We start from the raw sequence: 54,404 nt of genomic DNA, 5'->3' as shown, positions 1-54,404 counted from the left end.
ACCCGGCGGCGGGGGCGCCGGGGACGTCGGCCACCGCCGCGGTCACCAGCGCCCGGAGCTCGGCCGGGGGGAGGCAGGCCGCCAGCCCCTGCGCGAGCAGCTGGGCCAGGCCGTAGCCCGGGCGGCTGACCAGCGCCCGCTCGAGGGCGACGTTGGCCATCGCGCCGTCGCCGCGCATCCAGGCGCTGACCGCCAGCAGGGTGGCCGGCGGCGCGTCGAAGGGGGCCGGGGCCCGCCGGGTGCACTCGGTCCAGAGCACCTCGGCCGCGGCGGCCTCCTCCCCCAGCGCGAAGCCCAGGGCGCGGTCGCGGACCCGGACGTCGGCGACCGCCCACAGCACCCCGGCCAGCTCCCGGTCGGCGAGCGGCCGGGCGCCCGGACCGGGCCGGCACCGGGCCACCGCCTCGGTCACCACCCGCCAGGACGCCCGCTCCGCCTGGGCCGGGTCGCGGCGCCGCGCCCGCACCTGCCGGTCGGCGACCCGCCACGTCGCGGCCTCGAGCGCGCGCGTCGCCGCCGGGTCCGCGGGCGCGATCCGGGCCTGCAGGGCGGCGCGGTCGGCCTCCACCACCACGCCGCCGAGCACCGCGGCCGCCGCGTACTCGCCGTCCTCGGGCACCGGCTGCCCCGCCCCCGGGGCGCAGCAGGGCAGCGGGCAGTCGTAGGACCACCAGCGGCCGCCCCGGACGAGCAGCACCTCCGGCACCGCCAGGCCGCGCTCGCCCAGCGCGAACACCAGGTCCCGCACCACCGCCCGGTGCGGCAGCCCCGGGACACCGCACCCTGCGGGTCCGCCGGGCAGCCCCTCGGGCACGTCCGGCGCCTCCGACACCACCGCGACGACGACCGCCTCGGGGTCGTCGGTGGTCATCGTGCGGGCCAGTTCACGGGCCCGGGTCAGCGAGACCGCGGGCCCGGGCAGGTCGGCGCGGGCGGTGAGCCCGAGCCGCCGGCCCCCGGGCCCGCCGAGGGCGAGGAGGACGACCGACTCCCGGGGCCGGAAGCCCACCAGGTGCGGCAGGGCGGCGGCGAGGTCACCGGTGGAGGAGATGCGGACCGGGGAGGTGTCGTCCATGCCCGGGAGCCTGGGCCGCCGCGGCCGGGCGGCCCGGCGGGCGGCGGTGCCTGTGGACGCCCGCCGGGCCTGTGGAGAGGCGCGGCCCGGGTCGTCACCCCCGTGCGAGGGCGCTCAGACCTCGTACTGCACCGCGGTCCGCGTGGCCAGCCACGGGGTCACGTGCTCCTCGATCACCCGGAGGTGCACGGGGTCCTCGGCGTAGCGGCGCCACGCGGCCGCGTCGGGGAAGTCGGCGACCAGCGCGGTGTGCGCGTTGCCCTCCCGCAGGCCGGCGTCGGGGCCGACGGCGAAGCTCGTCATGCCCCCCACCTCCTCGGGCAGCCGCCGCAGCGCGGCCAGCGTGGTGGCCCGGCGCTCCTCGTCGGCGGCGTCGGACCAGGTGAACAGCACGACGTGACGCAGCATGGCCGCCACCCTGCCAGCTCCGGCACGGCCCGGTACCGAACCCGCCGGTAACCAGGAACTAGAGTCCCCGCCCATGGGACGGCCGCTGCGCATCGCACTGCTGTCCTACCGGAGCAAGCCGCACAGCGGGGGCCAGGGCGTCTACGTCCGCGCGCTCTCCCGCGAGCTGGCGGGCCTGGGCCACGACGTCCGGGTGTTCAGCGGCCAGCCCTACCCGGAGCTGGACGAGGGCGTGCCGCTGACCCGCGTCCCGAGCCTGGACCTCTACCGCGAGCCCGACCCGTTCCGCACGCCGCACCCCCGGGAGTTCCGCGACTGGCTCGACGTCGCCGAGTGGGCGCAGATGTGCACCGCCGGGTTCCCGGAGCCGCTGACCTTCAGCCTGCGCGCGGCCCGCCTGCTGCTGCCCTCCGCCGGCGCCTACGACCTGGTGCACGACAACCAGAGCCTGGGCTACGGCCTGCTCCGGCTGGTCCGCGCCGGGGTGCCCACCGTGGCGACCGTGCACCACCCGGTGGCCATCGACCGGGACCTCGAGCTGGCCGCCGCCCCCACGCTGCGCCGCCGGGTCACCCTCGCCCGCTGGTACGGCTTCACCCGCATGCAGGCCCGCGTCGCCCCCCGGCTGCACGGCATCACCACCGTGTCGGAGAACTCCCGCCGCGACATCGCGACCCACCTGGGGGTCCCGGCCGGTGGCATCGACGTCACCCCGGTCGGCATCGACCCCGACGTCTTCACCCCGCCGCCGCCCGGCCGGCCGCGCGACCCCGACTCGGTCGTGGTGACCACCAGCGCGGACGTCCCGCTCAAGGGCCTCGTGCACCTCCTCGAGGCGGTGGCCAAGCTGCGCACCGAGCGGCCGGTCCGGCTCACCGTGGTGGGTACCGCGCGGTCCGGCGGCCCCGCGGAGGGCGCGCTCGACCGCCTGGCGCTGCGCGACGCGGTCCGCTTCACCGGCCCGCTGCCGGAGCCGGAACTGGTCGCGCTGCTGCAGTCGGCCGCGGTGGTCGCCGTCCCGTCCCTCTACGAGGGCTTCTCGCTGCCCGCGATCGAGGCCATGGCCTGCGGCACCCCGCTGGTGACCACCGACGCCGGCGCGCTGCCGGAGGTGGTCGGCCGCCGCGCCGGGCTGATCGTCCGGGCCGGGGACGTCGGCGAGCTGACGGCAGCCCTGCAGCTGGTGCTCGACTCACCGGCGCTGGCCGAGCAGCTCGGCCGGGCCGGGCGCCGGCGGGCCCTGGCGTCCTACACCTGGCGCGCCACGGCGGAACGGACGGCGGACTGGTACCGCGCGACGCTGGAGGGACTGGGTCACCCGTGCTGACCGTCGACTACGACCGGCTGGACCTCCGGCCGGGCATGACCGTGCTCGACCTCGGCTGCGGCGAGGGCCGGCACGCCTTCGAGGCCTACCGCCGGGGCGCGCGGGTCGTCGCGCTCGACCACGGCCTGCCGGAGGTGCGCACGACCCGGCAGTGGCTGACCGCCATCGCCGAGGCCGGCGAGGCGCCGCCCGGCGCCGCCGCCGAGGTCGTCCGCGGCGACCTGCTGGCGCTGCCGTTCCCCGACGGCAGCGTCGACCGGGTCATCGCCTCCGAGGTGCTCGAGCACATCCCGGACGACGCCACCGCGATCGCCGAGATCGCCCGGGTGCTGGCCCCCGCCGGCCGGGTCGCGGTCACCGTGCCCCGGTACGGGCCGGAGCGGGTGTGCTGGGCGCTGTCGGACGCCTACCACGCCAACGAGGGCGGCCACGTGCGCATCTACCGCGGCCGGCAGCTGCGGGCCCGCCTGGCCGCGGCCGGGCTGGTCCCCGGGGAGCAGCACCACGCCCACGCGCTGCACGCGCCGTTCTGGTGGCTCAAGTGCGCGGTCGGGGTCGACCGCGACAGCGCCGCCGTCCGCACCTACCACCGCCTCCTGGTGCACGACCTCGTGCGCCGGCCCTGGTACACCCGCGCCGCCGAGCGGCTGCTGGACCCGGTGCTCGGCAAGAGCCTGGCCGTGTACGCCGACAAGCCGGGGGCGGCCGCGGCCGTGGGCCCCGCACCGCGCCGGGAGACGACCGCTGTCTGAGCTGCCGGAGGTCGAGGGCGTCCTGACCGCCGGCCAGGTGCGGGCCACCGTCCGGGCGGTCGCCGCCGAGCAGCAGCCCGACGGCGCCCTGCCGTGGTTCACCGGCGGCCAGCTCGACCCGTGGGACTCCGTCGAGGCGGCCATGGCCCTCGACGTGGGCGGGGAGCACGCCCGCGCCGCGGCGGCCTACCGGTGGCTGGCCCGGCGCCAGCGCGCCGACGGCTCGTGGGCGGCCGAGTACCGCGACGGCGCCGAGACCGCGCCCGCGGTGGAGAGCAACCACGCCGGCTACCTGGCCGTGGGCCTCTGGCACAGCTGGCTGTCCAGCGGCGACGAGCAGCTGGTGACCGAGCTGTGGCCGGCGGTGCGCCGCGGGCTGGACCTCGTCACCCGGATGCAGCTGCCCGGGGGCGCGGTCAGCTGGGCGCTGCGCCCCGACGGCACCCCCGACGGCACCGCCCTGCTCACCGGCAACGCCAGCCTGTTCCAGGCGCTGCGCTGCGGGGTGGCCCTGGCCGGCCTGGCCGGCGAGGCCCAGCCGGACTGGGAGCTGGCCGCCGACGAGCTCGGCACCGCGCTGCGCGAGCGGCCGGAGGCCTTCGCCGACCGCTCCCGGTACTCGATGGACTGGTACTACCCGGTGCTCGGCGGCGCCCTGACCGGCCCGGCGGCGACCGCCCGGCTGGCGGCCGACTGGGACCGGTTCGTCGTCCCCGGGCTCGGGGCGCGGTGCGTGGCCGACCGGCCGTGGGTCACCGGGGCGGAGACCTGCGAGCTGGCCCTGGCCCTGGCCGCCGCCGGGAAGCGGGACGCCGCCGCCGAGCAGGTGGCCGCGATGCAGCACCTGCGGCACGACGACGGCTCCTACTGGACCGGGCTGGTCTACGCCGACGACGCCCGCTGGCCGGTGGAGCGCACCACCTGGACGGCGGCCGCCGTGGTGCTCGCCGTCGACGCGCTGTGCGGTGCGGGTCCGGCGTCCGGGCTGTTCACCGACCCGGGCGCGCTGCCGGCCGGGGGGACTCCCGCGCGGGACGGCGGTTGGGTTCCCGGCGGTGCGGGCACGGTCCGCCCGTGAGCAGCGCAGACCCCGATCCCGACGTCACCGTCGTCGTCATCAGCCGGAACCGCCGCGAGGACCTGCTGGCCTCCCTCCCCCGGCACGAGGCCCCCGTCGTCCTGGTCGACAACGGCTCGACCGACGGGACGGTCGAGGCCGTCCGCGACCGCCTCCCCGGGGTCACCGTGGTGCCCCTCGACCGCAACCTCGGGGCGGCCGCCCGGACGGTCGGCGTCGAGCGCGCCGGCACCCCGTTCGTCGCCTTCGCCGACGACGACTCGTGGTGGGCGCCGGGCTCGCTGGCCCGGGCCGCCGAGGTCATGCGGGCCCACCCGCGGCTGGCGGTCCTGAACGCGCGCATCCTGGTCGGGCCGGAGGAGCGGCTCGACCCGGTGTGCACCGAGATGGCGGCCAGCCCGCTGGGCACCCCGGCCGACCTGCCCGGCCCGGCGCTGCTCGGGTTCGTGGCGTGCGGGGCGATGGTGCGCACCGCGGCCTTCACCGCGGTCGGCGGGTTCGACACCGTGGTCCGCTTCCCCGGGGAGGAGGAGCGGCTGGCGCTGGACCTGGCCGCCGCCGGCTGGGGCATGGCCTACGTCGACGAGGTCACCGTGCACCACCACCCCTCTCCCCGCCGGCACGCCCCCGAGCAGCGCCGCGCGGCGATCTGGCGCAGCAAGCTGCTCACCGCGCTCATGCGCCACCCGGTGCCGGACGTGGCCCGGCTGGTCGCCGAGGGGCTGCGGGCCGGCGGACCCGAGCGCTCGGGGCTGGTGCGGGCGCTGCCGGACGTCCCGGCCGCGCTGCGCCGGCGCCGCCCGGTCCCCGCCGCCGTCCGCTCGGACCTTCGCACGCTGGCGGGGGCCCGGTGACCGCCACCCAGGCCGCGCCCGCGGGGGCAGGGGCGCAGGCCGATCCCCGGGTCGCCGTGGTCGTGATCACCCACCAGCGGCGGGACGAGGCGCTGGGTGCGCTCGCCCGGCTGCGCGACCTGCCGGAGCGGCCGCACGTCGTCCTCGTCGACAACGGCTCCACCGACGGGACCGCCGCGGCGGTCGCCGAGCACTTCCCCGGGGTCGAGCTCGTCGCCAGCCCCGAGAACCTGGGCGCGGTCGGCCGCAACGTCGGCGTCGCGCGCACCGGCACCCCCTACGTCGCCTTCTGCGACGACGACACGTGGTGGGACCCGGGCTCGCTGCGCGCGGCGGCCGACGTCCTCGACGCCCACCCGCGCCTGGCCGTGGTCACCGCCCGCATCCTCGTGGAGCCCGCGGGCACGGAGGACCCCATCGTGCCGGAGCTGCGCGACTCCCCCGTCCACGGCGCCGACTGGCTGCCCGGCCCGGCCCTGGGGTCCTTCCTCGCCGGGGCGTCGGTGGTCCGCCGCACGGCCTTCGACGAGGTGGGCGGCTTCTCCGAACGGCTGTGGCTCGGCGGCGAGGAGGAGCTCATGGCCGGCGACCTGGCCGCCGCCGGGTGGGAGCTGTGCTACCTGGAGGAGCTGACCGTCCACCACCGGGCCAGCCGCGCCCGGGACCCGCACAAGCGGCGGCGCGACGGCATCCGCAACACGCTGTGGACGACGTGGCTGCGCCGGCCGCTGCGCCCGGCGCTGCGGCGCACCCTGCACCTGCTGCGCACGCTGCCCCGGGACCGGGTCACCGCCCAGGGGCTGCTCGCCGCCGCCCGCGGCCTGCCCTGGGTGCTGCGCGAGCGGCAGGTCCTCCCCCCGCACGCCGAGGCCCGGTTCGCGGCGCTGGAGGAGGCCCAGCGCACCTCGAACGCCCGCCGCTACGTGAGCTGACCCGCCGACGGCAGACTGCGGGGGTGACCCCCGTGATCCGCACCGCCGAGCTCCGGGACGCCGACGCGGTCGGGGCCGCCCTCGGCGAGGCCTTCGACGACTACTCCTGGACCCGCTGGGCCCTCGACGGGGAACGCCGGCGGGAACGGCTCACCGCGCTCTACCGGCTGGAGGCGGGCATCGCCGGCGCGGAGCGGGCGGGCACCTGGCTGGCGGAGGTGGACGGGCAGGTGGTCGCCGCGGCCTCGTGGGCGCCGCCGGGCGCACCGCCGCCCAGCGCGGCGACGGCGGCGCTGCTCGACCGGGAGGTGCCGCTCCTGCTCGGGGACCGGGCCGCCGCCCTGGCGGCGGCCGAGGCCGCGGTGGCCCCGCACCGGCCGCCCGGCGAGGCGTGGGTCCTCGGCTGCGTCGGCACCCGCCCGGCCTGGCGGGGTCGCGGCCTGGGCGGCGCGCTCGTCGCCGCCGGGCTGGCCGAGGTGGACGCCGCCGGCGCCGCGGCGGTGCTCGAGACCTCGGCCCCGGACAACGTCCGGCTCTACGCCCGCCACGGGTTCACCGTGCGCGCCGAGGTCGACCCGCCCGGCGGCGCACCGCGCGTCTGGGTCATGCACCGCGCGCCGCGCACCGGCTGACGCCCGGCGGTCGCGGACCGGGCCTGGGACGGATCGGGCCTCGAGCGGGCCGGGCGCGGCGTGCACGGCTCAGGTGGCGCAGTCGATGCAGGTGCGGGTGGCCGGGCGGGCGGCCAGCCGCTCGGGGGTGATCCGGCGACCGCAGCGCTCGCACCGCCCGTAGGTCCCCGCGGCCCGGCGGTCGAGCGCCGCGTCCACGTCGGCCAACCGGCGCCGCGCCGCGTCGAGCAGCGTGGCCAGCTGCTGCCGCTCGAAGGCGATGGTGGCGCCCTCCGGGTCGTGCTCGTCGTCGGCGTTGGACGCGCGGGACGCCGCCACCACCGCGTCGAACTCGGCGGTCAGCGCCGCGATCTGCGCCAGCACGGCGGCCCGCTCGGCGGGCAGGGCGTCCCCGCCGGCCCCGGGTCCGACCTCACCGGTCACGGCGCAGCAGCCGCATCGACCCGGTGCCCGGCAGCTCGGTGAAGTCCCCGCCGGCCACGACCCGGGTGTAGACCCCGAAGGGCGCCTGGCCGCCGTCGGCCGGGTCGGGGAAGACGTCGTGGATGGCCAGCGTGCCGCCGACGGCCAGCTTGCCCACCCACGCGTCCTGGTCGCGGCGGGCGGACTCCTCGGTGTGGCTGCCGTCGAGGAACAGCAGCGCCAGCGGCGTCGTCCACAGCGGGGCCAGCACCTCCGAGCGGGCGACGACCGCGACGACGACGTCCTCGGCGCCGGCCTCGGCGATCGTGCGGCGGAAGCGCGGCAGCGTGTCCAGGCGGCCCACGGCCGGGTCGACGAGCGAGGGGTCGTGGTACTCCCAGCCCGGCTGGTGCTCCTCGGAGCCGCGGTGGTGGTCGACGGTGACCACCTGCCGGCCGGTCTCACGGGCCGCGGCGGCCAGGTACAGCGCGGACTTGCCCATCCACGAGCCGATCTCCAGCAGCGGGCCCGGGACGGCGACCGACCGGGCGGCCTCGTACAGCGCCCGCCCCTCGTCGGCGGGCATGAACCCCGGCGCGGCCGCCGCGGCGGCCAGCAGCCGGAGGACCCCTGGGAGGACCCCGCTGCCCCCCGCCGCTCGCGGGCTCGGGGCGGGACCCTGCAGCGGGGCCGCCGAACGCCTCGGGAGCTCGCCGCGAGCCCCCGGACAGGGCCGATCGGTGCTCACCGGGCGAACCGCGTCCGCAGGGCGGCCATCGGCCGCTCGGTCGCCGCCCCGGCGGAGCCCCCCGCCGCGGTGGCGAAGAACGCGCCGGCCGCCGTCGTGACCGGGACGGCCAGGACGAGGGCGATCGCGCCGACCAGCGTCCGGATCACCTCCTCGGCGAGTGCCGAGCTGGTGAGCACCACGTCCCAGGGCTGGGCGTAGAGCTCGAACAGCAGCAGCAGCGGCAGCGCGGCACCCGCGTAGGCGAACACGATCGTGTAGACGGTCGAGGCGATGTGGTCCCGGCCCACGGCCATGCCCCGACGGTAGAGGTCCCGCCAGCCCATCGAGGCGTCGACCTCGTGCAGCTGCCAGATCGCCGAGGCCTGGGTGATCGTGACGTCGTTGAGCACGCCGAGCCCGGCCACGACCACGCCGGCGAGGACGAGGCCGGAGAAGTCCAGCGTCGGGTCGAAGGTGCTCAGCTGGACGGTCTCCTCGCTGGTCAGCCCGGTCAGCCGGGCCGTCTCGACGGCCAGCGCGCCCATGACCGCCACGAGGGCCAGCCCGAAGAGGGTGCCCACCAGCGCCGTCGTCGTCCGCGCGGAGAAGCCGTGCGCCAGGTAGAGGACGACGAACATGATCGCCGACGACCCCACCAGGCTGGTGAGCGTCGGCGACTGCTCCGACAGCAGCCCGGGCAGCACGAACTGCAGGAGGACGAAGAAGGCGAAGGCCAGCCCGACCAGCGCCGCCAGCCCCCGCAGCCGGGCGACGAGGCCGACGACGACGGCGAACACCACGGCGAGGACGACCATCGGTGTGTCGCGGGCGTAGTCGAAGAAGGCGTACTGCCCGGCCCCGGCCGCGCCGGCGTCCCGGGTCAGCACCAGCTCGTCGCCGACCTCGACGCCGGCGGCGTAGACCTCGGCGGGCAGGTCCAGCTGCTGGAACTCCCCCGCGCCCGGGCCGTCCAGCACCTCCACGACGACGGTGGCGCAGGTCAGCTCCTGACCCGGCTCACCCCCGGCGCCGGGCAGCGAGCAGTCCACCGGCTCGACCGAGACGACCCGGCCGTCGGGGTAGGTGGTCCCGGGCGGGAAGAACGTCTGCGAGACCTCCTGCGCCCGGCTGGGCTCGTCGGCCGGCCACAGGGCGACCAGGCCGACGACCGTGGCCAGCCCGACCGGGACCAGCAGGAGCAGCATGAGGACCACCGCGCGCCGGCGCCGGGCCAGCACCTCCGGGGTCGGTGGCGGGGCGTCCGGGGCCGGTGCGTGGCTGTGGTCGTGACTCGGTGGCACGGGGCCAGGCTAGGAGCCCGGGGCCTCCTCCACGGCGAAGCGGGGCCAGAGGCCCGAGGCCTGCAGCGGCCGGGTCACCGCAGGGGGCGGGTCGACCAGCGCCAGGTCGACGCCGCGCGGGCGGCCCAGCTTCTCCAGCTGCACCAGCACCGAGATGCCCGCGGAGTTGAGGTAGCCGACGCCGCGGGTGTCGAGCCGGAGCCGGCGCAGGCCCGGTTCGGTGAGCAGCAGGTCGGTCACCGCGCGCACCAGCGGGCGGCGGGCGTCCTCGGTGAGCTCCCCGGTGACGGTGAGGGTCGCGACGCCGTCCTCCAGCGTGCTGGTCACCTCGGGGGCCGGCACGTCCTGGCCGGCGGGTGGTGTCGAGTCGTCCACACCTCCTCCCTGCCCCGGGGACGGCGACCTCACGCCTGCCGCTCCCCCGGGAACAAATCTCGCGGCGACACGTTTACACGGATGCATGACAGAGGTAATCTCCAGTTGCCGATGGAGGTTCTTCCTCTGGCAGCGAACATCACCCGTACCGCACACGGAGGTTGCACACCGATGATGCTGACCGCCTACGACCCGTTCGCCGCCACCAACGCCGCCTTCCGCGCCCTGGACCAGCTGGCCGGCCGGAGCGGGTCGACCGCCCGTCCGCTGTCCGGCATGCCGATGGACGCCTACCGGGTGGGCGACAACTTCGTGGCCCACTTCGACCTGCCCGGCGTCGACCCCGGCTCGATCGACCTCTCGGTCGAGGGCAACACCCTCACCGTGACGGCCGAGCGGTCGGTACCGCAGCTGGAGAACGCCGAGTGGGCGGTCGCCGAGCGCCCGTACGGCAGCTACACCCGCCAGCTGGTGCTCGGCCGGAGCCTGGACACCGACCGGCTCGAGGCCAGCTACCACGACGGCGTCCTCACGCTGAGCATCCCGGTGGCCGAGAAGGCCCGGGCCCGCAAGATCTCGGTGACCCGCGCCGACACGCCGACGGCGGTCGAGGGGCGGACCATCGAGGGCGAGTCCGCCCAGCAGGGGCAGAAGGCCGTCGAGAGCTGACGGCAGCACCGCCGCAGGGGCCGGGTCCGTCCGCGGACCCGGCCCCTGCGCGTCCCGGCCCCGAGGAGGACCACCATGACCGACCCCACGCCCGCCGTCCGCGGGCCCGCGGGACCCGGGGGCGGGGACGCCCTCCGCCGGCTCGACGACCCGGACTACCCGACCCTCACCATGAGCCAGGCCGCCGAGCTGCTCGGCGTCCAGGCCGCCTTCCTGCGCAGCCTCGACTCCTCCGGCATCCTCGAGCCGCACCGCTCCCCCGGCGGGCACCGCCGGTACTCGCGGGCCCAGCTGACCGTGGCCGCCCGGCTGCGCGGCCTGCTCGACGACGGGCACACCCTCGCCTCGGCCGAGGTCATCCTCGGCCTGCAGGACGAGCTGGCCGACGCCCGCGCCACCACCGACCGGCTGCGCGCCGTCCTCGACCGGCTGCGCCGCGACGGGTGAGCGGGGACCGGGACGCGCGGCGGTGGCGACCTAGACCATAGGGGGGTATGGTTATGGCCGACGGACACCGCACGGCCAGGAGGACGGCGTGGAGCACGCAGCGCACGGCTACATCAACCGCAAGGACGACTACCTCAAGCGGCTCCGCCGGATCGAGGGCCAGGCGCGCGGGCTGCAGCGGATGGTCGAGGACGAGAAGTACTGCATCGACATCCTGACCCAGGTCTCGGCCATGACGAAGGCGCTGCAGTCGGTCGCGCTCGGCCTGCTCGAGGAGCACATGGCGCACTGCGTCGTCCAGGCCGCGCAGGCGGGCGGCCGCGAGGCCGACGAGAAGGTCCGCGAGGCCTCCGAGGCCATCGCCCGCCTGGTCCGCTCCTGACCCCGCCACCCCGGAGGAGACCCGACATGACCACGACCCGCTACACCGTCACCGGCATGACCTGCGCCCACTGCGTCAACGCGGTCACCGAGGAGGTCTCCGCCGTGGCCGGTGTGACCGCCGTCGACGTCGACCTCGCCAGCGGCACCCTGGCTGTCACCAGCGACCGGCCGGTCGACGACGCCTCGGTGGCCGCGGCCGTCGACGAGGCCGGGTACGCCCTCGCCGGACGGTGAGCCGCCCGTGAGCACCGCGGCCCGGGTCGGCGCCTTCGCCCTCGCCCTGCTCGCCGTCCTCGGCGTCGCCTGGGGCGTGGGTGCGGCGGTGGGCCCGGTCGGCCCGGCGGCGGCGCAGGACCCGCCCGCCGCCGGGCACGGCGCTCCCGCCGAGGGCGGCCCCGCCGCGGCCGGCGGCCCGGACGCCGGCCTGCCGGCCGGCCTGCAGGTCTCCGCCGGCGGGTACACCCTCGCCCTGGACGACCCCGTCCGGCCGGCCGGTCCCGGGACGCCGCTGACCTTCCGCGTCCTCGGCCCCGACGGCGCACCGGTGACCTCCTTCGAGGAGGAGCAGGGCGAGGACCTGCACCTCGTCGCCGTCCGCCGCGACCTCTCCGGGTACCAGCACGTGCACCCGGAGCGGGACGCCGAGGGCACGTGGACCGTCCCGCTGGACCTGACCCCCGGCTCGTGGCGGGTGCTCGCCGACCTCTCCACCGGCGGGGAGGGCCGCGTGCTCGGGGCGGACCTCGCGGTGCCCGGGGAGTTCGCCCCCGAGCCGCTGCCGGCCCCGTCGGCGACGGCGGAGGTCGACGGGTACACCGTGGTCCTGACCGGGGACCTCGCCGCCGGGGAGGAGTCGGAGCTGACCCTGAGCGTCAGCCGGGACGGCGTCCCGGTCACCGACCTGCAGCCCTACCTGGGTGCCCACGGCCACCTGGTGGTGCTGCGCGAGGGCGACCTCGCCTTCCTGCACGTCCACCCCGCCGAGGACGACGGGGTCGAGCCGGCGCCCGGCCCGCACGTCGAGTTCACGACCACGCCGCCGTCACCGGGCACCTACCGGCTGTTCCTGGACTTCCGGCACGGCGACGTCGTCCGCACCGCCGCCTTCACCGTCGAGGTGCCGGCCGGCGGGGCTCCCGCCGGGACCACCGCCCCCCACGGGCACGGCACGACCCCCGAGGAGACGCACGGATGAGCACCGCCCAGCGGACGCCGGGCGACGCCGCCGTCGAGCTGCTGATCGGCGGCATGACCTGCGCGTCGTGCGCCAACCGGATCGAGAAGAAGCTCAACAAGCTCGACGGCGTGACCGCCACGGTCAACTACGCCACCGAGAAGGCCACGGTCGTCCACGGCCCCGGGGTGACCCCCGACGACCTCATCGCCACCGTGGAGAAGACCGGGTACTCCGCGCGCGTGCCCGAGCCGCCGGCAGCGGCGGCCGCCCCCGCCGAGGAGGACGACCCCTCCCGGTCGGTGCGCACCCGGTTCCTCGTCTCGGCCCTGCTCAGCGTCCCGGTCGTGGCGATGGCGATGGTGCCGGCGCTGCAGTTCCAGTACTGGCAGTGGCTGTCGCTGACGCTGGCCGCACCCGTCGTGGTGTGGGGCGGGCTGCCGTTCCACCGCGCGGCCTGGACCAACCTGCGGCACGGCGCGGCGACCATGGACACCCTGGTCTCCCTGGGCACGACCGCCGCCTTCGCCTGGTCGCTGTACGCGCTGTTCTGGGGCACCGCCGGCACGCCCGGCATGACCCACCCGTTCGAGCTCACCATCGCGCGCACCGACGGCGGGGCGAACATCTACCTCGAGGCGGCCGCCGGGGTGACCACCTTCATCCTGGCCGGCCGGTACGTCGAGGCCCGCGCCAAGCGCCGGTCGGGCGCGGCGCTGCGGGCCCTGCTGGAGCTCGGGGCCAAGGAGGTCACGGTGCTGCGCGGCGGCGCCGAGCGCCGGGTGCCGGTGGACCGGCTGGGGGTCGGCGACCTCTTCGTCGTCCGCCCCGGCGAGAAGATCGCCGCCGACGGCGAGGTGACCGAGGGCTCCTCCGCGGTCGACGCCTCGATGCTCACCGGCGAGAGCGTGCCGGTCGAGGTCGGCCCCGGCGACACGGTGACCGGCGGCACGGTCAACGCCGGCGGCCGACTGGTCGTGCGGGCCACCCGCGTGGGCGCCGCGACCCAGCTGGCGCAGATGGCCCGGCTGGTCGAGGAGGCGCAGAGCGGCAAGGCCGAGGTCCAGCGGCTGGCCGACCGGGTCTCGGGCGTCTTCGTGCCGGTCGTGCTGGCGCTGGCCGTCGCCACCCTGGGCTTCTGGATCGGCACGGGCGCCGGTCTGCCCGCGGCGTTCACCGCCGCGGTCGCCGTGCTCATCATCGCCTGCCCCTGCGCGCTCGGGCTGGCCACGCCCACCGCCCTCATGGTCGGTACCGGCCGCGGGGCGCAGCTGGGCATCCTCATCCGGGGCCCCGAGGTCCTGGAGTCCACCCGCCGGGTCGACACCGTCGTCCTCGACAAGACCGGCACCGTCACCACCGGCCGGATGACCCTGCTGGACGTCGTCCCCACCCCCGGTGCGGACCCCGCCGAGGTGCTCCGGGTGGCCGGGGCGCTGGAGTCGGCCTCCGAGCACCCGATCGCGCAGGCGGTCGCCCGCGCGGCGGCCGAGCGCGGCGGGCCGCTCCCGGCCGTCGAGGGCTTCGCCAACGTGGCGGGGCTGGGCGTGCAGGGCGTCGTCGAGGGCCGTGCGGTCGTCGTCGGCCGGCCCCGGCTGCTCGCCGACCGGTCGGCCCCCCTCCCCGCGGCGCTGGAGGACGCCCGCGCGGCCGCCGAGGCGGGCGGGCGCACCGCGGTCGCGGTCGCCTGGGACGGCGCCGCCCGCGGCGTCCTCGTCGTGGCCGACGCGGTGAAGCCGACCTCGGCCGCCGCCGTCCGGCAGCTGCGGGCGCTGGGCCTGCGGCCGGTGCTGCTGACCGGCGACAACGAGCGGGCGGCCCGCGCGGTCGCCGCCGAGGTGGGCGTCGACCCCGGCCCGGACACCGTGATCGCCGAGGTGCTGCCGCAGGAGAAGGTGGACGTCGTCCGCCGGCTGCAGGACGAGGGCCGCGTGGTGGCCGTGGTCGGCGACGGGGTCAACGACGCCCCGGCGCTGGCGCAGGCCGACCTCGGCCTGGCGATGGGGACGGGCACCGACGTGGCGATCGAGGCGAGCGACCTGACGCTGGTCCGCGGCGACCTCCGGGCCGCGGCCGACGCGATCCGGCTCGCCCGCCGGACCCTGTCGACGATCAAGGGGAACCTGTTCTGGGCGTTCGCCTACAACGTGGCCGCGCTGCCGCTGGCCGCGGCGGGGCTGCTCAACCCGATGATCGCCGGGGCCGCGATGGCGTTCAGCTCGGTGTTCGTGGTGACCAACAGCCTGCGGCTGCGCGGGTTCGCCCCGCTGCCGGGGAACCGCGACGCCACCTCGGCGCTGCCCTCGGGCCACGCGGTGCGGGAGCCGGCCGCGTCCTGAGTCGCCCCACCCGGCCGAGAAGGCGGTTCGTGCACTCCCGCACGGCCTGTCGCGCCCTGTCGGGTGCGCGAACTGCCTCTCGGCCGTCAGCGGGGCGCTGGCGCCATGGCGGTGGGCCACCGCCCTCGTCGGCCGGACCGCTGCGGCGAGCGACCCGGTCCTGGCCCGCCGGCTCTGAGCGGCCTCGGTGGAGCTGACCGGCGTCGACCTCCCGGCGTCGCTCGCGCCCGCGGCCCGGTAGCCGGCGGGGCCTGGCTCAGAGCGCGGCGGGCAGCAGGAGCAGCAGCGTCGGGACGGCGAGCAGGAGGGCGGCCGCGGCCAGCGCCGCCCAGCGCGCGGCGGCCGGCAGGGGGGACGGCGGGTCGAGCAGCCGGACCACCCGCTGGCGCACCGCTCCCCCGGCCACCGCGAGCGCGCCGCCGGGCACCCCGCCGGCACCCTCCGCGGCCACGACGATCGCCTCGGCCAGGGTGCGCCGCGGCGCGGGGCCGGGCAGCGCGGCGAGCGCGACGTCGTCCGCCCGCATCTCCACGAGCGTGCGCACCGCGGCGTGCGCCCGCGCGGCCGCGGGCAGCACCGGCAGCGCCGCCTCCCAGGCCACGAACGGCAGCAGGTAGAGGTGGTGGCGCTCGCGCAGGTGCGCACGCTCGTGCTCCACGACCGCGCCCAGCTGCCGCCCGTCGAGCTCGGCGACCATCCCGGAGGAGAGCACCAGCAGGGGCCGGGCACCCGGGATGCAGAAGGCCACCGGCGCCGGGTGCTCGAGCAGCCGCGCGTCGGGCACGTCGGACGGGCGGACGACCAGCTCAAGCAGCTCGCGGTGCCGGCGGCGCGCGCGGGCGGTGCGCAGCCAGGACAGCGCGAGCACCCCGGTCAGCTCGGCGGCCAGCACCGCGGCGAGGGTGAGGGCGACCCAGTGGTCACCGCGCACCGGGTCGGCGGCCGGCCGGCCGGTGAGGACGGCGGCGGCCGCGGCGGGCAGCGAGTGCCCCCACGGAGCCAGCCCGTGCACCAGCAGCGCCCCGATGATCGACAGGCCACCGGCCAGGCCGACCGCCTGCCAGCACACCAGCGCGACCACCGGGTCGCGGCCCGGCCAGCGGGCGCGGCCGAGAGCGGCCGGCACGGGCCAGGCGAGCAGGGCGGCGAGCGCGGCGAGCGCGGCCGCCGTCGCGGGCAGCACGCCGGTCAGCCGCCGGCGAGCAGCTCGCGCAGCAGCCGGGCCTCCTCGGCGTCCACCCCGCCAACGAACCGGGCGAGCACGGCCTGCCGGTCGCCGGAGCTGCCCAGCACCTCGTGCATCAGCTCGGCGGCGTGCTCCTCACGGGTGGCGCGCGGCCGGAACCGGCGCGGCCGGCCCTCGTCGTGCACGACCAGGCCCTTGGACTCCAGCCGGCTCAGGACGGTGTGCACCGTGGTCAGCGCCAGGCCGCGGTCGGCCAGCTCCTCGCGCAGCCGAGCAGCGGGAACGGGACCTCCGGCCGCCCAGAGGCGGTCCATGATCGTGCGTTCCAGCTCTCCCATCGAGGCCAAAGGTCCCTCCCTGTCAGGGGTCTCACACGCCGATCGTCCTCTCGGCGCGGCGACGCGTCTTCTACGAGCCGTAGAATTCTACGTGGCGTAGAAGTCTTCTACCGATCGTACGACTACCGAGGAGAGACCGCGTGGACGTCCTCGAGGTGGCCCGCTGGCAGTTCGGGATCACGACCGTCTACCACTTCCTGATGGTCCCGCTGACCCTGGGCCTGGGCGTCCTGGTGGCGGTGATGCACACCCTCTGGGTCCGGACCGGCAGGCCCGAGTGGCTCCGGATGACCCGCTTCTGGGGCAAGATCTTCCTGATCAACTTCGTGCTGGGCGTGGCCACCGGCCTCGTGCAGGAGTTCCAGTTCGGCCTGGCCTGGAGCGAGTACAGCCGCTTCGTCGGCGACGTCTTCGGCTCGCTGCTGGCCCTCGAGGCGCTGCTGGCCTTCTTCCTCGAGTCGACCTTCCTGGGCCTGTGGATCTTCGGCTGGGGCCGGATCCCGAAGAAGCTTCACCTGGCCGCGCTGTGGGCCGCGGTCATCGGCTCCTGGATCAGCGCGTACTTCATCATCGCGGCCAACTCCTGGATGCAGCACCCGGTCGGCGTGGAGCTGGACGACGCGACCGGCCGGCCGGTGCAGGTCGACTTCCTCGCCGTGCTGACCAACAACACGGCGCTGGCCGCCTACACGCACACCCTCGTCGCCTCGCTCATGGTCGCCGGCACCCTGCTGGTCGGCATCGGCCTGTGGCACCTGCGCCGGCGGAAGCTGGCCGGGCAGCCCACCACCGACGTCGACCACACCGTCTGGCGGCGCTCCGTGCGCCTGGGCGGGTGGGTCACGCTCGCCGCGTTCCTGCTCGTGGCGCTCACCGGCGACTGGCAGGCCAAGCTCATGTACCACCAGCAGCCGCTGAAGATGAGCTCGGCCGAGGCGCTCTGCGAGACCGAGGCCCCGGCACCGTTCTCGGTGTTCGCCTGGGGCAAGCTCGGCAGCAACGAGTGCGACGACGTGCACTCCCTCACCGTGCCGGGCCTGCTGTCCTTCCTCGCGCACAGCGACTTCGAGAGCCCCGTCCCGGGCGTGAACGAGCTGCAGGAGGAGTACGCGGCCGTCTACGGGGAGACCTACCCGGACGACCCGTCGCGCTTCGGGGCGCTGGCCGGCGAGGAGGTCGACTACACCCCGCTGCTGGCCGTCACCTACTGGGGCTTCCGGCTGATGATCGGCATGGGGGCGGTGTCGGCCGGCGTGGCCGCCTACGCCCTGTGGTCCACCCGCGGCGGGCGGGTGCCCACCTCACGGGTCGGCGTGTACGGCTCGCTGCTGGCCGTCGGCGCGCCGTTCGTCGCCAACGCCGCCGGCTGGGTGTTCACCGAGATGGGCCGCCAGCCCTTCGTGGTCTACCCCAACCCGGACGTGCCGGTCGACGAGCAGGTGTGGTTCTTCACCGCCCAGGCGGTCTCCCCCGGCATCACCGCGGCCGAGGTCTGGACGTCGCTGTCCGCGCTGACGCTGGTCTACGGCGCGCTGGCCGTCGTCGAGCTGTGGCTGATCACCCGGTTCGTCCGGGCCGGCGTCACCACCGGGGACGCGCACGCCACGCCGGTGGTGACGCTGCCGTCGCAGCGCGACCGCGACGGCGCCGACGACGACCACACCCCCGACCCCCGGGACGGCGACCCGCCCGGCAGCCGCCGGGGCGACGACGACGTCCTCTCCTTCGCCTACTAGAGACCCGAGGACCCACCCGTGGACCTGCAGACCCTCTGGTTCATCGCCGTCGCGGTGCTCTGGACCGGATTCCTCCTCCTCGAGGGCTTCGACTTCGGCGTGGCCGCCCTGCTGCCCTTGCTGGGCCGCCGCACGGCCGACCGGCACCTCATGCTGCGCACCATCGGCCCGGTGTGGGACGGCAACGAGGTGTGGCTCATCACCGCGGCCGGCGCCGTCTTCGCCGCCTTCCCCGGCTGGTACGCCACCTGGTTGCCGGCGCTGTACCTGCCGTTCGTGCTGGTGCTGTTCGGGCTGATCATCCGGGCGGTGGCCTTCGAGTGGCGGCACGCCCACCACACCGCCGCGTGGGACACCACCTGGACCCACGTGATCACCGCCGGGTCGCTGATCGCCGCCCTCGGCGTCGGCGCCGCGCTGGGCGCGACCACCCTCGGCCTGCCGATCGACGCCGACGGCACCCGGGTGGGCGGGGCGTTCTCCGGTCTGGGCTGGTCGGCGCTGCTCGGCGCGGTCGCCGTCGGCGCCTTCTCGGTGGTGCACGGCGCGATGTTCCTGGCGCTGAAGACCGACGGGCCGGTTAGGGAGGCCGCGCGGACGTTCGCGGTGCGCTGGGCGCCGATGGCCGCGGTGCCGCTGCTGGCCTGGGCCGGCGTGGTGCACCTGCGGTACGGGACGCCGGCGACCGCGGTGCTGTGGCTGGTGGCGGCGCTGGCCGTGGTGGTGGCCTGGGCGCGGATCCGGGTCGGCCGCGAGGGCCAGGGCTTCGCGGCGTGGGGCACGATGCTGGTCGCCGCGGCGGCCACGCTGTTCGGCGCCGCCTACCCGGTGGTCGTCCCCTCGACCGTCGACCCGGCCTTCGACCTCACCGTGGCGCAGGCGTCGGTCAGCGACTACACGCTCACGGTGATGACCTGGGCGGCCGCGGTCGGCCTGCCCGTGGTGCTGGCCTACCAGGCGTGGACCTACTGGGTGTTCCGCAAGCGCCTGACCGCCGAGCCGCAGCACGAGGAGCCGGTGCACGCATGAGGGGTCGGGAGGCGCGCGAGGCCCGCGGGCCACGGGCGGGCTCGCCCCGCGAGGCCCGCGGGCCGCTGGCCCCGCTGGCCGGTGTCCCGGGCCTGACCGGCGCGCTGGCCCGGCAGGCGGCCGCGGCGCTGGTCGGGGCCGCCGGGCTGGTGCTGCTCTCGGCCGGGCTGGCGCACGCGATCGCGCGGGCGGCCGGCCAGGCCGAGGGCGCGGTGACCGGTCCGCTGGCGCTGGCCGCGGCCGGGATCGCGCTGCGCTCGGCCGCCGGGGCGCTCGGCGACCTGGCCGCGGCGCGGGACGCCCGCCGCGCGGAGGAGGGGCTGCGGGCCCGGCTGGTCGAGCGGCTCGCCGCCTCCCCGGCGGCGGTCGAGGCGGCGGGTGGCCCGGGCCCTGCGGCGGTTCTCGCCACCACCCGGCTGGCCGACCTCGCCCCCGGCCTGGCCACCTACCTGCCGGCGCTGGCGCAGGCGCTCGTCGTCCCGCCGGTCCTGCTGCTGGTGCTGGCCTGGACCGACCTGCTCTCCGCCGTGCTGGTCGCGGTGACCCTGCCCCTCGTGCCGGTGTTCCTGGCGCTGGTCGGGCTGGCCACCCGCGACGGCAGCACGTCGGCGGCGCGGGCGCTGGACCGGATCGCCGCGCACGTCGCCGAGCTGGTCCGCGGCCTGCCCGTGCTGGTCGGGCTGGGCCGGGCCGCCGAGCAGGCCGCCGCGCTGGCCGAGCTCGGCGAGACCTCCCGCCGTCGCACGCTGGCCACCCTCCGGCTGGCCTTCCTCTCCTCCCTGGTGCTGGAGCTGCTGGCCACGTTGTCGGTGGCGCTGGTCGCGGTGACCGTCGGGCTGCGGCTGGTGCACGGCGACCTGGCACTGGCGGTCGGCCTGACCGCGCTGCTGCTCGCGCCGGAGGCCTTCGCTCCGCTGCGGGCCCTCGGTGCGGCCCACCACGCCAACGAGGACGCCGCGCTCGCCGCGGCCGAGGCCCGCGCGGTGCTCGCCGCCCCCGCCGCGCCGGCCGCCCCCACCTCCGGCGACGGTGCGGACGCCGACCCGCGCGGTGCCGACGTCGCGGTCACCGGGCTGGGGGTCCGCTACCCCGGCCGCACCGTGCCCGCGCTGGCGCCGGTGGACCTCGCCGTCCGCCCCGGCGAGCTGGTGGCGCTGCGCGGGCCGAGCGGCTCGGGCAAGTCGACGCTGCTGGCCGCGCTGGCCGGGCTGCTCCCGCCCGGGGCCGACGTCGAGGGGCGGGTCACCGGCGTCCCGGCCGACGGGGTCGCCTGGGTGCCGCAGTCCCCGCGGACCACCGGGGAGACCGTCACCGACGAGCTGCGCCGGCACGCCGGCGACGACCCCGGGGACGACGACCCCGCCGACCTGCCCGCCGTCCTGACGCAGGTGGGCGCCGCCGACCTCGCCACCCGGCGCTGCGCCACCCTCTCCCCCGGCGAGCTGCAGCGGGTGGCGTTCGCCCGGGCCCTCCTGCGCGTGCGCCGCGGTGCCCGGCTGCTGCTGCTCGACGAGCCCACCGCCCACCTCGACGCCGCGAGCGCCGCACGGGTCGCCGGGGTGCTGGCGGGGCTGCAGGGCACGGTGAGCGTCCTGCTGGTCACCCACGACCCGGCCCTGGCCGGGCCGGCGGACCGGGCCGTGGACCTGGCCCCGCCGGCCCTCCCCGCGGACGCCGCACCGGTCGCCGCCGCGCGGCCGGCCGCTGCGCCGGGTGCGACCGATCCGTGGCGACCGGCGCCCGACGGCCACGGGTCGGTCGCACCCGCGGGCGGGGACCGCGCGCCGCGCACCCGGCTCGGCTGGCCGCCGCGCGCGCTGGCCCGGGCCGTGGCGGCCGGCACCGCCTCCGCCGGGGCGGGGGTCGCCCTCACCGCGATCTCCGGCTGGCTGATCGTGCGGGCGGCCGAGATGCCCCCGGTGCTCACGCTGCTGGTCGCCATCGTCGGAGTGCGGTTCTTCGGCCTGGGCCGGGCCGGGCTGCGCTGGCTGGAGCGGGTGGCCGCCCACGACGCGGCGCTGCGCACGGCCGCCGACCTGCGGGTCCGGGTCTGGCGGGCGCTCGCCGCGCAGGGCGTGGCCGCCGACCGCACCCCCGGGGCGGCGCTGGCCCGCGTCGTCGGCGACGTGGCCCTCGTGCAGGACCTCTCGGTGCGGGTGCTGCCCCCGGCCCTGGTCGCCGGCGCGGTCACGGCGGGCACGGTCGGGGCCCTCGCGCTGGTCTCCGCACCGGTCGCGGGCGTGGTCGGTCTCGTGCTGCTGGCCACGGTCGCCGCGGTGGCGCTGCTGCACCGCCGCGTCGACGCCGGCGCCGCGCGCGCCGAGGCGGCCCTGCGGGTCGCGGCCCTCCGCGACACCGCCACGGTCCTCGAGGGTGCGGCGGACCTGCGCGCCCACGGCCTGGCCCGCCGCACCGCCGCCGACCTCGCCGCCCTGGCCCGCCGCCGGGCCGGCGCCGCGCGCACCGGCACCCGCGCCGGGGCGCTCGGCACCGCGGTCGTCGTGCTGGGCACCGGGCTGGCCGCGGTCGCCGCGGCCGGCGCCGGCGCCGCGGCCGGCCTGCCGGGCACGACGCTGGCGGTCCTCGCGCTGGCCCCGCTGGCCCTGGCCGACCCGCTGGCCGGCCTGGTCGCCGCCCTCCAGCGGCGGGGTGCGCTCGCCGACGCCCGCGCCCGGTTGGACGCCGTCCTCACCGCACCGGTCCCGGCCGACCCCGCCGACCCGGTGCCGGCACCGGCGCGGGTCGACCACCTGGCGGTGGCGGACCTGACCGCCGGCTGGCCCGGCGGCCCGGACGTGCTGCGCGCCCTGTCGGCCGACGCCGCCGCCGACGGCGGCTGGCTGGTGGTGCGCGGGCCGTCGGGCTCGGGCAAGTCGACGCTGCTCGCGGTGCTGCTGGCCGCCCTGCGCCCCCGCGCCGGCCGCTACGGGCTCGCCGGGGTCGACACCGCGCGGCTGACCGGGGACGCCGTCCGGGCGGCGACCGCGTGGGTGCCGCAGGAGTCGCACGTGTTCGCCTCCAGCATCCGGGCCAACCTCGCGGTCGCCGCGCCCCGCGGGGCGCTGGCGGGGCCGGACGGCGAGGCCCGGATGCGGGCCGCGCTGACCGCGGCGGGGCTGCACCCGCTGCTGGACCGGCTGCCCCGCGGCCTGGACACGCCGGTGGGCGCCGGCGGCACCGCGCTCTCCGGCGGGGAACGCCGCCGCCTGGCCGTCGCGCGGGCGCTGCTGGCCGACCGGGACGTCGTGCTGCTCGACGAGCCGACCGCCCACCTGGACCCCCCCACCGCGGCCGCGCTGGTCGCCGACCTGCGCACGGCGCTGGCCGGCCGGGTGGTCGTCTGCGTCACCCACGACGACGCGGTGGAGCGGGCCGGGGACGACGTCGTCCGGCTGGGCGAGGGAGCGCCGGTGGGCGCGGCGGCCTGACCGCCGCACCGGCCGGCCCGGGGGCCGGCCCCCGGGAACCGTCGTACCCCTGCGGCACGCTGCGCGCCATGGACGCGCCCTTCACCGCAGCGGTCTTCCTCGGCATGAGCGTCGACGGGTTCATCGCCCGCACCGACGGCGACCTCACCTGGCTCACCGGCGGCTCGGCGGAGGGGGCGGAGGGCGGGCCGCCGGACGACGGGGCCGGCGGCGACTTCGGCTTCGCCGAGTTCGTCGCCGGCGTCGACGCCCTGGTGATGGGCCGCTCGACCTACGAGTTCATCGCCCCGTTCGCCGAGTGGCCGTACCAGGGCCGACCCGTGCACGTGCTGAGCACGACCCTGGAGCCGGGCGCCGACGCGCGCATCACCGTGCACCGCTCGCTCGAGGAGGTGGTGGCCGCGCTCACCGCCGCGGGCTGCCGGCGGGTCTACGTCGACGGCGGCCGCACGGTGCACGCCTTCCTCGCCGCCGGGCTGGTCGGGGAGCTCACGCTGTCGCGGGTACCGGTCCTCATCGGCACGGGCCTCACCCCGTTCGGGGCGCTGCCGGCCGACGTCCCGCTGGAGCACCAGGGCACGCGGACCTTCCCGGGCGGGATGGTGCAGTCGACCTACCGGGTGCGGCGGAGGTGACTCACGCCCGCCGGCCCGAGGGCACCGGCACCTCGACCGGGATCTCCGGGCCGAGCCGCGCACCCCGCTCCAGGCGCAGGTCGTCCCCCGACCAGAAGCTGCCCGGGTCGTAGGCGTTGCGCGGCAGCCCTCCGTCGAGCAGGCCCATCGCGGTGTAGGTGGCCGCGACCAGCTCGGCGCAGTAGACGGTCTCGGCGGGCGTGCCCCGGCGCAGCCGGCCGTTGACCCACCCGCGGACCAGCCCGGGGGTGGTCGGGAACGGCCGGCCGTCGAAGCGGGCGATGGTGCGCAGCACGGCGTCCTCCATCGCCGGGGTCACGCCGCCGTCGTCGGCCGGGCCCACCAGCTGGCGCAGCCACGGCCGCTGCCCGTACCGGTGCGCCCAGGTGCGGACGGCGTCGGCCAGGTCGTGCAGCTGGACGCCCCGCTGGTGCCGGCCGGTCCACACGTCGGGCAGGGAGCGGCCGAGCTCCGCGTGCCACAGCAGCGGCGGGAGGTCCTCCAGGACCACGGCCATCCCGACGTGGTTGACCGGCGCGTTGGTGACCGCGCGGATGGCCCGGTCGGCGACCGAGCCGCCGCGGAAGACCCAGACGTCGCCGGTGCGGGTCAGCTCGACGGCCTCGTCCAGGCTCAGCGCGGGCACGGCGCTACGTTAGGCGACCGTGCGCCTGTGGAAGCTGCTCGGACTGGCCGGCCTCGCCGGCGTCGCCGCGACCGGTGCGGTGCTGGCCCGCGGGGAGCGGCAGCGCCGGGCCGCCACCCCCGAGGAGGTGCGGGCCCGGCTGCGCGAGCGGCACGCGGCTCTCGCGGACGAGGGGGACGAGGGGGACGAGGGGGACGCCGTCCCACCGGCGGCCGCCGGGGAGCTGGCCGCCGGCCGCACGCACCGCCTCGCCCGCCTGCTGCGCCGCGGCTGACCCCTCACCGAGGGCGACCGCCACACCGGAGGACGGCCGGGGTCGCTCCGCAGCAGGGGAGCCGGGTCGACACTGCTGCCGCCCGCCGGTGTCGCCGGGTGTCGTCTGGGTCGTCCACCCGGCGGCGCCGACGCGGCGGTCCACCCGTGCGGCCCCCCTGCAGCGGCCCGCCGTGAGCCGGCGGAGGTGCGGGAGGCAGGAGGGTCCCTCTCCTGCGAGGAGGCAGCCATGTCCGAGCACCCCAACGTGCAGCGCATCCGGGACGCCTACGAGGCCTTCGCCAAGGGCGACCTCGCCGCCATGCCGCAGTACTGGGCCGACGACATCCGGTGGCACAGCCCGGGGCGCAACGCGGTCGCCGGCACCTACGAGGGCGCGTCCCAGGTCTTCGAGCTCTTCGGCCGGCTCGTGGAGCTGACCGGCGGCACGCTCCGCGTCGAGCCCCAGGCGGTCTTCGCCGACGACACCCACGCCGTGGCGCTGGTCCACCTCACCGGTCACCGGGACGGCCGCACCCTCGACCTGCTCGACGCGCACGTCATGCGCATGGCCGACGGCCGGGTGACCGAGTTCTGGGCCGCCCCCACCGACCCCGTCGCCATGGACGAGTTCTGGGCCTGACCGTCAGCCCGCGCCCGGCGGCAGCACCGGTCCCTCGTCCTTGAGGACGACGCCCGAGGCGCCGAGCTCGCGCGCCGCCGTGAGCAGCGCGGCGACGGTGTCGGCGGCCTGGGTGTAGGAGAGCCCGTGCGGCGGGCGGACGTTCGAGACGCAGTTGCGCTCGGAGTCCGCCCGCCCCGGCCGCGGGTCCCAGGTGAGGTAGACGCCCAGCGAGTCCGCCGAGGAGAGGCCGGGCCGCTCGCCGATGAGCACGACGACCGCCCGGACGCCGAGGGCCGCCCCGACCGCGTCCCCGAGCGCCACCCGAGCCTGGTGGGCGAGCACGAGCGGGGCCGCCGTCCAGCCGGCCAGCCGCTCGCGCAGGGCGGTCACCAGGCCGGGGGCGTGCTCGTGCACCGCGCGCGGCGAGAGGCCGTCGGCCACCACCAGCGCCAGGTCGGCGCCGGCGCGAGGCAGCTCGGTGCCGGCCGCGAGCTGCCGGCCGAGGTCGGGCCGCTGCAGGTAGGTGGCCCGGTCGGGGGCGGCCGAGCGCACCTCGAGCAGCTCCTCCCCCGGCAGCGCCGCCCGGAGGACCGCCGGCTCCAGCGGCTGGTGCACCGCGTCGCGGGCGGCGGCGTGCGCGGCGCGGAACTCCAGCTCGCGGGAGGTGGGCAGCGCGTCCCCGGCCCGGCCGAGCGCCACCCGCGCCCGGGTGGCCGAGCGCAGCACCGACCACGGGTCCTCGCCGGCCGGCAGCGGCCGGTCGAGCGCGGAGCTCATGACGCGGGGGTCACGACGTGGCCGCCGCGAGCAGGGCCCGCGCGGTGGGCGCGTCCGCGGTCAGCTCGCGCACCCGGCCGGCCTCGTCGAGCAGGTCCATCCGGGCCAGCCAGGCGTCGAACTCCGGCGCGGGGCGCAGTCCCAGCACCGACCGGGCGGTGAGCACGTCGGAGAACGACAGCGACTGGTAGTGCAGCATCACGTCGTCGGCCCCCGGCACCGCGATGAGGAAGGTGCACCCCGCCGCGCCCAGCAGCAGCATGAGGGAGTCGGTGTCGTCGCCGTCGACCTCGGCGTGGTTGGTGTAGCAGACGTCCACCCCCATGGGCAGGCCGAGCAGCTTGCCGCAGAAGTGGTCCTCGAGGCCGGCCCGCAGCACCTGCTTGCCGTCGTAGAGGTACTCGGGCCCGATGAACCCGACGACGGTGTTCACCAGCAGCGGCTCGTACTCCCGGGCCACCGCGTACGCGCGCGCTTCCAGGGTCTGCTGGTCGACCGGCCGGCCCCCGATCCCGCGGTGCGCGTCGGCCGACAGCGCCGAGCCCTGGCCGGTCTCGAAGTAGGTGACGTTCTCCCCCACGGTGCCTCGACCGAGGGCCAGCGCCCCGGCCCGGGCCTCGGCGAGCAGGTCGAGGGTGACGCCGAAGCCCCGGTTGGCCGGCTGGGTGCCGGCCACCGACTGGAAGACCAGGTCCACCGGCGCCCCCTGCTCGAGGACCCGCAGCGTGGTGGTCACGTGGGCGAGCACGCAGGACTGCGTCGGGATCTCGTAGCGCCGGATCACCGCGTCGACCAGCTCCAGCAGCGCCGCGGTGCGGGCCGGGGAGTCGGTGGCGGGGTTGATCCCGATGACGGCGTCCCCGCAGCCGGACAGCAGGCCGTCGACGATGGCGGCGGTCACGCCGACCGGGTCGTCGGTGGGGTGGTTGGGCTGCAGCCGGGAGGCCAGCCGCCCCGGCAGGCCGAGCGTGCTGCGCAGGCCGGTGACCACCCGGGTGCGGCGGCCGACCGCCACCAGGTCGGCGTTGCGCATCAGCTTGGCGGTCGCGGCCACCATCTCCGGGGTCAGCCCCCGGGCCAGCCCGCTGATCGCCGCCTCGTCGCCGGCGGCCGCCCACGCCAGCAGCCGGTCGCGGAACCCGCCCACGGTCAGGGACGCCACCGGCGCGAAGGCCGCCCGGTCGTGGGTGTCCAGGATCAGCCGGGTCACGTCGTCCTCGTCGTAGCCGACCACCTGCTCCTCCAGGAAGGCCGCCAGCGGCAGGTCGGCCAGCACGGTCTGCGCGGCCACCCGCTCGGCCGCCGACCCGGCCGCGCACCCGGCGAGCACGTCCCCGGAGCGCAGCGGTGTCGCCCGGGCCATGAGCTCGACGAGGGTCGGGAACTCGTAGGTGTGCCCGCCCACCGTCGCCCGGCGTCTCACTCCACCTCCTCCTCGGCGGCGGCGAGCAGCTCGAACTCCTCCTCGGGCGCCGAGGCCACCAGGTGGTGCCGGCTGTAGAGGGCGAACCAGGCGAGGAAGACGACGTAGGCGGCGAGGGTCCAGAACGCGGCGGTGACGTCGACGAGGAAGGTGGCCACGACGGCCGCGGCCGCCAGCACGAGCGCGACCCCGGTCGTGGCCGTGCCGCCGGGCGTGCGGTACGGCCGCGGCAGGTCGGGCTCCCGGCGGCGCAGCACGATGTGGCTCACCATCATGAGCACGTAGGAGACCGTGGCGCCGAAGACGGCCATGTTGAGCAGCATCGCGCCCTGGCCGGTCAGCGACAGGACGAACCCGATGGCGCCGGGCACCAGCAGCGCCAGCACCGGGGCCTTGCGGCTGTTGGTCACCGACAGCGCCCGCGGCAGGTACCCGGCGCGGGAGAGGGCGAAGGTCTGCCGCGAGTAGGCGTAGATGATCGAGAAGAAGCTCGCCACCAGCCCGAAGAGCCCGGCGTAGTTGACCACCGTGGTGATCCCGTCGCCGGCGCCGGAGGCCGCCAGCGCGTCGACCGGCGGGTTGCCCGACTCCGCGATCGCCGCGGAGCCGGCCGCGCCCGGGGTGAACACGAGCATGAGCAGGGCCAGCAGCAGGAGCAGGCCCATCGCCGCGACGATCCCCCGCGGCATCGACCGGGCCGGGTCCCGGGCCTCCTCCGCGGCCAGCGGCACGCTCTCCACGGCGAGGAAGAACCAGATCGCGAACGGGAAGGCCGCCCAGATGCCGATCAGCCCGTAGGGCAGGAAGGACGAGGCGCCGGCCGCGTCGGTGGGTGCGATGTCGAGGAGGTTGCCGGCGTCGAACTGCGGGACGGCGCCGACGAGGAACACCACCAGGCCGAGGACGGCGATGGCGGCCACCACGAACATGGCCTTGAGCGCCTCGCCGACGCCCATCAGGTGGATGCCGATGAACAGCGCGTAGGCGACGAGGTAGACCCACCACCCGTCGGTGATGCCGAACAGGCCGAGGGACTCCACGTAGGCGCCGATGAAGGTCGCGATGGCGGCCGGGGCGATGGCGTACTCGATGAGCACCGCCACCCCGGTGGCGTAGCCGCCCCACGGGCCGAGCGCCCGCCGGGCGAAGGTGTACCCCCCGCCGGCGGTCGGCAGAGCCGAGCCGAGCTCGGCCAGCCCGAACACCATCGCGGTGTACATGACGGCCATGAGGACGACGGCGATGAGCAGCCCGCCGAACCCGCCCTCGGCCAGGCCGAAGTTCCACCCGGCGTAGTCGCCGGAGATGACCGCCGAGACGCCGAGGCCGGCGAGCAGCAGCCAGCCGGCCGTGCCGGTGCGCAGCTGGCGCCTGTGCAGGTAGCCCTCGTCGACCCGCTCGGCTTCGACACCGGCGTGGTGGCCGGGGCGGGTGCCCGGCCCCGGGGGCGGTCAACCCGTCGCGGGCAGCCGGAACACGCCGTTCACCTGCGGCGGCGGCGCGCGCCGGACCGGCAGCGAACCTGAAACAATCTTCGGTCGAGCACCACCGGGTGGCTCCCGAGATCGAAGGGACGAGGAATGGCCGGGTCCGCCGCCGACGGCACCGACGAGACCGACCTGCTCCCGCTGCTGGCCTCCGGCGGCGACCTCACGCGCTTCCTCCAGGGGCTGGTCGGCCTGGCCGTCGGGCAGGTGCCCGGCGCACAGGCCTGCGGTCTCACCCTGGCCCGGTCCTCCCGCGCCGTCACGGTCGCCAGCACCGGGCCGCTGGCCCAGCAGGCCGACGAGCACCAGTACGCCGCCGACGACGGCCCCTGCCTGCAGTCCCTGCGCCAGGACGTCGTCGTCCTGGTCGAGGACATGGCCGAGGAGACCCGCTGGGGCGGCTACCCCCGCTGGGCCGTGGACATCGGTGTCCGGTCCTCGCTGTCGCTGCCCCTGGTCCTCGACGAGGTCAGCCGCGGCGCGCTCAACCTGTACTCGGCCCGGCCCCGGGCGTTCGCCGAGGAGGACCGGGAGACCGCCGCGCGCTGGGCGTCGCACGCCGCCGACGCCCTCGCGGTCGCGCTGCGCATCGCCGACAGCGACGACCGCGCCGGGAACCTGGCCGACGGCCTGGACACCCGGACGACGATCGGCCAGGCGATCGGCCTGCTCATGGCGCAGGAGCGCTGCACCACCGACCAGGCCTTCCAGCTGCTCAAGCACGCCTCGCAACGCCGCAACGTCAAGCTGCGGGAGGTCGCCGCCGGCGTGGTCGAGGCCTTCGAGCGGGGGCTCGGGGACCGCCCGGACCGCTGGTGAGCGCTCAGAGGGCGCGCCAGCGCGCGTCGCGCGCGTTCCGCTCCTCCCGGGAGGCGAGCACGTTGCCCGGGCTGGGGGCCGCACCGTCCCGGGTCAGGCCGAAGGTGCGCAGCAGCGGCCCGACCAGGGCGTCGTAGACCCCGGGCAGCAGCCGGAAACCGGCGATGACCAGGGGGTTGGCGAACCCGGACTGCACCAGCCGGCGCGGGGAGTCCAGCCGGGCGACCACCGAGCGGGCCACCCGGCGGGCCGAGTACACCGGGGGCGGCGGCCGGCCGGTGCTGCCGGCGAACGTGCCGCCCTGGTAGTAGATCGGGGTGTTCACCCCACCGGGGGCGACCGCGGAGACGTGCACCCCCGGGGCGTCGCGCACCTCCTGCTGCAGGGTGCGGACCAGGCCGAGCTGCCCCCACTTGGCCGCCACGTACGAGCCCATCAGCGGCGTGCTGACCGAGGCCAGCAGCGAGCTCACCACGACCAGGTGCCCCGCCCCCTGGCGGCGGAACAGCGGGACCACCGTGCGGGCGAGGTTGGCGGTGCCGTGCAGGCTGGTGTCGACGACGGCCTCGAAGACCTCCCGCGGGACGTCCTCGATGCGGCCGTAGGACATCACCGCGGCGGAGTGGACGACGACGTCGAGCCGGCCGAACCGCTGCACCGCGGTGTCGACCGCCCGCCGCACCGCGTCGGCGTCGTTGACGTCCGCCGGGCAGACCACCACGTCGGCGGCCCCGAGCCGGCGCAGGTCGGCGGCGGTCTCCTCGAGGGCACGCGGCCCGCGGGCCAGGACCAGCATGCGGGCGCCCCGCTCGGCGAACTCCTCCGCGGTGGCCCGGCCGATCCCGCTGGAGGCACCGGTGACGAGCACGGACAGGGGGGCGGGCGGCGGCATGCGGCTCCTCGGGGTCGGCCGGGGCTCGGCGTGCCCGCCGGTACCCCGGGCACCATCCGGTCAAGCACGACCCGGTGGTGCCACCTCGTCCAGGGCGGCGAGCAACCAGCGCGGCCCGGTGACCGCGGCGCCCTCCGGGAGGCGGGCCCGCAGGCCCCGGTCGGCGGTCACCACGAGGACGCCGTCGCCCAGCGCACCGGCCCGCTCCGCCAGCGCGTCGTCCCCGCTGCGGGGGGCCCGGACCACCGTGAGCCCTTCGGGGGCCGGGACGTCCCGCGCGGCGCCCTCGACGACGACCACGACGGAGGCGAGGCGCACGGGCTCGCCCCCGGGACCGGCGAGGGTCCGGCCGGGCAGCGCGGCCAGCCGGTCCAGCAGCCGCGCCGCCGCCCCGGCCCGGTCCCGCCACCAGCCGTCGGGCCGGGAGCCCACCACGTTGGCCGCGTCCACGAGCAGCACCGTCTCCTGCGCCCCCACGGCCCGATCCTGCACCCCGCGGGCGGCCGCTTGCCCGGGGGCCGCGCGGGAACGCAGGCCGCGAGGCCGTCGCACCCGGCCTCCCCGGGGCCGCCTCCGCCACCCGCGGCGCGGTCCGCGACGCCGTCGCCCCCCAGCGCGCCCGCTTCGGCGGGGTGAAGTGGGGCGCGGCGTTCTTCGGCTGGCTGTCGGCCAACCCGCTCGCCGTGCTGCTCGTCGCGCTGCTCTCCGCGGCCGGGGTCGCGCTGGGGCTGACGCAGGCCGTGCAGGTCGACGCCGCCGCGCCGCGGGCCGAGGCGACCGGCGCGCCGGGCGCGGTCGCGCTGCTCACCGTCCTGTTCGTGGCCTATCTCGCCGGCGGCTACGTCGCGGGGCGCATGGCCCGCTTCGACGGGCTGCGGCAGGGGCTGGCCGTCTGGCTGGTGGGCCTGGTGGTCGTGGTGGCGCTGTCGCTGGCCGGGTGGTTGCTGGGCCGGGAGCACAACGTGCTGGCCGCCCTCGACCTGCCCCGGATCCGGGTCGACGAGGGCCGGGCCACCACGGCCGGGCTGATTACGTTGACGGCGATGGCGGTCGTGACGCTGGTCGGCGCGCCGGCCGGGGGTGTGCTGGGGACCCGCTACCACCACCGGGTGGACCGGGCCGGTCTCGCCGGCTGACGCGCGAGGCCCCCCGACGGTCGGAGGGCCCCCCTACGCTGCGGCGCATGTGCCGGAACATCCGCCCGCTGGCCCACTTCGAGCCACCGGTCACCGACGAGGAGATCAGCGCCGCCGCGCTGCAGTACGTCCGCAAGATCAGCGGCTCGACCCGGCCGTTGCGGGCCAACGCGGCGGCGTTCGACCGCGCGGTCGCGGAGGTCGCCGAGGCCTCGGCGCGGCTGCTGTCCTCGCTGGTGACCTCCGCCCCACCGCGCGACCGCGAGGTGGAGGCGGCCAGGGCGCGGGCCCGGGCGGCCGCCCGGTACGGCACCTAGGCGGACCGCGGCCGGGTTGCCCACGACCGGTCCGGGGTAGCACCCCGGGTACGCCCCTGCCCACCGCGGGCGGTGGCCCGTCCTGCGCAGGAGACCCCGTGACCCGCCCCGCGTCGTCCCCCCACCGCGACACCACCCCCGGGGGCGCCACCCGCTGCCCCGACTGCTCCGACGGCCTCGGCACGCCGCGCCCGGTGGAGCCGGGCTCCTGGCGGGACCGCATCCGGCACCGGCCCGGGCTCGCGACGGCCTACCGGGTGGCCGTCTTCCTCGCCGGCCTGCTGTTCGTGCTCATCGGCCTGGCGCTCACCGTGCTGCCCGGACCGCTGACCATCCCGCCGGTGCTGATCGGCCTGTGGGTCTGGTCGACGGAGTTCGACTGGGCGCGCCGCTTCTTCGCCGCCTTCCGCCGCAAGGCCCGCGACGCCTGGGCGCACGCCCGGATGCACCCGGCGAGCTCGGCCGCGGTGACGCTGGGCGGCCTCGCCGCGGCCGGGGCCGTGCTGTGGGCGGTCGGCCGCTACGACCTCGTGGACCGCGCCACGACCGCGCTGGGGGCCTGACCGCGACCTGGCCGGGGCCGGGCGGTCACGCCGCCCCTCCCGCCGCGCGGGTGCGCGCCTGCTCGGCGACGGCGCGCAGGGCCGCCCGCATGATGTGCCCGACGAACGGCTCGACCACCCGCCAGTAGCGGGCGAACCTGCGCCGCGACGGGGCGTCCGGCACGGCGGTGCGCGCCTCGTAGCTGAGCAGGGTGCGGCCCCGGCCGTAGGGACGCAGGGAGAAGTTGGCCGCGATGCGCCCCCACCCGGGCTCGTCGAAGGCGGCGAACTCCTCCGGGGAGCCCGCGCCGCGCCAGGTGATGTCCGGTTGCCAGAACCGGCCGATCGCGCCGAGGGCGAGCTCGCGCCGCTCCCGGCGGCCGAGCGCGAGCCACCCCTCCATGGCCACGTCCCCGCCCAGGCGCAGGGACGTCGGCTCCGGGCGTCCCCGCGCGCCGCGCAGCCGCTCGGGCAACCCGCGCACCCAGAAGGCCGCGTCCAGCAGCGGGGTGTGCACGTCGAGCAGGTCGGTGTCGAGCAGCGCGTCCCAGGTCGTCGCCACGTCGGCGTCGACGACGAGGTGCTCGGCGCGGGTGACGTCGAAGCGCGGCAGGGCGTCGTCGATCAGCATCGGCTCCGCGACCGGGGTGGCCGTCGCGGGCTCGGGGGAGGCCGGGCGGGGGGTCGTCTGCATGCCACCAGCGTCGGGCGGCGGGGTGGACGACGGCAGGGCGGAACGGCCCGCGGTGCACGGCCCGACGTCCCCGGGTCGACTCCTCCCGGGCGTCGCGGAGGGACGGCCGCCGGGAGGCGCTCCGCGCCGACCCCGTCATCCCCCCGCGAGGGGGACGCACGTGCAGGACCGGCCTCCGGGGCACTACCGTCATCCCTCCCAGGTGAACAGCAGGTGAACGACCGAGGGCGGTGAGGGTGATGACGGAAGTGGGTGCCGCGCGCCACGGGCGCCGCGACGGCGGGTCACCGGAGGAGACCCACAAGGAGCGGATCGACCGGGAGCTGCTCGAGCTGCTCAACGAGCTGCGGGTCGCGCTGCCGGGGGTGCAGTTCCTGTTCGCCTTCCTGCTCATCGTCCCGTTCCAGCAGCGCGGCGCCGAGCTGAACACCTTCCAGCAGGACGTCTACTACGCCACCCTGCTCGCCGCGGCGGTGGCCACCGGTCTGCTCATCGCGCCCGCGGCCCAGCACCGGGTGCTGTTCCGGCAGAAGGACAAGGAGGCGCTGCTGCGCCGCAGCAGCAGGTCGGCCCTCGCCGGGCTGGTCGTGCTGGCCTTCGCCATCAGCTCCGCGGTGCTGCTGGTCACCGATGTCATCTTCGACATGGCGCAGGCCTGGATCGCCGCGCTCACCATCGCCGCGCTGCTGGTGTGGTGGTGGATCGTCTTCCCGTTCTGGCGGCGCTCGCAGACCGAGACCGACGACCCCCACGACCACGAGGCCTGACCGCCCACCCGCACCGGCGACGGCCGCCCGGGTCTCACACCCGCGCCACCGACGGGGACGGCGGGACGGCGCCCGGGTGCAGCACCGACGCGATCGCCTCCACGCCGTCGACCAGGCGCGGCCCGGGGCGGACGACGAGGCCGTCGGCGTCGATCGCCCAGACCGGCACCCCGGGCAGCTCGTCGCGCACCGACCGGGCCTGCTCGACCGCGGCCGCCAGGCCGTAACCGCACGGGGCGACCAGCACCAGGTCCGCGGCGGCCCGGCGCACGTCGTCCCACGTCGTCGGCACCGAGCGGGCACCGCTGGACGCGCCGACCGGGACTCCCCCGGCCGCGGTCACGAGGTCGGGGACCCAGTGCCCGGCGGTGAACGGCGGGTCCACCCACTCCACCACGCCCACGCGGGGCCGGGGCCGCCCGGCGACCGCCGCGGCCACGGCGTCGAGGCGGCCCCGCAGCCCCGCCACCAGGTCCGCCGCGCGGTCGGGCACCCCGGCGGCCCGCCCCACCGCGGGAACGGTCGCGAGGACGTCGTCGAGGGTGTGCGGGTCGAGGGTCAGCACCCGTGCCGTGCTGCCGAGGTGACCGAGCGCGTCGGCGACGGTGGCCCCGGGTAGCGCGCAGACCCGGCACAGGTCCTGGGTGAGCACGAGGTCGGCGTCCAGGCCGGCCAGGGCGTCGGCGTGCAGCGTGTAGAGGTCCTCCCCGGCGGACGCCCGCGCCCGCACCGCGGCGTCGACCTCCCCGGGGCTCATCCCGGCCGCCTCCAGCCCCCCGACGACGACCACCGGGTCGCTGCCCTCCGGGGCGGTGCACTCGAACGTCATCCCGACCAGGTCGGCCCCCAGGCCGAGGGCGGCGACCAGGTCGGTGGCCGAGGGCAGCAGCGAGACGATGCGCACGTCCTCGACCGTAGGCCCGCGGTCAGGGCGCGAGGCCGGCGGCGACCATCCCCAGCAGCCGCTCGTAGGCCGCCCCGGGGTCGGGCGCCTGCACCACCCCGGCCAGCTCGAGCGAGACCGCGCCGTGCACCGCCGACCAGACGACCTGGGCGGTCTCGACGGGGTCCGCCCGGCCCAGCACCCCGGCGGCCATCGCCATGGTGACCGTCTCCACGAGCACGCCGAAGGCCGCGCCGGCGTGCTCGGCCAGCTCCCCGCCGTCCTCGACGTGCTCGATCGCGGCGGGCTTGGCCGCCCCGAACATCGCCGCGTAGTGCGCCGGGTTCGCCAGCGCGAAGCGGCGGTAGGCGCGGCCGCAGGCGACCAGCCGCTCCGCGGGGTCGGCGGACCGGGCGGCGGTGAGCGCGGCGGTCAGCCCGTCGAAGCCCCGCACGAGGACGGCGGCGACCAGACCGTCCTTGCTCCCGAAGCGGTTGTAGACCCCCATCGGCGCCACGCCCGCCTCGCTCGCGACCGCCCGCACCGTCACCGCGTCCAGCCCGTCCCGCACGAGCACCCGCTCGGCCGCGTCGAGCAGGGCGGCGCCCACGTCCCGACTGGGGGTCCGCTGCCCGCTCTCCGTCACGCGCCCATCCTGCCCTTGACCGTTTGTAGAACACCGTTCTAGCGTCGTAGAACATCGTTCCACAGATTCGAGGAGCACCCCATGGCGCACCCGGTCCCGACCCCCGCTCCCCGCCGCTGGTGGGTGCTCGTCGTCCTCTGCCTGTCGGTGCTCCTCGTGAGCGTCGACAACACCATCGTCAACGTCGCCCTGCCGACCTTCGGCCGCGAGCTGGGCGCCTCCACCAGCGGCCTGCAGTGGATCGTCGACGGATACACGCTGGCCTTCGCCGCACTGCTGCTGCTGGGCGGGCACCTCGGCGACCGGTTCGGTCGCCGGCGCGTGCTGCAGCTGGGGCTGGTCGGCTTCGCGGTCACCTCGTACCTGGCCACGCTGGCCGACACCACCGGCGAGCTGGTGGCCGGCCGGGCCGCGATGGGGGTGAGCGCCGCGCTGGTCTACCCGGCCACGCTGGCCCTGCTGGTGGCCGCGTTTCCCGACCGGCGGGAGCGGGCCACGGCCATCGGCGTGTGGTCGGCGGTCACCGGCCTGGCCGTGGCGATCGGGCCGGTGACCGGCGGCCTGCTCCTCGAGCACTTCGCCTGGAGCTCGGTGTTCCTGGTCAACCTCCCGGTGGCGGCGCTGGCCCTGGTCGCCGGGTGGCTGGTCGTGCCGGAGTCCCGGTCCGGGGAGGGCGGCGGGCTCGACGCGGTCGGCGTCCTGGGCTCGGTGGCCGGCATCGGCCTGCTGGTGTGGACGACGATCGAGGGGCCGGACCACGGCTGGACGTCGGCCACCACGATCGCCGGCTACGCGGCCGCCGCGGTGGCCCTCGCCGGCTTCGTGGCCTGGGAGCTGCGCCGGCGCCACCCGCTGCTCGACGTGCGGCTGTTCGGCAACGCCCGCTTCTCGGTCGCCAGCGGCTCGATCGCCCTGGCCTTCTTCGCCCTCTTCGGCTTCATCTTCCTGATCACCCAGTACTTCCAGGTGGTCCGCGGCTACGACACCCTCGCCGCCGGGCTGGCCACGCTGCCCTTCGCCGTCGTGATCGGCGCGACCTCCCCCCTGGCCATCCTGGCCATGCGCGCCGTCGGCACGAAGGTCGTCGTGACCACCGGCCTGCTCACCATGGCCGCCGGCTTCGCGGTGGCCGCCGGCACCTCCGCCGACTCGGCCTACTGGGGCCGGATCATCGTCGCGATGGTGCTCATGGCCGGCGGGCTGGGGCTGGTCACCGGCCCGGCCACCGAGGCCGTCATGGGGGCCCTGCGCACCGACGACCAGGCCGGCGCCGGGTCGGCGGTCAACGACACCGTCCGCGAGGTCGGCGGCACCCTCGGCGTCGCCGTCGTCGGCTCGGTGATGGCCACCGTCTACGGCCCGGCGGTGCGCGACGGCCTGGCCGGGCTGCCCGCAGCGGCCCGCGAGGCGGCCGCCGAGTCGGTGGTGGCCGGCGCCGCGGTGGCCGAGCAGGTCCCCGGCGGGACGGCGGCGGACGTCGTCCGGACCGCGTTCCTCGACGGCCTGTCCGCCGGCTCCTGGGTCTGCGCCGGGGTGTGCCTGGCCGGTGCGCTGGCCGCCGCCGCCTGGCTGCCCGCCCGGCACCGCGCGGGTGTGCCCGTGCCGGCACCGGTCCCCGTGCCGGCCGGCTGACCGGTCGTCGGCCGGCCCGGCGCGGGTCCCCGAGGCCGCCGCGCCGCCCCCCTCCGTGCGGGACGGCGCGGCGGCCGCCGGTCAGCGGTCCTCGTCCGGGCCGACCCGGTCGGGGTCCGGCGTCCGGAACGGCGGGTCGTCGTCGGCGTGCGCCGCCTCCACGGGCGAGCGGCCCTGCTCGGGCACGTCGGGCTCCTCCGCCCCGGGGCCGAAGCCCTCGGCCGGCTCGGGGGCGCCGCGGCCGGGGTCGGCGGCCGGGATGCCGCCGGCCTGGTCTCCCTCGCCCTGGAACGGGTCCAGCGGGGCCATGTACGTCACGGAAGTCTCCTCGCTCGTCGGGAGCGGCCCGGCGGGCGCGCTCCCCGGGGCCGTACCCGCCACCGCCCCGGGTCACCGGCCGGCGCCGGCTGAACGGCCGGTGAACCCCGGGCGACGCGGCACCGCGGCGCAGCCGCCGGGCAAGGGTCACCTAACCTGCTGCTGTGCGGAACCCGGCGCCCCCCGTCCTCGACCGGCCGGCGGAGCCGGCCGCGCCGCGCTCGCCGCGGTGGTCCCCGGTGGAGCTGCTGCCGCCGGCCTTCCTGCTCCTCCTGGGCGCCGTGCTCCTGGCACCCGGCCACGGGCTGTGGTTCGACGAGCTGTTCACCGCGGAGGTGGCCCGGCTCCCCCTGCCGGAGATCCTGCGCGCGATCATCTCCGGGCGGGGGACGACGAGCTACCTCGTCGACGTCCCCCCGAGCTACAACGCCCCCTACTACGTCGTGGCCCACGCCTGGGTCTCGCTGCCCGGGGTGGGTGGCGACACCTCGCTGCGGCTGCTGTCGCTGCTCGCGGCGGCCGGCGGCCTGGCCCTGGTCACCCGCGCGGTGGCCCGGCTGGCCGGTCGGGCGACGGGGGTGGTGGCGGGCTCGGTGCTCGCCGCCTCCCCGCTGCTGCTGGAGCAGGCGGTGGAGGCGCGCAGCTACGGCCTGGCCGTCCTGGCCACGGGCGGTGCGCTGCTGGGGCTGGTGCGCTGGCTGCAGGAGCGCCCCCGCGGGCTGCTGCTGTTCGGCCTGGCCGGGGCCGGCATGGGGCTCATGCACTGGTACGCGGTCACCGCCCTGGCCGCCTTCGTCGTCGCGGCCCTGCTGCTGCGCGGCCGCCGGGCGCTGCCCGTCGTCCTCGCCGGGACCGCGGCCGCCCTCCCGGTCGCCGGGCTCGTCGCGGTCAACCTGCTCAACGGCACCGGCGCCCGCAACGCCGAGCACCTCGCGACGACCGACGGCGCCCTGGCCGACCTGGCCGTCGCCGCCTGGGCGGGGGGCTCCCGGGTGCTGCAGTACCTCACCGTGGGGCTGGCCCTGGTCGGCGCGCTGCGCGCCACCGGCGTGCGCGTGGTCGGGGCGTGCTGGGTGCTGGTGCCGCTGCTGCTCCTGACGGCCGCGGAGCTGATCCGGCCGGTGTACCTGCCGCGCTACCTGCTGGCCGGGCTGCTGGGCCTGGGCGTCCTGGCCGCCGCCGGGGCGCTGGCCCTCCCCCGAGCCGCGCGCGCCCCCGCCGCGGCCCTGCTGGTCGCCCTGTCGCTGCTCGCGGCCTCCCCGCTGGCCACCCGCGAGCCGCGGGAACGGGCCGACGACGTGGTCGCGTTCCTCGCCGCCGAGCAGCGGGCCGGCGAGCCGGTCGTGGCCACCGACCAGCGGGCGGCGACCGGGCTGGACCACTACGTGCGCACCTCCGCGTCGCGGCTGCGGCCTGACGTGGTCCTCCCCCCGGACGATGCCCCGGTCGCCGCCCCGGCCGGCGCCGACCGGGTCTGGCTGGTCCGCCGGTTCATCGACGGCGAGCCGGTCCCCACCGACGACGACGGGATCCTCCGGGCCGCGGGCCTGCGGCTCGCCGCGGAGACCGCCTTCCCCGCCGTCAAGACCGACCTGGTGGTCCAGCGCTGGGAGCGCTGACCCGCGCGCGGCGGGCCCACGCCAGCGAGCGGGCGGACTGGGCCAGCCGCGCCCGCGCCGTCCACGCCGAGCGGCCCTCGGGGCGGCGGTCCCGCACGACCGGGACGCTGGCCACGGGACGGCGTGCGGCGGCCACGGCCAGGACCACGCTCGGCGCCCCCGCGGTGAGGACGGCGGCGCGCACGTCCGGCCCCATCGCCAGGAAGGCGCCCGCGTCCGGCGGGAGCCCGGTGAGGCGGGCCGCGACCCGGCGGTGCAGCTCGCCGGTCAGCCGTCGCCCCGGCGCCTGGTAGGCACCGCGCCGGCCGGCGAAGACGGCCCCGACGTCGCCGGCGGCCAGCCGGTCGAGCAGCAGCGGCACGGCCTCGGGCGGGTCCTGCAGGTCGGCGTCCATGCACACCCAGGCCGGGTGCACCCGCGCGTCGGCGGGCGGCTCGTCGGCCAGTCCCCGGGCCAGGGCGGCGTGCTGGCCGCCGTTGACCGGGAGCACGGTGACCGCGACCCGCGGGTCGGCGGCCGCGAGACCGCGCGCCACCCCGGCGCTGCCGTCGGGGGAGGCGTCCACGACGAGCCGCACCCGCCACTCCCGGCCGGCCAGCGCGGCGGCGAGCCGGGCCACGAGCGGGCGCAGCGTCGTCTCGTTGCGGTAGACGGGGACGACGACGGCGACCTCCGGCACCGGGCCGCCGCCGATCACCGCCCGCCCGCCCACGTCCGGGCCAGCCCCTCGGCGAGGTCCACCGTCGGCGTCCAGCCGAGCAGCTCGCGCGCCCGCCGGGCATCGCTGACCCAGCAGTCGGTGTCCCACTCGCGCCCCGGGTGGGCGCCGGGGACGGTGGCGATCGGCCGCCCGGTGACCCGGGCCGCGGTGGCCACCAGCTCCTCGGTCGCGGTCTGCACGCCGGTGCCGATGTTGAGGACCTGCCCCGGCGGCAGGTCGTCGGCGCGGGCGGCCCGGACGCAGGCGTCCACGACGTCGCCGACCCACACCCAGTCGCGCCGGCTGACCCGGGCCGGCAGCGGCACGGCGGCCCCGGTGCGCGCCGCGTCCAGCACGACCGGGACGAGCCGGGTCGGGTGGTCGCCGGGGCCGTAGACCTGGAAGGCCCGCAGCACGGCCGCGCGCACCCCCCGCTCGGCCGCTGCGGCCTGCAGGAGCAGCGAGCCCGCGGCCTTGGTGGCGCCGAAGAACCCGCGCGGGCGCAGCGCGGCGTCCTCCGCCAGGGGGGCCGGGCCGGCCGCGTACTCGGTGGACGAGCCGAGCCGGACGACGACCCGGCACCGCTCGGGCAGCGCGTCGACCAGCCACGGGCTGGTGTTCACCGTCGTGGTGGCGGCCCGCTCGGCGGGCGACCCCTTGGCCCGCCCCGCGGCCAGGGAGAAGACGACGTCGGGGTCGGCGGCCCGCACCGCGGCGGCCCCGGCGCCGGGGTCGGCGAGGTCGACCGAGGCCCGGGTGAGCGCGGCGACCTCCCACCCGTCGGACCGCAGCCGGGCGACCAGGTGCCGGCCGACGAAGCCGCCCGCTCCGGTGACCACCGCTCGCGGGCCGGTGCTCACGCCGGCTGGGCGGCCCCGCCGCCGCTGGCCCCGGTCACCGCGGCGACGAAGGCGTCGCGGTGGGCGGCGGCGCGCTCGGGCCCGGCGGCGCGCAGCTCGTCGAGCGAGGCGAGCAGGCGGGGAACCTCCACGAAGGGGTCCCGCCCGGCCATGTCGGCGGTGAAGGAACGGCGCAGGAAGGTGAAGTCCGTGCCGGTGCGGAGCAGCTCGGCGGCGAGCAGCCACGCCGGCACCGGCGCACCCCTCCCGGGCAGGGTCAGCCCCCCGACCCCGAACGGCTGCCGGGTGGCCGCGCGGACGGCCGCCACGGTGCCGTCGCACAGCGGCAGGAACAGCGAGGTCGCCCGCCGGTCGATGCGCAGGTCGTTGAGGCCGACGTACACCCGCGACAGGGGCCTGCGGGCCAGCTCGGCGGCCGCGGCCACGGCGTCGACGGTCTCGACCAGGATGCCGAGGCCGCAGCGGCCGCGGACGAGGTCCAGGGTGCGGTCGACCTCCTCGGCGGTGCGGACCATGGGCAGCAGCACCTCGTCGGCGCCGCGGGCGACGGCGTCGTCCACCTCCGCCGCCGTCCACGGGCCGAACCCGTTGACCCGGCACAGCAGCCGGCCGTCGGTGGCGGCGCGCATCCGGGTGAGGTCCGCGGGGGTGTCGGAGTTGATCTGGGTGCCCTCGCCGAGCTGGCGGCGGTGCTTGCCGCGCCGCTCCCAGTCGACGACGACCCCGGCCGCACCCGCTGCGACCACGTCGGCGCCCCAGCCGGGGTCGACGGTGAAGAGGAAGAGGTCCACGGCAGGTGAGCTTAGGCACACCTAACCGAACTGCGGCACCCGGTCCTCCGAGCAGGGCACCGCGGGGCCCGTCCCCGCCGGCCCGGCGGGGTAGGGCAGCCCCGCGCCCACGACCTCGACGGAGACGTCGTCGTCCGCCGTGGGCAGCTCCCCGCCCTCGACCCGCGCGGTGACCGCCTCGCCCGAGACCAGCTCGAGCCGGACGCGGGCGTCGTGGCCGAAGAAGTCGACACCCCGGACCCGCGCCGGCACCCGGCCGGTGCCCGGCGCGGCGAGGCGCAGCTGCTCGGGCCGCACGAGGACGCGGGCCGGCCCGTCGGGGCAGGGCCGCGCCAGCGGCAGGAGGCCGAGCACGGTGGCGGCGGCGCCGTCCCGGACCTCGCCGTCGAGCACGACCGCCTCCCCGACGAACGCGGCGACGTCGAGGTCCCGCGGCGCCCGGTAGAGGGTGCGCGGGTCGGCCAGCTGGACCAGGCGCCCACCGCGGAGGACCGCCACCTGGTCGGCCATCGACAGGGCCTCGGCCTGGTCGTGGGTCACCACCACCGCGGTCGCCCCCGCGGCGGACAGCGCGTCGGCGACCGCACGGCGCGTCTCCTCGCGCAGGGACGCGTCGAGGGAGGAGAACGGCTCGTCGAGGAGCACGAGCGACGGGCCGGGTGCCAGCGCCCGCGCCAGCGCGACCCGCTGCTGCTGGCCGCCGGAGAGCTGGTGCGGCGAGCGGCCGGCCAGGTCGGCGTCCAGGCCGACCAGGCCGAGCAGCTCGCGCACCCGGCCGGCGTCCCGCCGCTGCCGGCGGGGCAGGCCGAAGGTGACGTTGCCGGCCACCGACAGGTGCGGGAACAGCCCGCCCTCCTGCGGCACGAAGCCGATGCGGCGGTGCCGCGCGGGGACGCTGCGCCCGGCGCCGGCGACGACCCGCCCGCCGACGGCGATGGTCCCGGTGTCCGGGTCGTCGAAGCCGGCCACCAGCCGCAGCAGCGTCGTCTTGCCGCAGCCCGAGGGCCCGAGCAGCGCGGTGAGGCTGCCCTCCGGGACGTGCAGGTCCACCCCGGCGAGCACGCGGGTGGCCCCGAAGGACCTGCCCACGGCGGTGACGGTCAGGGAGCTCACGGGGTCGCACCTCGCCGGGCGTCGCGGGACAGGAGGACGGCGGCCGGCGCCGACAGCAGCACCATGACCACGGCGTAGGGCGCGGCGGCCCCGTACTCGAGGGCGCTGCTCGCCGACCAGAAGGCGGTGGCCAGCGTCGCCGTGCCCGTCGGGGCCAGCAGCAGCGTGGCCGTGAGCTCGGTGACGACCGCGAGGAAGACCAGGGCGGCACCGGCGGCGATGCCCGGCGCCAGCAGCGGCAGGGTGATCCGCCGGAGCCGCTCGGGCGCCGAGGCGCCCAGCGAGGCGGCCACCTCGTCGTGCACCCGCGGCGACTGCTCCACGGCGGCGCGCACGGTGACGACGGCCCGCGGCAGGAAGAGCACCGCGTAGGCCACCAGCAGCACCGGCACGGTCTGGTACAGCCACGGCGTGACGTCGATGGCGAAGGTGACCAGGGCCAGCGCGATGACGATCGCCGGCACCGAGCTGCCCAGGTAGGTGCTGCGCTCGAGGAGGGTGGCGACCCGCCCCCGCGCGCGCACGGCCAGCCACCCGGTGGGCAGCGCCATCGCGGTGGTCCCCAGGGCGGCGAGCGCGGCCAGGCCGAGCGTCGTGCCGGTGGTCTGCAGCAGCGCGCCGGCGTCGAGGGCGGCCGACGAGCCGCGCACCAGCCAGGTGGCGAGGGCGGCCAGCGGGACCAGCACCGCGAGGACGACCAGGGCGGCGAGCGCGGCCAGCGCGGGCGCGGTCAGCCGGCCCAGCCGCAGGGGGCGCCCCGCGCGGGCCACCCCGGCGCCGGTGCGCGCGTAGCCGTGCCGGCCGCGCAGCCGCACCTCGGCCAGCAGCAGCACCACGCACAGCAGCACGAGGACGCCGGCCAGCGCCGTGGCGCCCGGCCCGTTGAAGGTGGCCCGGTACTGGTCGTAGATCGCGGTCGTGAACGTCGCGTACCGCAGCATCTGCAGCGCGCCGAACTCGGCCAGCACGTGCAGGCCCACGAGCAGGCCGCCGCCGAGCACCGCGACCCGCAGCTGCGGCAGCTGGACGCGGCGGAACACCGCCCAGGTGGAGAGCCCGAGGCCGCGGGCGGTCTCCTCCAGGGCGGGGTCCAGGCCGCGGAAGGCGGCGACGACCGGGAGGTAGACGAACGGGAAGTAGGACAGCGTCACGACCAGGAGGGCGCCGCCGTAGGTGTCCAGCCCGGGCAGCAGGGAGATCCAGGCGTAGCCGTTGACGAACGCCGGGACGGCGAGCGGGGCGACCAGGAGCACGTGCCACACCCGGCGCCCCGGCAGCGCCGTCCGCTCGACCAGCCAGGCCGCGCCGACGCCGAGGACGACGCTCAGGAGCACGGTCCCGCCGGCCAGCCGGACGGTGTTCCACAGCAGCTCACCGACCCGCGGGCGCCAGACCAGCTCCCGGATCCCGGTCCAGCCGACCCCGCCGGCGGAGACGAGGACGTACCCCAGCGGCAGCAGCGCGAGGGCGGCCACGGCGGCCGCGAGCGCCAGCGTGACCGGCGTGCGGCGCAGCGGGGCCCGGACCGCGGGCGCCGTCGCGGGAGCCGCCGCGGCCTCCGGGGCCCGGACGGCGCTCAGAGCAGCCCGACCTCCTGCATCAGCTCGGTGACCCGCCGCTGGTCGAGCTCGCCCGGGTCGACCGGCGGCGCCTCCAGCGTGTCGAGGGCGGGGAGCACGTCGGCGGAGTCGACGCCCGCGCCCACCGCGTACTCGAGGGCGCTGCTCTCGGCGAGCTTGCGCTGCGCCTCGGGGCCGGTGAGGTAGGCGACGAGCTGCTGGGCCTCCTCGGGCTGGTCGGAGGAGGCGAGCACCCCGGCACCGGAGACGCTGAGGAACGCGCCGGGGTCCTGGCCGCGGAAGTAGTGCAGCCGGGCGTCGTCCCCCTTGAGGGCGTTCTCCGCCTGGTCGCGGTACCAGTAGTAGTGGTACATGACCCCGGCGTCGATCTCGCCCTCGTCGGCGGCGACCATCACCGCGGTGTTGCTCTGGTAGACGTCGGCGTTGCGCTCGAGCCCCTCCAGCCAGGCGCGGGTGGCGTCCTCGCCCTCCATCGCCAGGACGGCGGCCACGATGGCCTGGAAGTCCGGGCCGCCGGCGGCGATGCCGATGCGGCCCTCCCACGCCGGGTCCGCCAGGTCGAGGATCGAGGCGGGCAGCTCGGCCTCGGGCAGCTGCTCGGGGTTGTACACGAGCACCGTGGAGCGGGCGGCGAAGCCGGTCCAGGTGCCCGACGACGGCCGGTACCGCTCGCCCACCTGGTCGAGGGTGGACTGCTCGAGCGGCGCCAGCAGGCCCTCGTCGTCGAGGATGTCGATCGCCGGGCTGTTCTCGGTGAGGAAGACGTCGGCCGGCGAGGCCTCGCCCTCCTGCACGATCTGGTTGGCCAGCTCGGCGTCGTTGGCGTCGCGGAACTCCAGCTCGATGCCGGTCTCGGCGGTGAAGTCCTCGAGCATGGTGCGGACCAGGCTCTCGTGCTGGGCGCTGTAGACGGTGAGCGTCTCGGCGGCCGACGCGTCGTCCGACCCGCACCCGGCGAGCGAGGCGGCGGCGGTCAGGGCGCCGAGGACGGCGACGGCTGGTCGCGCGGGCCTGGTCACGGAACGGTCTCCCCCTGTCGGGATAGGCAAGGCATACCTCAGCAGAAGGTGTACCACGCCGAGGCGCCGGGGGGTGCTGCGGTAGAACTCCCGGGTGACCTCCGGCCCCGCTCCCCGCCTGCGGACGGCCCGCTTCGCCGACCTGACGCCCTTCGAGGTGTACGCGCTGTGCCGGTTGCGGGTCGACGTCTTCGTGGTGGAGCAGCAGTGCCCCTACCCGGAGCTCGACGGCCGCGACACCGAGCCGGCCACCGTGCACCTGTGGTTCGAGGAGGACGGCGCGGTGCTCGCCACCATCCGCCTGCTCGACGACGGCGCGACCCGGGCGATCGGCCGGGTCGCGACGGCGGCGCCCGCCCGGGGGCGCGGCCTGGCCGCCCGGCTGGTCGAGGCCGGGCTCGGGCTGTGCGGGGGGACGCCGGTGACGCTGGGTGCCCAGGCCCACCTTGAGGGCTGGTACAAGCGCTTCGGGTTCCGGCGCAGCGGCCCGGGCTACGTCGAGGACGGCATCCTGCACGTGCCGATGCGCCGGGGCTGACCCGGCGTGGACGAGCGCACCCTGCTGCGGACGGTGGCCGACCGGCTCGCCGCCCTGGCCGCGCGCAGCACCCGCGGGGACTGGCGGCTGCAGGGCCTGCTGGCCAGCCGGCCGGAGGTGGTCGCGCACAGCCCCGGCGGCGGCACCGAGCACGTCGCGGAGGCCCGGTCCGGGACCGGTGCGTGGATCGCCGCGCTCTCCCCCGAGGTGGCCGGCCCCCTGGCGGCGTGGCTGCGGGCCGCGGCGGCCGCCGACGCCGTCCCGGCCGAGGCGGTCACCGTCGCCGGCGCGCTCCTGCGCCGCCTGCCCGAGGGCTGAGCCACGTGCCCGGGGCCCGAGGGGCGCGTGGTGGCCCGGCACACCCCCGTCGCGCCGGGCCACCACGGCACCGGCAGCCTACGAGACGGCTGGGTTCCAGAAGCGCCGACTCCCCGGACCGGGGCTCAGACGGCCGCGGCCGGGGTGAGATCCGCGGCGCCGAAGGAGGCGCGGAACCGCTCGCACCAGATCACCACGCTGGCCCAGTCCGCGGGGTCCACCCCGGCCGGGACGGCGTAGTTCTGGTCCCCCACGTTGCCCTTGAGCCGGCCCAGGTCGACGAACTCCTCGTCCACCGTCGCCCGGTCGCCGTCCGCTGGCGTGGCCGAGAGGTAGACGTACAGGTCGGGCCCGTTGGAGGTGTCGAGGCCCTCCAGGCGGACGACGACCTGCCCGTCGGGGAGCCGGAGCACCCGCACGGACCCGGTCGTCGCGTGCTCGTGGGAGACGAAGGTGCCGCGGGCCAGCTCCACCGGCTCGCGGGCCTCGGCGACCGACCCGCCGCCCGCCGCGCCCGCCGCCCCCGCCGCCGAGGGCAGGGCCTCGGCGACCGCGGTGTCGTAGAGCAGCTTCTGCGGCTGGAACCACACCAGCACGAACGCGCCCACCGCCACCAGCAGCAGCGCTGCCGACCCGATCCAGGTCCTCCTCCGCACGGCCACGGCGGCGCAGGCTAGCCGCGACTCCCCCCGGGCACAGCAGGTCCGCGCGCGGTGCGGGGTAGGGCCTCCCCATGGCTGTCGAGGCGGGTGCGCACACCCGGGCGGACGACGAGGGACCGGAGCGGGAAGGTCTGGCCCGGCGGCTGGACCGGCCCATGGGCGTCCTGGGCGTGCTGTTCGTCTTCGTCGTCCTCGGGCAGTCGCTGGCGCGCGAGCCGTGGCTGGTCACCACCCTGGTGGTCACCGGCTGGCTGCTGTGGGCGGTGTTCGTCGCCGAGTTCCTGTTCCGGGCGGCCACCGCGCGCGACCGGCGCCGCTTCTGGACGCGCAACTGGTGGCAGGTGCTCTTCCTCGCCCTGCCGTTCCTGCGCTTCGCCCGCGCGCTGACCCTGCTGCGGGCGGCCCGCGTCGGCGGGGTGCTGTCGGCGGCGGTGCGGGGCTCCCGGTCGGCCGGCCGGCTGCTCTCGGGCCGGGTCGGCCTGCTGGGCGCCGTCACGGGGGTCGTCGTGCTGGCGGCCAGCCAGCTGCTCTACGTCGTGGGCGCCTACCCGAGCTACGGCCCGGCGTTGCACGAGGCGGCGCTCGCCACGGTCACCGGGGAGCCGTTGTCGGCCGAGGGCGCGGTGGCGCGGGTGCTCGACGTCGTGCTCGCGGTCTACTCGGTCGCCGTCTTCGCGACGCTGGCCGGCGCGCTGGGCGCCTACTTCCTGCAGCGCCGCCCGGAGCCGGGGACCGACCGCCCGCCCGGCTGACCCCGACGTCGCGGCGTCACAACCAGGGCGGCACCCTCGGGATCCCGCCGTCGGCCTGCAACCCGTCCCCGGCCGACCGCCCCGTCAGCCAGGCGGTCACCGCCGGCAGCGGGCCGGACACGGCGACGGCCCCGGTCCCCCACTCCCGGTCGCCGGCGAACACGACGACGTCGGGCACCTCGTCGCGGCGGTCCCACATGCGGAACACGTCGTCGACCATCGCGGCCTGCACCTCGTCGTCGACGTCCTCGAAGCCGACGCCCGCGTCGAGGTCGACGGCGTGCACGTACACCTCCCGGCAGCGCATCCACGGCACCTCGGCGGCCGGTACCTCGCGGCCCTGCGCGGTGCGCACGGGGGCCGACCAGCGGTCCTCCGGCAGGGTGCGGACCGCCTCGGCCAGCCGCCGCGTCGCGTCGAGCACCTCGGCGCGCAGCACCGGCGGGTCGAGCCCGGCGGCCTCGGCGATCCCGGCGTCCCGCGCCCCGGTCGAGGGGTACATCGGCGTCTCGACGCCCGTGCGCGCCCAGGTGAGGAGGTTGACCAGCGCGTCGGCGTTGCGGGCGACGTGGCCGAGCACGTGCCGGCGGTCCCAGCCGGGCAGCAGCGTGGGCGCGTCGAACTCCTCGTCGGTCAGCCGGCCCAGCGCGGTGGCGAACAGCCGCTCGCCGTCCTCCCACCAGGGCAGGGTCCCGGGGACGCTCACGCCGTCCACCCCCCGACGCGGCCGGAGCGGCGGTCCCCGTCGTCCCGGACGGCGCGGGCCCCTCCCCCGGCGCGGATGGTTCCGGACCTCATGCGGGCACCTCCGTGCGCGGCAGCGGCAACTCCTCGGACACCGGCGCGTCGGCGGGGGGATCGAGGACCCGCTCCGCGCCGTCCACGCCGAACCGTGCCACCACCGGAGGGCACCCGCCACACCGAGGACCACCGCCCCGGACCGCGCGTGGCCGCGGGCGCCCGCGGGTAGCGGCCGTGGGTGACCACCCCCAGCGACCCCGAGGGCTTCGCCGGACGGCTCGGCGCCGTCGTGACCCGCGCCGACGACGGCGCCGCCCACCTCGGGTTCACCGCCCGCGAGGAGCACCTGAACCCGGCCGGCACCGTGCACGGGGGCGTGCTGGCCACGCTCGTCGACACCGCGATGGGCCGGGCCGTGCGCAGCACCACCGGGGACGACGACGTCCCGGCGACCAGCCAGCTCACCGTCACCTACCTCCGCCCGGGCAAGCCCGGGGCGATGGAGGTGACCGCGCGGGTCCGCACCCGGGGCGAGCACCTGACGGTGTGCGAGGCCGACGTGGAGCAGGAGGGGCGGGCGCTGGTGCACGCCGTGGCCACCTTCGCGCTCCTGCACCGCTGACCGCCCCCTGTGCCGCGTGCGGCCGCGTCGGTACGGTCGGGGGACGCTCGCCGCCCGGACCGGGAGGTCCTGCCATGCCCGTCTTCATGATCGAGCGCCGGTTCGCCGATGCCCTGGAGGTCAGCGCCGAGGCCGCCGACGGCGTGAACCAGATCAACGACGAGGAGGGGGTGCGCTGGCTGTACTCCTTCCTCTCCGCCGACAAGCGCAAGACCTACTGCCTGTACGAGGCGCCCACCGCCGACGCCATCCGGCGGGCCGCCGCCCGGGCCGGGCTGCCGGCCGACGTGGTCGTCGAGCTCACCGCCACGATGCGCCCGGACGGCTCACTGGCCGCCGTCTGAACCGTCGAGCAGCCCGTGGGTGGCGGCGTAGCGAGCCGCCTGGGTGCGGTTCCCGCTGCCCGTCTTGGCCAGGATGCTGCGGACGTGGTTGGCGACCGTGTTCTCGCTGATCACCAGCCGCGCCGAGATCTCCCGGTTGAGCAGGCCCTCACCCACCAGCCGGAGCACCTCCGCCTCCCGCTCGGTGAGGCCGGCCGGGTGGGACGGCGGCCGCCCGGCCGCTGCCCGGGGCACCCCCGGGGGGCCGATCCGGTCCAGCGCGGCCAGGACCCGCCGCAGCCCCAGCTCCCGCGCCGGCCGCCGCGCCTCCTCGGCGGCCTCCTGCACCCGGCGGGCCGGGGCGCCCGCCCGCCGCAGGTGCGCGGCCAGGGCGGCCAGGCTCTGCGCCCGGTGCAGCGTCGCCCCCATCCGGGTGTCCATCTCGACGGCCGACTCCAGCAGCGCCTCCGCGGACCCCCGCCCCCGCGCGGAGTCGATCTCCCCGAGGTAGCGGTCGGCGCTGCCGAAGACGGCGACGAACTGCCCGGCGAGCAGGTTCGTCCCGGCGTACTCGGCCAGCCGGGGCCGCAGCCGGGCCAGCGCAGCGTCGTCCCCCACGTGCAGGGCCGCCTCGACCAGGAAGGCGAGCACACCGGGCCACTGCGCGGAGTCCGCGTACCGCTCCAGCCGGCCGTCGAGCAGCCAGCCGAGCAGCCGCGCGGCCGGCCCGTCGAGGCCGAGCTCGGTGTAGAGCGAGAGCAGCCCCGGCGCCCAGTGCGACTCCGGTGCCTCGTCGCCGCGGACCAGTGGGCGCACCGCGGCCAGCGCGCCGGACTCCCGTCGCACCATGTAGGCCTGGACGCCGTAGCTGCCCTCGGTGTCGTCGGTGCCGAAGGACTCGCCCAGCTCCAGCAGCCGGTCGCAGGTCCGGTCGGCACCCGGGAGGTCGCCCGCGGCGAACCGGCGGCCGTACTCGATGCACCCGCCCACGTAGTCGTGGTACAGCTCCCCCGTCGCCCGGACCATCCACCGGACGTCCTCGTGGGCCTCGGCGAGCTCCCCGGGCGCCCCCTGCACGTAGGACATCGCGGCCCGCCAGAACGACGCCGGCCCCACGTGCCCGAGGGTGCCGGTCCGCCGGGCCAGCCGGACCACCTCCGTCGCCCGTGCCAGCTTCCCGGGGGCCTCGGCCGGGCCCAGGCCGTTCCACAGGCTCGCCGCCAGCACGTCGGCCAGCAGCGCCTCGTCCCCCAGGTCCCGGGCCAGCGCCACCGAGCGGCGGCCGAGCTCGGCGGCCTGCGCGGTCGCGCCGGTGAACGCCAGGGCCCGGCCGAGCCCGGCGAGCGCCTGCACGTACAGCGCGTCGGTGGCCTCGTGCGGCACCGCCTGCAGGGCGCCGGTGAGCACCTCCACCGCACGGTGGCCCAGCAGCCCCGGACGCCAGGAGGCCGCCTCGAAACCGATGGCCGCCTCCAGCCGCACCCGGGGCTCGGCCGCGCCGGCGACCTCGGCGAACAGCTCCCGCGCGCGGGTCGAGTCCCCGCCGAGCAGGTGGCTGCGGGCGGCCGCCAGCAGCAGCGGGTGCCGGGTGTCGGGGGACAGCTCCGCCGCCCGTTCCAGCCACCGGGCGGCGTCCTCGTGGGCGAGGCTGCGCGAGGCCGCCTGCGCCGCCTCGGTCAGGTACCGGACCGCCTGGCCCGCGCAGCCGAGCGCCGCGGCCTCGGCGTAGTGGTGGGCCAGCCGCTGGGTGCGCCGCCCGGACGACGCTCCGCCCCCCGGGAGCCCGTCACCCGCCCCGCCGGCCTCCAGCACGCCGGCGACCCGGAGGTGCTCGCGGGCCCGGCGGGTCGCCGGCATCAGGTCGAGCACCGCCTGCCGGGCGAGCGCGTGCGGGAACCGGAACACCGCCCCGGCCGGCTCCAGCAGCCCGAAGGAGACCGCGGTGTCGAGGGCGGCCAGCGTGGTGTCGGCGCTCCAGGAGGAGACGGCGAGGACCGTGGCGGGGTCGGGCTCCTCCCCGACGACGGCGGCCAGCTCGAGGGTCTGCCGCTCGGGCGGGGTGAGCCGGTCCAGCCTGCTGGCCACCATGTCGCGCACGGACAGCGGGGTCGCCGGGACCGGGCCCGGGTGGGCCCCCCGGCCGGCCCCCTCGCGGACCAGCTCCCGGAGGAGGAACGGGTTGCCGCCGGTGAGGTCCCGCAGCAGCGGGGCCGCGGCCCGCGCCCGGTGCGGCGCCAGCCCCGCCTCCGCGGCCAGGTACTCCGCGACGGCCTCGGTGGGCAGCCCGGGCAGGTCCAGCCGCCGGACGCCGTCGAGCCGGTACAGCGCGGCGATCGCCCCGGTCAGCTCCGCCGACCGCTCGGGCGCGGTCGTCCGGTGGGTGGCCAGCACCAGCAGGGGGCACTCCGCCGTCCGCCCCACGAGGTGGCCGAGCAGCTGCAGCCCGGCGGTACCCGCCCAGTGCAGGTCCTCCAGGGCGAGGACGACCGGCCGGGTCGACGCCAGCGCCCGGACCGCGGCCGCGGCCGCCTCGAACAGTTCCCGCCGACCGTCGGGCTCCGGGCCGTCGACGAGCGCGACCCGGCCCGCCAGCCGGGCCAGCGCGTCCCGCCGGACGCCGGCCCACGGCCCGGACAGCAGCGCCTCGGCCGGCTCGACGAACGGCTGGTAGGGCGGGCCGAGCTCCTCGACGCACCCGCCGAGGAGCACCGCGGCACCGCGGTCGTGCAGCGTGCAGCAGAGCTCGGCGAGCAGCCGCGACTTGCCCGCCCCCGGCTCCCCGCCGAGGAGGACGACCTGGCGGGCACCACCGGTCACCGCGTCATAGGCGGCCTCCACCACCCCGACCTCGGCGCGCCGGCCGACGAAGACCGGGCGCGCGGCGGCGGTCCAGCGCGCCGGCAGCGGGGGCGGCGTCCAGCCGGACACCCTCCCGGACGCTAGCCCCCTCCCCCCGGGCTGTCGATGGTCAGAACTGACCATGCGGACCGGCCCCCGCGATCCGCGCAGTTCTGGTCATGTGCGCGCCCCCCGGCCCCCCTAGCGTCGCGGCACCGGCGAAGCGAGGAGGGGACATGACCACACAGCTACCGGGCACGCTGGCCGACCGCGTGCGGGGCCGGGTCGTCCGGCCCGGCGACGACGACTACGACGAGGCCCGCCGGGTCTACAACGCGATGATCGACGCGCGACCGCACGCGGTGGTCCGCTGCACCGGGCCCGACGACGTGGCCGCCGCGGTCCGCTACGCCGCGGAGACCGGCCGGGCGCTCGCCGTCCGCGGCGGGTCGCACAGCGTGCCCGGCTTCGGCACCGCCGACGACGCCGTGGTGGCCGACCTGTCCCTGCTGCAGTCGGTGGACGTCGACCCCGAGGCGCGGACCGCCCGTGCCGGCGGCGGCACCACGTGGGGCCGGTTCAACGACGCCACGGCGGCCTCCGGGCTGGCCACGACCGGCGGCATCATCTCGACCACCGGGATCGGCGGGCTGACCCTCGGCGGCGGGATCGGCTACCTGTGCCGGGGCTACGGCCTGTCCTGCGACAACCTGCTGTCGGCCGAGGTGGTCACGGCCGACGGCTCGATCGTCACGGCGAGCGCCGAGGAGGACCCCGACCTGTTCTGGGCGCTGCGCGGCGGGGGCGGCAACTTCGGCGTGGTCACGTCGTTCACCTACCGGGTGCACCCGGTCGAGACGATCTACGGCGGCCCGATGTTCTTCGAGCTCGCCGACGCGCCGGCGGTGCTCTCCTTCTTCCGCGAGTTCATCGCCGACGCGCCCCGGGAGTACGGCGGCTTCCCGGCGTTCCAGATCGCCCCGCCGCTGCCGTTCGTGCCGGAGGACCGGGTCGGTGACACCTTCGTCGCCGTCGTCTCCTGCTGGTCGGGCTCGGTGGCCGAGGGCGAGCGCGTGGTCGACCGGTTCCGGCAGGTCGCCCGCCCGGTCGCCGAGCACGTGGGCCCGATGCCCTACCCGGCGCTCAACAGCGCCTTCGACCCGCTGGTCCCGCCCGGGCTGCAGCACTACTGGAAGGCCGCCTTCGTCACCGAGCTCACCGACGCGGCGATCGCCGCGCACGTGGAGCACGGCGCGCGGGTGCCGGTGGTGAACTCCACGATGCACCTGTACCCGATCAACGGCGCGGTCCACGACGTCGCCCCGGACGCGACCGCGTTCGGGCACCGCGACGCCTCGTTCGCCGCGGTGATCGCCGGCATGTGGCCCGACCCGGCCGACAACGAGGCCCACATCCGCTGGGTGCGCGAGTACCACGCCGCGATCGCCCCGCACTCCTCGCCCGGCGGTTACACCAACTTCGCCTCCGGCGACGACGCCTCCAAGGCGGCCGAGAACTACGGCGCCAACTACGAGCGGCTGCGCGGGGTCAAGCGCCGGTACGACCCCGGCAACCTGTTCCACCTCAACCAGAACATCCGGCCGTGAGGAGGCGAGGACCGTGCAGGCCATCGACCGGGCCGACCTGCCCGTCGCGATCGAGGGCGACGGCGTCGAGTTCCGCACCGACCGCTTCGACGACATGAGCATCGCCTGGGTGCGGCTGCCGGCCGGTGCCGACCTGCGCCCCGCCCTGGCCGGCCTCCCCGGCGACCTGTGCCCCTGCCCGCACTGGGGGTACGTGATCCGCGGGCGGCTGGTGATGCACGGCAAGGACGGCAGCACCGCCTACGAGGCCGGCCAGGCGTTCTACTGGGCACCCGGCCACGCGCCGGAGGCGGTGACCGACTGCGAGTACGTGGACGTCTCACCGTCCCAGCAGCTGGGTGAGGTCGTCCGGCACCTCCAGGGCGGGTGAGCCGGGGCCGCCGGACGCGGGCGCCGGGCCGGAACGCCCGGCCCGGCGCCCGCGGTTGCCGGGGCATGGCCACCGCACGCTGGAACGGCACCGTGATCGCCGAGTCCGACGAGATCGTCACCGTCGAGGGCAACGCCTACTTCCCCCGCGCCGCGGTGCGGGACGACGTCCTGCGCGAGTCGGGCACGCACACGTCCTGCCCGTGGAAGGGGACGGCGTCCTACTACACCGTGGAGGTCGACGGGCAGCGCAACCCGGACGCCGCCTGGTGCTACCCCGAGCCGGCGGACGCCGCCCGCGGGATCACCGGGCGGGTCGCCTTCTGGCGCGGGGTCGAGGTCAGCTGACCGTCTCGCCCTCCGGGCGGGCCCCGGCCAGCTCGCGGGCCGCGGAGGCGGCGTCGGCGTCGAGCACCTGCGCGCGCTCGTGCCGCGCGATCAGCTCGGTGTAGGACGTCCACGCCTGCTGCGGGGTCACGTCGAGGGCGGCGGCGATCTGGGTCCAGCTCGCCCCGCCGCGCAGGGCCGCGCGGAAGCCGACGAGCTGGCTGTCGTGCGCCTTGCGGGCGACGACCTCGCCGAGGGCGAGCAGCTCCAGGGACTCCGGCACGTCCAGCGAGGTCGCGGCGTCCCTGAAGGTGCTCCAGTCGTCGGCGTCGACCTCGGCGGCGGTGTTGAGCGTGGCGGCACCGCTGTCGCGGCGGCTGAGGAAGTCGAGCCGGGTGACCGCGGTGCTCAGGGAGAACTCCTGCTCGAGTTCGTCCGGGGTGATGCTGTCCATGGCTCCAGCTTCCCCGGGGGGGGGGGCGGGGGGGGGGGCGGGGGGGGGGGGCGGGGGGGGGGGGGGGGGGGGGGGGGGGGGGGG

At 77.4% G+C, this 54,404-nt stretch carries 61 protein-coding genes (1 of these 61 running past the window's edge); 33 read left to right on the top strand and 28 right to left on the bottom strand.

Annotated features, from left to right (window positions below; genetic code table 11):
* On the bottom strand, positions 1 to 1,075 hold the 5' portion of the coding sequence (locus ACI8AC_RS17040; protein ID WP_456899012.1) for a DUF4192 domain-containing protein. The gene continues 2 nt to the left of window position 1, outside the view; only the first 1,075 of its 1,077 coding nucleotides appear in the window; it begins with the start codon at positions 1,073 to 1,075; the stop codon is cut by the window's left edge — 1 of its three bases falls inside, at position 1.
* Positions 1,076 to 1,189: 114 nt separating this feature from the next.
* Positions 1,190 to 1,483, bottom strand: coding sequence for a Dabb family protein (locus ACI8AC_RS17035; RefSeq protein WP_456899011.1), 294 nt, complete (start codon positions 1,481 to 1,483; stop codon positions 1,190 to 1,192).
* 73 nt (positions 1,484 to 1,556) lie between these two features.
* Between ACI8AC_RS17035 and ACI8AC_RS17030 the strand changes: the two genes are divergently transcribed.
* The 6 genes from ACI8AC_RS17030 to ACI8AC_RS17005 are packed head-to-tail and all read left to right on the top strand — an operon-like array spanning position 1,557 to position 7,058.
* Positions 1,557 to 2,810 (top strand): glycosyltransferase family 4 protein, encoded by a 1,254-nt coding sequence (locus ACI8AC_RS17030; RefSeq protein ID WP_456899010.1) that lies wholly within the window; start codon positions 1,557 to 1,559, stop codon positions 2,808 to 2,810.
* A complete protein-coding gene (locus ACI8AC_RS17025) occupies positions 2,804 to 3,562 on the top strand; it encodes a class I SAM-dependent methyltransferase (protein WP_456899009.1) in 759 nt (252 codons plus the stop codon). The genes ACI8AC_RS17030 and ACI8AC_RS17025 overlap by 7 nt, the downstream gene beginning before the upstream one ends.
* Before the next feature lie 37 nt (positions 3,563 to 3,599).
* The gene (locus tag ACI8AC_RS17020) at positions 3,600 to 4,640 is read left to right on the top strand and encodes a prenyltransferase (protein ID WP_456899008.1); all 1,041 of its coding nucleotides are present in this window, start codon (positions 3,600 to 3,602) and stop codon (positions 4,638 to 4,640) included.
* Positions 4,637 to 5,494, top strand: coding sequence for a glycosyltransferase family 2 protein (locus ACI8AC_RS17015; protein WP_456899007.1), 858 nt, complete (start codon positions 4,637 to 4,639; stop codon positions 5,492 to 5,494). The genes ACI8AC_RS17020 and ACI8AC_RS17015 overlap by 4 nt, the downstream gene beginning before the upstream one ends.
* Entirely contained in the window at positions 5,491 to 6,426 is a 936-nt protein-coding gene (locus tag ACI8AC_RS17010; protein ID WP_456899006.1) for a glycosyltransferase family 2 protein, read from the top strand. The genes ACI8AC_RS17015 and ACI8AC_RS17010 overlap by 4 nt, the downstream gene beginning before the upstream one ends.
* 23 nt (positions 6,427 to 6,449) lie before the next feature.
* Positions 6,450 to 7,058 (top strand): GNAT family N-acetyltransferase, encoded by a 609-nt coding sequence (locus ACI8AC_RS17005; protein ID WP_456899005.1) that lies wholly within the window; start codon positions 6,450 to 6,452, stop codon positions 7,056 to 7,058.
* 69 nt (positions 7,059 to 7,127) lie between these two features.
* On the opposite strand, the gene ACI8AC_RS17000 is transcribed toward ACI8AC_RS17005, so the two are convergent.
* The 4 genes from ACI8AC_RS17000 to ACI8AC_RS16985 form a co-directional block, all read right to left on the bottom strand.
* Positions 7,128 to 7,481, bottom strand: a complete 354-nt coding sequence (locus ACI8AC_RS17000) for a TraR/DksA family transcriptional regulator (protein WP_456899004.1) — start codon at positions 7,479 to 7,481, stop codon at positions 7,128 to 7,130.
* Positions 7,471 to 8,046, bottom strand: a complete 576-nt coding sequence (locus tag ACI8AC_RS16995; RefSeq protein ID WP_456899003.1) for a class I SAM-dependent methyltransferase — start codon at positions 8,044 to 8,046, stop codon at positions 7,471 to 7,473. The genes ACI8AC_RS17000 and ACI8AC_RS16995 overlap by 11 nt, the downstream gene beginning before the upstream one ends.
* Before the next feature lie 158 nt (positions 8,047 to 8,204).
* A complete protein-coding gene (locus tag ACI8AC_RS16990) occupies positions 8,205 to 9,491 on the bottom strand; it encodes a YibE/F family protein (RefSeq protein ID WP_456899002.1) in 1,287 nt (428 codons plus the stop codon).
* 9 nt (positions 9,492 to 9,500) lie between these two features.
* Positions 9,501 to 9,866 carry an STAS domain-containing protein gene (locus ACI8AC_RS16985; protein ID WP_456899001.1) on the bottom strand — a complete coding sequence of 122 codons (366 nt, stop codon included), beginning with the start codon at positions 9,864 to 9,866 and terminating at the stop codon, positions 9,501 to 9,503.
* 171 nt (positions 9,867 to 10,037) lie between these two features.
* On the opposite strand from ACI8AC_RS16985, the gene ACI8AC_RS16980 reads away from it, so the two are divergent.
* From ACI8AC_RS16980 to ACI8AC_RS16955, 6 genes are all read left to right on the top strand, one after another.
* On the top strand, positions 10,038 to 10,535 hold the full coding sequence (locus tag ACI8AC_RS16980) for an Hsp20/alpha crystallin family protein (RefSeq protein ID WP_456899000.1): 498 nt from the start codon (positions 10,038 to 10,040) through the stop codon (positions 10,533 to 10,535).
* A gap of 75 nt (positions 10,536 to 10,610) precedes the next feature.
* Positions 10,611 to 10,982: a MerR family transcriptional regulator gene (locus tag ACI8AC_RS16975; protein WP_456898999.1), complete on the top strand. Its 372-nt coding sequence runs from the start codon at positions 10,611 to 10,613 to the stop codon at positions 10,980 to 10,982.
* An 88-nt stretch (positions 10,983 to 11,070) separates the two neighbouring features.
* Complete coding sequence (locus tag ACI8AC_RS16970) at positions 11,071 to 11,364, top strand: metal-sensitive transcriptional regulator (RefSeq protein ID WP_456898998.1); 294 nt, start codon at positions 11,071 to 11,073, stop codon at positions 11,362 to 11,364.
* Positions 11,365 to 11,390: 26 nt separating this feature from the next.
* Positions 11,391 to 11,600: a heavy-metal-associated domain-containing protein gene (locus tag ACI8AC_RS16965; RefSeq protein WP_456898997.1), complete on the top strand. Its 210-nt coding sequence runs from the start codon at positions 11,391 to 11,393 to the stop codon at positions 11,598 to 11,600.
* A 7-nt stretch (positions 11,601 to 11,607) separates the two neighbouring features.
* The gene (locus ACI8AC_RS16960) at positions 11,608 to 12,561 is read left to right on the top strand and encodes a hypothetical protein (protein ID WP_456898996.1); all 954 of its coding nucleotides are present in this window, start codon (positions 11,608 to 11,610) and stop codon (positions 12,559 to 12,561) included.
* Complete coding sequence (locus tag ACI8AC_RS16955) at positions 12,558 to 14,879, top strand: heavy metal translocating P-type ATPase (RefSeq protein ID WP_456898995.1); 2,322 nt, start codon at positions 12,558 to 12,560, stop codon at positions 14,877 to 14,879. The genes ACI8AC_RS16960 and ACI8AC_RS16955 overlap by 4 nt, the downstream gene beginning before the upstream one ends.
* A gap of 256 nt (positions 14,880 to 15,135) precedes the next feature.
* On the opposite strand, the gene ACI8AC_RS16950 is transcribed toward ACI8AC_RS16955, so the two are convergent.
* The gene (locus tag ACI8AC_RS16950) at positions 15,136 to 16,062 is read right to left on the bottom strand and encodes a M56 family metallopeptidase (RefSeq protein ID WP_456898994.1); all 927 of its coding nucleotides are present in this window, start codon (positions 16,060 to 16,062) and stop codon (positions 15,136 to 15,138) included.
* A 5-nt stretch (positions 16,063 to 16,067) separates the two neighbouring features.
* Positions 16,068 to 16,403 (bottom strand): BlaI/MecI/CopY family transcriptional regulator, encoded by a 336-nt coding sequence (locus tag ACI8AC_RS16945; RefSeq protein WP_456898993.1) that lies wholly within the window; start codon positions 16,401 to 16,403, stop codon positions 16,068 to 16,070.
* Positions 16,404 to 16,543: 140 nt separating this feature from the next.
* Between ACI8AC_RS16945 and ACI8AC_RS16940 the strand changes: the two genes are divergently transcribed.
* The 4 genes from ACI8AC_RS16940 to ACI8AC_RS16925 all read left to right on the top strand — a co-directional run bounded on the left by ACI8AC_RS16940 (position 16,544) and on the right by ACI8AC_RS16925 (position 23,231).
* Positions 16,544 to 18,139: a cytochrome ubiquinol oxidase subunit I gene (locus ACI8AC_RS16940; RefSeq protein WP_456898992.1), complete on the top strand. Its 1,596-nt coding sequence runs from the start codon at positions 16,544 to 16,546 to the stop codon at positions 18,137 to 18,139.
* Between the two features lie 18 nt (positions 18,140 to 18,157).
* Positions 18,158 to 19,168: a cytochrome d ubiquinol oxidase subunit II gene (gene cydB, locus ACI8AC_RS16935; RefSeq protein ID WP_456898991.1), complete on the top strand. Its 1,011-nt coding sequence runs from the start codon at positions 18,158 to 18,160 to the stop codon at positions 19,166 to 19,168.
* Positions 19,165 to 22,596 carry a thiol reductant ABC exporter subunit CydC gene (gene cydC, locus ACI8AC_RS16930; protein WP_456898990.1) on the top strand — a complete coding sequence of 1,144 codons (3,432 nt, stop codon included), beginning with the start codon at positions 19,165 to 19,167 and terminating at the stop codon, positions 22,594 to 22,596. The genes cydB and cydC overlap by 4 nt, the downstream gene beginning before the upstream one ends.
* A gap of 68 nt (positions 22,597 to 22,664) precedes the next feature.
* Complete coding sequence (locus ACI8AC_RS16925; RefSeq protein ID WP_456898989.1) at positions 22,665 to 23,231, top strand: dihydrofolate reductase family protein; 567 nt, start codon at positions 22,665 to 22,667, stop codon at positions 23,229 to 23,231.
* A gap of 1 nt (position 23,232) precedes the next feature.
* Here the strand turns inward: ACI8AC_RS16925 and ACI8AC_RS16920 are convergent, their stop codons facing one another.
* On the bottom strand, positions 23,233 to 23,877 hold the full coding sequence (locus ACI8AC_RS16920; RefSeq protein ID WP_456898988.1) for a hypothetical protein: 645 nt from the start codon (positions 23,875 to 23,877) through the stop codon (positions 23,233 to 23,235).
* 19 nt (positions 23,878 to 23,896) lie between these two features.
* Here ACI8AC_RS16920 and ACI8AC_RS16915 point away from each other — a divergent pair, with 19 nt between their 5' ends.
* On the top strand, positions 23,897 to 24,151 hold the full coding sequence (locus ACI8AC_RS16915) for a hypothetical protein (RefSeq protein ID WP_456898987.1): 255 nt from the start codon (positions 23,897 to 23,899) through the stop codon (positions 24,149 to 24,151).
* Positions 24,152 to 24,379: 228 nt separating this feature from the next.
* Positions 24,380 to 24,772, top strand: coding sequence for a nuclear transport factor 2 family protein (locus ACI8AC_RS16910; protein ID WP_456898986.1), 393 nt, complete (start codon positions 24,380 to 24,382; stop codon positions 24,770 to 24,772).
* A 3-nt stretch (positions 24,773 to 24,775) separates the two neighbouring features.
* Here the strand turns inward: ACI8AC_RS16910 and eutC are convergent, their stop codons facing one another.
* The 3 genes from eutC to eat are packed head-to-tail and all read right to left on the bottom strand — an operon-like array spanning position 24,776 to position 28,333.
* Positions 24,776 to 25,531 carry an ethanolamine ammonia-lyase subunit EutC gene (gene eutC, locus ACI8AC_RS16905; protein WP_456898985.1) on the bottom strand — a complete coding sequence of 252 codons (756 nt, stop codon included), beginning with the start codon at positions 25,529 to 25,531 and terminating at the stop codon, positions 24,776 to 24,778.
* 10 nt (positions 25,532 to 25,541) lie between these two features.
* Complete coding sequence (locus tag ACI8AC_RS16900) at positions 25,542 to 26,954, bottom strand: ethanolamine ammonia-lyase subunit EutB (protein ID WP_456898984.1); 1,413 nt, start codon at positions 26,952 to 26,954, stop codon at positions 25,542 to 25,544.
* On the bottom strand, positions 26,951 to 28,333 hold the full coding sequence (eat, locus tag ACI8AC_RS16895) for an ethanolamine permease (RefSeq protein ID WP_456899020.1): 1,383 nt from the start codon (positions 28,331 to 28,333) through the stop codon (positions 26,951 to 26,953). The genes ACI8AC_RS16900 and eat overlap by 4 nt, the downstream gene beginning before the upstream one ends.
* 201 nt (positions 28,334 to 28,534) lie before the next feature.
* Between eat and ACI8AC_RS16890 the strand changes: the two genes are divergently transcribed.
* Positions 28,535 to 29,260 (top strand): GAF and ANTAR domain-containing protein, encoded by a 726-nt coding sequence (locus tag ACI8AC_RS16890; RefSeq protein WP_456898983.1) that lies wholly within the window; start codon positions 28,535 to 28,537, stop codon positions 29,258 to 29,260.
* 4 nt (positions 29,261 to 29,264) lie between these two features.
* Here ACI8AC_RS16890 and ACI8AC_RS16885 read toward each other — a convergent pair whose 3' ends face one another.
* Complete coding sequence (locus ACI8AC_RS16885; protein WP_456898982.1) at positions 29,265 to 30,152, bottom strand: SDR family NAD(P)-dependent oxidoreductase; 888 nt, start codon at positions 30,150 to 30,152, stop codon at positions 29,265 to 29,267.
* Positions 30,153 to 30,212: 60 nt separating this feature from the next.
* Positions 30,213 to 30,629, bottom strand: a complete 417-nt coding sequence (locus ACI8AC_RS16880) for a hypothetical protein (RefSeq protein ID WP_456898981.1) — start codon at positions 30,627 to 30,629, stop codon at positions 30,213 to 30,215.
* Between the two features lie 155 nt (positions 30,630 to 30,784).
* On the opposite strand from ACI8AC_RS16880, the gene ACI8AC_RS16875 reads away from it, so the two are divergent.
* The 3 genes from ACI8AC_RS16875 (at position 30,785) to ACI8AC_RS16865 (ending at position 32,168) form a co-directional block, all read left to right on the top strand.
* Complete coding sequence (locus ACI8AC_RS16875) at positions 30,785 to 31,288, top strand: hypothetical protein (protein WP_456898980.1); 504 nt, start codon at positions 30,785 to 30,787, stop codon at positions 31,286 to 31,288.
* 47 nt (positions 31,289 to 31,335) lie between these two features.
* On the top strand, positions 31,336 to 31,605 hold the full coding sequence (locus ACI8AC_RS16870; protein ID WP_456898979.1) for a DUF2277 domain-containing protein: 270 nt from the start codon (positions 31,336 to 31,338) through the stop codon (positions 31,603 to 31,605).
* A 98-nt stretch (positions 31,606 to 31,703) separates the two neighbouring features.
* Positions 31,704 to 32,168, top strand: coding sequence for a PGPGW domain-containing protein (locus tag ACI8AC_RS16865; protein WP_456898978.1), 465 nt, complete (start codon positions 31,704 to 31,706; stop codon positions 32,166 to 32,168).
* Positions 32,169 to 32,193: 25 nt separating this feature from the next.
* Here the strand turns inward: ACI8AC_RS16865 and ACI8AC_RS16860 are convergent, their stop codons facing one another.
* Positions 32,194 to 32,841: a hypothetical protein gene (locus ACI8AC_RS16860; protein WP_456898977.1), complete on the bottom strand. Its 648-nt coding sequence runs from the start codon at positions 32,839 to 32,841 to the stop codon at positions 32,194 to 32,196.
* A 239-nt stretch (positions 32,842 to 33,080) separates the two neighbouring features.
* Here ACI8AC_RS16860 and ACI8AC_RS16855 point away from each other — a divergent pair, with 239 nt between their 5' ends.
* Entirely contained in the window at positions 33,081 to 33,608 is a 528-nt protein-coding gene (locus ACI8AC_RS16855; protein ID WP_456898976.1) for a DUF6328 family protein, read from the top strand.
* Positions 33,609 to 33,642: 34 nt separating this feature from the next.
* On the opposite strand, the gene ACI8AC_RS16850 is transcribed toward ACI8AC_RS16855, so the two are convergent.
* Positions 33,643 to 34,512 carry an ABC transporter substrate-binding protein gene (locus tag ACI8AC_RS16850; RefSeq protein ID WP_456898975.1) on the bottom strand — a complete coding sequence of 290 codons (870 nt, stop codon included), beginning with the start codon at positions 34,510 to 34,512 and terminating at the stop codon, positions 33,643 to 33,645.
* 22 nt (positions 34,513 to 34,534) lie between these two features.
* Positions 34,535 to 35,137, bottom strand: coding sequence for a TetR/AcrR family transcriptional regulator (locus ACI8AC_RS16845; RefSeq protein WP_456898974.1), 603 nt, complete (start codon positions 35,135 to 35,137; stop codon positions 34,535 to 34,537).
* Between the two features lie 81 nt (positions 35,138 to 35,218).
* Between ACI8AC_RS16845 and ACI8AC_RS16840 the strand changes: the two genes are divergently transcribed.
* The gene (locus tag ACI8AC_RS16840; RefSeq protein ID WP_456898973.1) at positions 35,219 to 36,769 is read left to right on the top strand and encodes an MFS transporter; all 1,551 of its coding nucleotides are present in this window, start codon (positions 35,219 to 35,221) and stop codon (positions 36,767 to 36,769) included.
* A gap of 81 nt (positions 36,770 to 36,850) precedes the next feature.
* On the opposite strand, the gene ACI8AC_RS16835 is transcribed toward ACI8AC_RS16840, so the two are convergent.
* Positions 36,851 to 37,078, bottom strand: a complete 228-nt coding sequence (locus ACI8AC_RS16835; RefSeq protein WP_456899019.1) for a hypothetical protein — start codon at positions 37,076 to 37,078, stop codon at positions 36,851 to 36,853.
* 173 nt (positions 37,079 to 37,251) lie between these two features.
* Between ACI8AC_RS16835 and ACI8AC_RS16830 the strand changes: the two genes are divergently transcribed.
* The gene (locus tag ACI8AC_RS16830; RefSeq protein ID WP_456898972.1) at positions 37,252 to 38,706 is read left to right on the top strand and encodes a hypothetical protein; all 1,455 of its coding nucleotides are present in this window, start codon (positions 37,252 to 37,254) and stop codon (positions 38,704 to 38,706) included.
* On the opposite strand, the gene ACI8AC_RS16825 is transcribed toward ACI8AC_RS16830, so the two are convergent.
* The 6 genes from ACI8AC_RS16825 to ACI8AC_RS16800 all read right to left on the bottom strand — a co-directional run bounded on the left by ACI8AC_RS16825 (position 38,669) and on the right by ACI8AC_RS16800 (position 44,769).
* Positions 38,669 to 39,418 (bottom strand): glycosyltransferase, encoded by a 750-nt coding sequence (locus tag ACI8AC_RS16825; protein ID WP_456898971.1) that lies wholly within the window; start codon positions 39,416 to 39,418, stop codon positions 38,669 to 38,671. The two genes, ACI8AC_RS16830 and ACI8AC_RS16825, sit on opposite strands and share 38 nt — an antisense overlap.
* Positions 39,400 to 40,266, bottom strand: coding sequence for an NAD-dependent epimerase/dehydratase family protein (locus ACI8AC_RS16820; protein WP_456898970.1), 867 nt, complete (start codon positions 40,264 to 40,266; stop codon positions 39,400 to 39,402). Before ACI8AC_RS16820 ends, ACI8AC_RS16825 begins: the two co-directional genes overlap by 19 nt.
* On the bottom strand, positions 40,263 to 41,057 hold the full coding sequence (locus ACI8AC_RS16815) for an aldolase/citrate lyase family protein (protein ID WP_456898969.1): 795 nt from the start codon (positions 41,055 to 41,057) through the stop codon (positions 40,263 to 40,265). Before ACI8AC_RS16815 ends, ACI8AC_RS16820 begins: the two co-directional genes overlap by 4 nt.
* Positions 41,058 to 41,078: 21 nt before the next feature.
* Complete coding sequence (locus ACI8AC_RS16810; RefSeq protein WP_456898968.1) at positions 41,079 to 42,170, bottom strand: ABC transporter ATP-binding protein; 1,092 nt, start codon at positions 42,168 to 42,170, stop codon at positions 41,079 to 41,081.
* A complete protein-coding gene (locus ACI8AC_RS16805) occupies positions 42,167 to 43,645 on the bottom strand; it encodes an ABC transporter permease (protein ID WP_456898967.1) in 1,479 nt (492 codons plus the stop codon). Before ACI8AC_RS16805 ends, ACI8AC_RS16810 begins: the two co-directional genes overlap by 4 nt.
* A 101-nt stretch (positions 43,646 to 43,746) precedes the next feature.
* Entirely contained in the window at positions 43,747 to 44,769 is a 1,023-nt protein-coding gene (locus ACI8AC_RS16800; protein ID WP_456898966.1) for an iron ABC transporter substrate-binding protein, read from the bottom strand.
* A gap of 94 nt (positions 44,770 to 44,863) precedes the next feature.
* Between ACI8AC_RS16800 and ACI8AC_RS16795 the strand changes: the two genes are divergently transcribed.
* Positions 44,864 to 45,307 (top strand): GNAT family N-acetyltransferase, encoded by a 444-nt coding sequence (locus ACI8AC_RS16795; RefSeq protein WP_456898965.1) that lies wholly within the window; start codon positions 44,864 to 44,866, stop codon positions 45,305 to 45,307.
* Positions 45,308 to 45,313: 6 nt separating this feature from the next.
* Positions 45,314 to 45,625: a hypothetical protein gene (locus ACI8AC_RS16790; RefSeq protein ID WP_456898964.1), complete on the top strand. Its 312-nt coding sequence runs from the start codon at positions 45,314 to 45,316 to the stop codon at positions 45,623 to 45,625.
* Between the two features lie 125 nt (positions 45,626 to 45,750).
* Here the strand turns inward: ACI8AC_RS16790 and ACI8AC_RS16785 are convergent, their stop codons facing one another.
* A complete protein-coding gene (locus tag ACI8AC_RS16785) occupies positions 45,751 to 46,287 on the bottom strand; it encodes a DM13 domain-containing protein (protein ID WP_456898963.1) in 537 nt (178 codons plus the stop codon).
* A gap of 71 nt (positions 46,288 to 46,358) precedes the next feature.
* Here ACI8AC_RS16785 and ACI8AC_RS16780 point away from each other — a divergent pair, with 71 nt between their 5' ends.
* Complete coding sequence (locus ACI8AC_RS16780) at positions 46,359 to 47,039, top strand: hypothetical protein (protein ID WP_456898962.1); 681 nt, start codon at positions 46,359 to 46,361, stop codon at positions 47,037 to 47,039.
* Positions 47,040 to 47,055: 16 nt separating this feature from the next.
* On the opposite strand, the gene ACI8AC_RS16775 is transcribed toward ACI8AC_RS16780, so the two are convergent.
* Positions 47,056 to 47,745 carry a maleylpyruvate isomerase family mycothiol-dependent enzyme gene (locus tag ACI8AC_RS16775; RefSeq protein ID WP_456898961.1) on the bottom strand — a complete coding sequence of 230 codons (690 nt, stop codon included), beginning with the start codon at positions 47,743 to 47,745 and terminating at the stop codon, positions 47,056 to 47,058.
* 273 nt (positions 47,746 to 48,018) lie between these two features.
* Between ACI8AC_RS16775 and ACI8AC_RS16770 the strand changes: the two genes are divergently transcribed.
* Together ACI8AC_RS16770 and ACI8AC_RS16765 are read left to right on the top strand one after the other, a co-directional pair.
* Positions 48,019 to 48,402 (top strand): PaaI family thioesterase, encoded by a 384-nt coding sequence (locus ACI8AC_RS16770; protein ID WP_456898960.1) that lies wholly within the window; start codon positions 48,019 to 48,021, stop codon positions 48,400 to 48,402.
* Positions 48,403 to 48,476: 74 nt separating this feature from the next.
* A complete protein-coding gene (locus ACI8AC_RS16765) occupies positions 48,477 to 48,746 on the top strand; it encodes a nickel-binding protein (RefSeq protein WP_456898959.1) in 270 nt (89 codons plus the stop codon).
* On the opposite strand, the gene ACI8AC_RS16760 is transcribed toward ACI8AC_RS16765, so the two are convergent.
* On the bottom strand, positions 48,729 to 51,653 hold the full coding sequence (locus ACI8AC_RS16760) for a helix-turn-helix transcriptional regulator (protein ID WP_456898958.1): 2,925 nt from the start codon (positions 51,651 to 51,653) through the stop codon (positions 48,729 to 48,731). The genes ACI8AC_RS16765 and ACI8AC_RS16760 overlap by 18 nt on opposite strands.
* 146 nt (positions 51,654 to 51,799) lie before the next feature.
* On the opposite strand from ACI8AC_RS16760, the gene ACI8AC_RS16755 reads away from it, so the two are divergent.
* The 3 genes from ACI8AC_RS16755 to ACI8AC_RS16745 all read left to right on the top strand — a co-directional run bounded on the left by ACI8AC_RS16755 (position 51,800) and on the right by ACI8AC_RS16745 (position 53,887).
* Positions 51,800 to 53,170 (top strand): FAD-binding oxidoreductase, encoded by a 1,371-nt coding sequence (locus ACI8AC_RS16755; RefSeq protein ID WP_456898957.1) that lies wholly within the window; start codon positions 51,800 to 51,802, stop codon positions 53,168 to 53,170.
* A 13-nt stretch (positions 53,171 to 53,183) separates the two neighbouring features.
* A complete protein-coding gene (locus tag ACI8AC_RS16750) occupies positions 53,184 to 53,540 on the top strand; it encodes a cupin domain-containing protein (RefSeq protein ID WP_456898956.1) in 357 nt (118 codons plus the stop codon).
* Between the two features lie 65 nt (positions 53,541 to 53,605).
* Positions 53,606 to 53,887 (top strand): DUF427 domain-containing protein, encoded by a 282-nt coding sequence (locus ACI8AC_RS16745; protein ID WP_456898955.1) that lies wholly within the window; start codon positions 53,606 to 53,608, stop codon positions 53,885 to 53,887.
* Here the strand turns inward: ACI8AC_RS16745 and ACI8AC_RS16740 are convergent.
* Positions 53,880 to 54,320 (bottom strand): hypothetical protein, encoded by a 441-nt coding sequence (locus tag ACI8AC_RS16740; protein ID WP_456898954.1) that lies wholly within the window; start codon positions 54,318 to 54,320, stop codon positions 53,880 to 53,882. The genes ACI8AC_RS16745 and ACI8AC_RS16740 overlap by 8 nt on opposite strands.
* Positions 54,321 to 54,404 lie beyond the last annotated feature (84 nt).

Source organism: Geodermatophilus sp. SYSU D00758, from assembly GCF_054049955.1.
Note: the sequence above shows the minus strand (reverse complement) of the source record. Positions and strands in the feature narration are given on the sequence as shown.

Excerpts from the sequence above, each read along its gene's own strand:
- ACI8AC_RS17035 (WP_456899011.1), bottom strand. The coding sequence starts at position 1,483 with ATGCTGCGTCACGTCGTGCTGTTCACCTGGTCCGACGCCGCCGACGAG.
- ACI8AC_RS17030 (WP_456899010.1), top strand. The coding sequence starts at position 1,557 with ATGGGACGGCCGCTGCGCATCGCACTGCTGTCCTACCGGAGCAAGCCG.
- ACI8AC_RS16995 (WP_456899003.1), bottom strand. The coding sequence starts at position 8,046 with ATGCCCGCCGACGAGGGGCGGGCGCTGTACGAGGCCGCCCGGTCGGTC.
- ACI8AC_RS16980 (WP_456899000.1), top strand. The coding sequence starts at position 10,038 with ATGATGCTGACCGCCTACGACCCGTTCGCCGCCACCAACGCCGCCTTC.
- ACI8AC_RS16975 (WP_456898999.1), top strand. The coding sequence starts at position 10,611 with ATGACCGACCCCACGCCCGCCGTCCGCGGGCCCGCGGGACCCGGGGGC.
- ACI8AC_RS16965 (WP_456898997.1), top strand. The coding sequence starts at position 11,391 with ATGACCACGACCCGCTACACCGTCACCGGCATGACCTGCGCCCACTGC.
- ACI8AC_RS16955 (WP_456898995.1), top strand. The coding sequence starts at position 12,558 with ATGAGCACCGCCCAGCGGACGCCGGGCGACGCCGCCGTCGAGCTGCTG.
- ACI8AC_RS16945 (WP_456898993.1), bottom strand. The coding sequence starts at position 16,403 with ATGGGAGAGCTGGAACGCACGATCATGGACCGCCTCTGGGCGGCCGGA.
- cydC (WP_456898990.1), top strand. The coding sequence starts at position 19,165 with ATGAGGGGTCGGGAGGCGCGCGAGGCCCGCGGGCCACGGGCGGGCTCG.
- ACI8AC_RS16925 (WP_456898989.1), top strand. The coding sequence starts at position 22,665 with ATGGACGCGCCCTTCACCGCAGCGGTCTTCCTCGGCATGAGCGTCGAC.
- ACI8AC_RS16910 (WP_456898986.1), top strand. The coding sequence starts at position 24,380 with ATGTCCGAGCACCCCAACGTGCAGCGCATCCGGGACGCCTACGAGGCC.
- eutC (WP_456898985.1), bottom strand. The coding sequence starts at position 25,531 with ATGAGCTCCGCGCTCGACCGGCCGCTGCCGGCCGGCGAGGACCCGTGG.
- ACI8AC_RS16890 (WP_456898983.1), top strand. The coding sequence starts at position 28,535 with ATGGCCGGGTCCGCCGCCGACGGCACCGACGAGACCGACCTGCTCCCG.
- ACI8AC_RS16885 (WP_456898982.1), bottom strand. The coding sequence starts at position 30,152 with ATGCCGCCGCCCGCCCCCCTGTCCGTGCTCGTCACCGGTGCCTCCAGC.
- ACI8AC_RS16870 (WP_456898979.1), top strand. The coding sequence starts at position 31,336 with ATGTGCCGGAACATCCGCCCGCTGGCCCACTTCGAGCCACCGGTCACC.
- ACI8AC_RS16860 (WP_456898977.1), bottom strand. The coding sequence starts at position 32,841 with ATGCAGACGACCCCCCGCCCGGCCTCCCCCGAGCCCGCGACGGCCACC.
- ACI8AC_RS16855 (WP_456898976.1), top strand. The coding sequence starts at position 33,081 with ATGACGGAAGTGGGTGCCGCGCGCCACGGGCGCCGCGACGGCGGGTCA.
- ACI8AC_RS16840 (WP_456898973.1), top strand. The coding sequence starts at position 35,219 with ATGGCGCACCCGGTCCCGACCCCCGCTCCCCGCCGCTGGTGGGTGCTC.
- ACI8AC_RS16835 (WP_456899019.1), bottom strand. The coding sequence starts at position 37,078 with ATGGCCCCGCTGGACCCGTTCCAGGGCGAGGGAGACCAGGCCGGCGGC.
- ACI8AC_RS16780 (WP_456898962.1), top strand. The coding sequence starts at position 46,359 with ATGGCTGTCGAGGCGGGTGCGCACACCCGGGCGGACGACGAGGGACCG.
- ACI8AC_RS16765 (WP_456898959.1), top strand. The coding sequence starts at position 48,477 with ATGCCCGTCTTCATGATCGAGCGCCGGTTCGCCGATGCCCTGGAGGTC.
- ACI8AC_RS16755 (WP_456898957.1), top strand. The coding sequence starts at position 51,800 with ATGACCACACAGCTACCGGGCACGCTGGCCGACCGCGTGCGGGGCCGG.
- ACI8AC_RS16745 (WP_456898955.1), top strand. The coding sequence starts at position 53,606 with ATGGCCACCGCACGCTGGAACGGCACCGTGATCGCCGAGTCCGACGAG.
- ACI8AC_RS16740 (WP_456898954.1), bottom strand. The coding sequence starts at position 54,320 with ATGGACAGCATCACCCCGGACGAACTCGAGCAGGAGTTCTCCCTGAGC.